This is a genomic window from Cupriavidus necator N-1 (assembly GCF_000219215.1).
Lineage (GTDB): Bacteria > Pseudomonadota > Gammaproteobacteria > Burkholderiales > Burkholderiaceae > Cupriavidus > Cupriavidus necator.
Genome location: NC_015726.1, coordinates 2,927,924 through 2,985,594 on the forward strand (window position 1 = coordinate 2,927,924; position 57,671 = coordinate 2,985,594).

At 62.5% G+C, this 57,671-nt stretch carries 50 protein-coding genes and 2 pseudogenes (2 of these 52 running past the window's edge); 18 read left to right on the plus strand and 34 right to left on the minus strand.

Features of this window, described 5'->3' with window-relative positions; genetic code table 11:
* The 3 genes in view from CNE_RS13775 to CNE_RS13785 are tightly spaced (each overlapping or abutting the next) and all read left to right on the plus strand, a layout consistent with a single transcriptional unit that may run on beyond the window.
* Positions 1 to 202 carry the 3' end of an exopolysaccharide biosynthesis polyprenyl glycosylphosphotransferase gene (locus CNE_RS13775; RefSeq protein ID WP_013957713.1) on the plus strand. 1,124 nt of this gene lie to the left of the window's left edge, so the window shows 202 of its 1,326 coding nt (coding positions 1,125–1,326); the start codon falls outside the window, past its left edge; the stop codon is at positions 200 to 202.
* Positions 202 to 1,335 carry a glycosyltransferase gene (locus tag CNE_RS13780; protein ID WP_013957714.1) on the plus strand — a complete coding sequence of 378 codons (1,134 nt, stop codon included), beginning with the start codon at positions 202 to 204 and terminating at the stop codon, positions 1,333 to 1,335. The genes CNE_RS13775 and CNE_RS13780 overlap by 1 nt, the downstream gene beginning before the upstream one ends.
* Entirely contained in the window at positions 1,335 to 2,585 is a 1,251-nt protein-coding gene (locus CNE_RS13785; RefSeq protein ID WP_013957715.1) for an oligosaccharide flippase family protein, read from the plus strand. The genes CNE_RS13780 and CNE_RS13785 overlap by 1 nt, the downstream gene beginning before the upstream one ends.
* 122 nt (positions 2,586 to 2,707) lie before the next feature.
* Here CNE_RS13785 and CNE_RS13790 read toward each other — a convergent pair whose 3' ends face one another.
* Entirely contained in the window at positions 2,708 to 3,967 is a 1,260-nt protein-coding gene (locus CNE_RS13790) for an IS256 family transposase (RefSeq protein WP_013952233.1), read from the minus strand.
* A 242-nt stretch (positions 3,968 to 4,209) separates the two neighbouring features.
* Complete coding sequence (locus CNE_RS13795) at positions 4,210 to 5,295, minus strand: MraY family glycosyltransferase (protein WP_041228065.1); 1,086 nt, start codon at positions 5,293 to 5,295, stop codon at positions 4,210 to 4,212.
* A 537-nt stretch (positions 5,296 to 5,832) separates the two neighbouring features.
* On the opposite strand from CNE_RS13795, the gene CNE_RS13800 reads away from it, so the two are divergent.
* From CNE_RS13800 to CNE_RS13830, 7 genes are read left to right on the plus strand one after another with little or no spacing between them, the layout of a single operon-like run.
* Complete coding sequence (locus CNE_RS13800; protein ID WP_041228067.1) at positions 5,833 to 6,858, plus strand: glycosyltransferase; 1,026 nt, start codon at positions 5,833 to 5,835, stop codon at positions 6,856 to 6,858.
* Positions 6,858 to 8,018: an FAD-dependent oxidoreductase gene (locus CNE_RS13805; RefSeq protein ID WP_013957719.1), complete on the plus strand. Its 1,161-nt coding sequence runs from the start codon at positions 6,858 to 6,860 to the stop codon at positions 8,016 to 8,018. Before CNE_RS13800 ends, CNE_RS13805 begins: the two co-directional genes overlap by 1 nt.
* On the plus strand, positions 8,015 to 8,803 hold the full coding sequence (locus CNE_RS13810; RefSeq protein WP_013957720.1) for an NAD-dependent epimerase/dehydratase family protein: 789 nt from the start codon (positions 8,015 to 8,017) through the stop codon (positions 8,801 to 8,803). Before CNE_RS13805 ends, CNE_RS13810 begins: the two co-directional genes overlap by 4 nt.
* Positions 8,800 to 9,636: a sugar phosphate isomerase/epimerase family protein gene (locus CNE_RS13815; RefSeq protein ID WP_013957721.1), complete on the plus strand. Its 837-nt coding sequence runs from the start codon at positions 8,800 to 8,802 to the stop codon at positions 9,634 to 9,636. The genes CNE_RS13810 and CNE_RS13815 overlap by 4 nt, the downstream gene beginning before the upstream one ends.
* On the plus strand, positions 9,633 to 9,989 hold the full coding sequence (locus CNE_RS13820) for an EamA family transporter (protein WP_013957722.1): 357 nt from the start codon (positions 9,633 to 9,635) through the stop codon (positions 9,987 to 9,989). The genes CNE_RS13815 and CNE_RS13820 overlap by 4 nt, the downstream gene beginning before the upstream one ends.
* A 21-nt stretch (positions 9,990 to 10,010) precedes the next feature.
* Complete coding sequence (locus CNE_RS13825; RefSeq protein WP_041228069.1) at positions 10,011 to 10,829, plus strand: glycosyltransferase family 2 protein; 819 nt, start codon at positions 10,011 to 10,013, stop codon at positions 10,827 to 10,829.
* A 9-nt stretch (positions 10,830 to 10,838) separates the two neighbouring features.
* Positions 10,839 to 13,769, plus strand: a complete 2,931-nt coding sequence (locus tag CNE_RS13830; protein ID WP_013957724.1) for a hypothetical protein — start codon at positions 10,839 to 10,841, stop codon at positions 13,767 to 13,769.
* 250 nt (positions 13,770 to 14,019) lie between these two features.
* Here CNE_RS13830 and CNE_RS39265 read toward each other — a convergent pair.
* The 14 genes and pseudogenes from CNE_RS39265 to CNE_RS13895 all read right to left on the minus strand — a co-directional run.
* Positions 14,020 to 14,376: pseudogene (locus tag CNE_RS39265) on the minus strand (IS630 family transposase); the annotation flags it as partial.
* A gap of 340 nt (positions 14,377 to 14,716) precedes the next feature.
* Complete coding sequence (locus CNE_RS13835; protein ID WP_013957727.1) at positions 14,717 to 15,616, minus strand: hypothetical protein; 900 nt, start codon at positions 15,614 to 15,616, stop codon at positions 14,717 to 14,719.
* Complete coding sequence (locus CNE_RS13840) at positions 15,613 to 16,203, minus strand: histidine phosphatase family protein (protein ID WP_013957728.1); 591 nt, start codon at positions 16,201 to 16,203, stop codon at positions 15,613 to 15,615. Before CNE_RS13840 ends, CNE_RS13835 begins: the two co-directional genes overlap by 4 nt.
* Before the next feature lie 19 nt (positions 16,204 to 16,222).
* Entirely contained in the window at positions 16,223 to 17,275 is a 1,053-nt protein-coding gene (locus CNE_RS13845; RefSeq protein ID WP_013957729.1) for a glycosyltransferase family protein, read from the minus strand.
* A 1-nt stretch (position 17,276) separates the two neighbouring features.
* Positions 17,277 to 18,260 carry a glycosyltransferase family 4 protein gene (locus CNE_RS13850; protein WP_013957730.1) on the minus strand — a complete coding sequence of 328 codons (984 nt, stop codon included), beginning with the start codon at positions 18,258 to 18,260 and terminating at the stop codon, positions 17,277 to 17,279.
* The gene (locus tag CNE_RS13855) at positions 18,257 to 19,309 is read right to left on the minus strand and encodes a glycosyltransferase family 4 protein (RefSeq protein WP_013957731.1); all 1,053 of its coding nucleotides are present in this window, start codon (positions 19,307 to 19,309) and stop codon (positions 18,257 to 18,259) included. The genes CNE_RS13850 and CNE_RS13855 overlap by 4 nt, the downstream gene beginning before the upstream one ends.
* Complete coding sequence (locus CNE_RS13860) at positions 19,306 to 21,849, minus strand: glycosyltransferase family 4 protein (RefSeq protein WP_041228072.1); 2,544 nt, start codon at positions 21,847 to 21,849, stop codon at positions 19,306 to 19,308. The genes CNE_RS13855 and CNE_RS13860 overlap by 4 nt, the downstream gene beginning before the upstream one ends.
* Positions 21,850 to 21,855: 6 nt before the next feature.
* Positions 21,856 to 24,024, minus strand: a complete 2,169-nt coding sequence (locus tag CNE_RS13865) for a glycosyltransferase family 2 protein (protein ID WP_041228073.1) — start codon at positions 24,022 to 24,024, stop codon at positions 21,856 to 21,858.
* Positions 24,021 to 24,995, minus strand: a complete 975-nt coding sequence (locus tag CNE_RS13870; RefSeq protein ID WP_013957734.1) for a glycosyltransferase family 4 protein — start codon at positions 24,993 to 24,995, stop codon at positions 24,021 to 24,023. The genes CNE_RS13865 and CNE_RS13870 overlap by 4 nt, the downstream gene beginning before the upstream one ends.
* A gap of 135 nt (positions 24,996 to 25,130) precedes the next feature.
* Positions 25,131 to 26,381, minus strand: a complete 1,251-nt coding sequence (locus CNE_RS13875; protein WP_049800621.1) for a glycosyltransferase — start codon at positions 26,379 to 26,381, stop codon at positions 25,131 to 25,133.
* A gap of 5 nt (positions 26,382 to 26,386) precedes the next feature.
* Positions 26,387 to 27,596, minus strand: a pseudogene (locus CNE_RS13880) (glycosyltransferase).
* The gene (gene wecB / locus CNE_RS13885; RefSeq protein ID WP_013957737.1) at positions 27,589 to 28,713 is read right to left on the minus strand and encodes a non-hydrolyzing UDP-N-acetylglucosamine 2-epimerase; all 1,125 of its coding nucleotides are present in this window, start codon (positions 28,711 to 28,713) and stop codon (positions 27,589 to 27,591) included. Before wecB ends, CNE_RS13880 begins: the two are co-directional and overlap by 8 nt.
* Positions 28,710 to 30,275: a polysaccharide deacetylase family protein gene (locus CNE_RS13890; RefSeq protein WP_013957738.1), complete on the minus strand. Its 1,566-nt coding sequence runs from the start codon at positions 30,273 to 30,275 to the stop codon at positions 28,710 to 28,712. The genes wecB and CNE_RS13890 overlap by 4 nt, the downstream gene beginning before the upstream one ends.
* On the minus strand, positions 30,272 to 31,522 hold the full coding sequence (locus CNE_RS13895; protein ID WP_238553005.1) for a phenylacetate--CoA ligase family protein: 1,251 nt from the start codon (positions 31,520 to 31,522) through the stop codon (positions 30,272 to 30,274). Before CNE_RS13895 ends, CNE_RS13890 begins: the two co-directional genes overlap by 4 nt.
* Between CNE_RS13895 and CNE_RS42105 the strand changes: the two genes are divergently transcribed.
* Positions 31,490 to 31,792: a hypothetical protein gene (locus tag CNE_RS42105; protein ID WP_238553007.1), complete on the plus strand. Its 303-nt coding sequence runs from the start codon at positions 31,490 to 31,492 to the stop codon at positions 31,790 to 31,792. The genes CNE_RS13895 and CNE_RS42105 overlap by 33 nt on opposite strands.
* A 1-nt stretch (position 31,793) precedes the next feature.
* Here the strand turns inward: CNE_RS42105 and CNE_RS13900 are convergent, their stop codons facing one another.
* The 7 genes from CNE_RS13900 to rfbB are packed head-to-tail and all read right to left on the minus strand — an operon-like array spanning position 31,794 to position 38,247.
* The gene (locus CNE_RS13900; RefSeq protein ID WP_041228452.1) at positions 31,794 to 32,555 is read right to left on the minus strand and encodes an ABC transporter ATP-binding protein; all 762 of its coding nucleotides are present in this window, start codon (positions 32,553 to 32,555) and stop codon (positions 31,794 to 31,796) included.
* Position 32,556: 1 nt separating this feature from the next.
* Positions 32,557 to 33,378 carry an ABC transporter permease gene (locus tag CNE_RS13905; RefSeq protein ID WP_013957741.1) on the minus strand — a complete coding sequence of 274 codons (822 nt, stop codon included), beginning with the start codon at positions 33,376 to 33,378 and terminating at the stop codon, positions 32,557 to 32,559.
* A gap of 1 nt (position 33,379) precedes the next feature.
* Positions 33,380 to 34,795: a mannose-1-phosphate guanylyltransferase/mannose-6-phosphate isomerase gene (locus CNE_RS13910; protein ID WP_013957742.1), complete on the minus strand. Its 1,416-nt coding sequence runs from the start codon at positions 34,793 to 34,795 to the stop codon at positions 33,380 to 33,382.
* A 40-nt stretch (positions 34,796 to 34,835) separates the two neighbouring features.
* The gene (gene rfbC / locus CNE_RS13915) at positions 34,836 to 35,393 is read right to left on the minus strand and encodes a dTDP-4-dehydrorhamnose 3,5-epimerase (RefSeq protein ID WP_013957743.1); all 558 of its coding nucleotides are present in this window, start codon (positions 35,391 to 35,393) and stop codon (positions 34,836 to 34,838) included.
* Positions 35,390 to 36,268 carry a glucose-1-phosphate thymidylyltransferase RfbA gene (gene rfbA, locus CNE_RS13920; RefSeq protein WP_013957744.1) on the minus strand — a complete coding sequence of 293 codons (879 nt, stop codon included), beginning with the start codon at positions 36,266 to 36,268 and terminating at the stop codon, positions 35,390 to 35,392. Before rfbA ends, rfbC begins: the two co-directional genes overlap by 4 nt.
* 10 nt (positions 36,269 to 36,278) lie before the next feature.
* Positions 36,279 to 37,193, minus strand: a complete 915-nt coding sequence (rfbD, locus tag CNE_RS13925) for a dTDP-4-dehydrorhamnose reductase (RefSeq protein ID WP_013957745.1) — start codon at positions 37,191 to 37,193, stop codon at positions 36,279 to 36,281.
* Positions 37,183 to 38,247, minus strand: a complete 1,065-nt coding sequence (gene rfbB / locus CNE_RS13930) for a dTDP-glucose 4,6-dehydratase (RefSeq protein WP_013957746.1) — start codon at positions 38,245 to 38,247, stop codon at positions 37,183 to 37,185. The genes rfbD and rfbB overlap by 11 nt, the downstream gene beginning before the upstream one ends.
* Before the next feature lie 231 nt (positions 38,248 to 38,478).
* Here rfbB and CNE_RS13935 point away from each other — a divergent pair, with 231 nt between their 5' ends.
* Complete coding sequence (locus CNE_RS13935; protein WP_013957747.1) at positions 38,479 to 39,327, plus strand: symmetrical bis(5'-nucleosyl)-tetraphosphatase; 849 nt, start codon at positions 38,479 to 38,481, stop codon at positions 39,325 to 39,327.
* 35 nt (positions 39,328 to 39,362) lie between these two features.
* Here the strand turns inward: CNE_RS13935 and CNE_RS13940 are convergent, their stop codons facing one another.
* From CNE_RS13940 to hemC, 10 genes are all read right to left on the minus strand, one after another.
* Positions 39,363 to 40,196: a lysophospholipid acyltransferase family protein gene (locus CNE_RS13940; protein WP_013957748.1), complete on the minus strand. Its 834-nt coding sequence runs from the start codon at positions 40,194 to 40,196 to the stop codon at positions 39,363 to 39,365.
* Positions 40,193 to 41,476 carry a dihydroorotase gene (locus CNE_RS13945; protein ID WP_041228075.1) on the minus strand — a complete coding sequence of 428 codons (1,284 nt, stop codon included), beginning with the start codon at positions 41,474 to 41,476 and terminating at the stop codon, positions 40,193 to 40,195. Before CNE_RS13945 ends, CNE_RS13940 begins: the two co-directional genes overlap by 4 nt.
* Before the next feature lie 62 nt (positions 41,477 to 41,538).
* Positions 41,539 to 42,513 carry an aspartate carbamoyltransferase catalytic subunit gene (locus CNE_RS13950; protein WP_013957750.1) on the minus strand — a complete coding sequence of 325 codons (975 nt, stop codon included), beginning with the start codon at positions 42,511 to 42,513 and terminating at the stop codon, positions 41,539 to 41,541.
* A 91-nt stretch (positions 42,514 to 42,604) separates the two neighbouring features.
* A complete protein-coding gene (gene pyrR, locus CNE_RS13955; RefSeq protein WP_013957751.1) occupies positions 42,605 to 43,141 on the minus strand; it encodes a bifunctional pyr operon transcriptional regulator/uracil phosphoribosyltransferase PyrR in 537 nt (178 codons plus the stop codon).
* The gene (ruvX, locus tag CNE_RS13960) at positions 43,138 to 43,563 is read right to left on the minus strand and encodes a Holliday junction resolvase RuvX (protein WP_013957752.1); all 426 of its coding nucleotides are present in this window, start codon (positions 43,561 to 43,563) and stop codon (positions 43,138 to 43,140) included. Before ruvX ends, pyrR begins: the two co-directional genes overlap by 4 nt.
* Positions 43,556 to 44,128: a YqgE/AlgH family protein gene (locus tag CNE_RS13965; protein WP_035816620.1), complete on the minus strand. Its 573-nt coding sequence runs from the start codon at positions 44,126 to 44,128 to the stop codon at positions 43,556 to 43,558. Before CNE_RS13965 ends, ruvX begins: the two co-directional genes overlap by 8 nt.
* Positions 44,129 to 44,230: 102 nt before the next feature.
* Positions 44,231 to 44,938, minus strand: a complete 708-nt coding sequence (locus CNE_RS13970) for a pseudouridine synthase (protein ID WP_013957754.1) — start codon at positions 44,936 to 44,938, stop codon at positions 44,231 to 44,233.
* A 151-nt stretch (positions 44,939 to 45,089) separates the two neighbouring features.
* A complete protein-coding gene (locus tag CNE_RS13975; RefSeq protein ID WP_013957755.1) occupies positions 45,090 to 46,280 on the minus strand; it encodes a heme biosynthesis protein HemY in 1,191 nt (396 codons plus the stop codon).
* Between the two features lie 4 nt (positions 46,281 to 46,284).
* Entirely contained in the window at positions 46,285 to 48,405 is a 2,121-nt protein-coding gene (hemDX, locus tag CNE_RS13980; RefSeq protein WP_013957756.1) for a fused uroporphyrinogen-III synthase HemD/membrane protein HemX, read from the minus strand.
* Between the two features lie 9 nt (positions 48,406 to 48,414).
* Positions 48,415 to 49,428 (minus strand): hydroxymethylbilane synthase, encoded by a 1,014-nt coding sequence (hemC, locus tag CNE_RS13985; RefSeq protein ID WP_013957757.1) that lies wholly within the window; start codon positions 49,426 to 49,428, stop codon positions 48,415 to 48,417.
* A 77-nt stretch (positions 49,429 to 49,505) separates the two neighbouring features.
* Between hemC and ppc the strand changes: the two genes are divergently transcribed.
* Complete coding sequence (gene ppc, locus CNE_RS13990) at positions 49,506 to 52,544, plus strand: phosphoenolpyruvate carboxylase (RefSeq protein ID WP_013957758.1); 3,039 nt, start codon at positions 49,506 to 49,508, stop codon at positions 52,542 to 52,544.
* Positions 52,545 to 52,646: 102 nt separating this feature from the next.
* Here the strand turns inward: ppc and CNE_RS13995 are convergent, their stop codons facing one another.
* Positions 52,647 to 53,273 (minus strand): ferritin-like domain-containing protein, encoded by a 627-nt coding sequence (locus CNE_RS13995; protein ID WP_013957759.1) that lies wholly within the window; start codon positions 53,271 to 53,273, stop codon positions 52,647 to 52,649.
* 160 nt (positions 53,274 to 53,433) lie between these two features.
* Between CNE_RS13995 and CNE_RS14000 the strand changes: the two genes are divergently transcribed.
* The 5 genes from CNE_RS14000 to CNE_RS14020 form a co-directional block, all read left to right on the plus strand.
* Positions 53,434 to 54,030 (plus strand): sigma-70 family RNA polymerase sigma factor, encoded by a 597-nt coding sequence (locus CNE_RS14000; protein ID WP_013957760.1) that lies wholly within the window; start codon positions 53,434 to 53,436, stop codon positions 54,028 to 54,030.
* Positions 54,027 to 54,779, plus strand: coding sequence for an anti-sigma factor (locus tag CNE_RS14005; RefSeq protein WP_013957761.1), 753 nt, complete (start codon positions 54,027 to 54,029; stop codon positions 54,777 to 54,779). The genes CNE_RS14000 and CNE_RS14005 overlap by 4 nt, the downstream gene beginning before the upstream one ends.
* 133 nt (positions 54,780 to 54,912) lie before the next feature.
* Positions 54,913 to 56,325 (plus strand): argininosuccinate lyase, encoded by a 1,413-nt coding sequence (gene argH / locus CNE_RS14010; protein WP_013957762.1) that lies wholly within the window; start codon positions 54,913 to 54,915, stop codon positions 56,323 to 56,325.
* 191 nt (positions 56,326 to 56,516) lie between these two features.
* The gene (locus tag CNE_RS14015) at positions 56,517 to 57,059 is read left to right on the plus strand and encodes a TRAP transporter small permease subunit (protein ID WP_013957763.1); all 543 of its coding nucleotides are present in this window, start codon (positions 56,517 to 56,519) and stop codon (positions 57,057 to 57,059) included.
* On the plus strand, positions 57,056 to 57,671 hold the 5' portion of the coding sequence (locus tag CNE_RS14020) for a TRAP transporter large permease (protein WP_013957764.1). The gene runs 1,118 nt beyond the window's last position; 616 of the gene's 1,734 nt are visible here — the first part of the coding sequence; it begins with the start codon at positions 57,056 to 57,058; the stop codon falls past the right edge of the window. The genes CNE_RS14015 and CNE_RS14020 overlap by 4 nt, the downstream gene beginning before the upstream one ends.

The following is a 57,671-nucleotide window of genomic DNA, read 5'->3' on the forward strand; positions in this document are numbered from 1 at the left end:
TTACTACCCCTACCGTCACCTGGTTCGTCCCGGGCTATCCGGCTGGGCGCAGGTACAACAGGGATACGCCGGTAGTCATGAAGAAACGGTGACCAAGCTGAGCTACGACCTGTACTACGTCAAGCACTGCTCGCTGGCACTGGATATGCTGATCGCGCTGAAGACAATGCGTACGCTGTTGACAGGCTACGGGGCCCGCTGATGACGAAGGCAGGCAGTCCTGATGCGCAACGGCCATTGCGCATCATGGTGATCACCACTGGGCTCAAGCTAGGTGGGGCCGAGCAGCAAATCGCCGCGCTTGCCGGACGCTTCATAGCCCTGGGAAACGACGTAGCCATCCTGAACCTGACCGCAGGCACGGAAGTGGACCTGCCGCCGGGCATCCCCGTGACCGAACTTGGCATGCGCAAGACGCCGGCGTCGATGCTCGCTGCGCTGCGCAAGGCACGACAGGTTATTCGCCAGTGGCAGCCGGACGTGATCCACGCCCACATGATCCACGGCAACCTGTTTGCACGGACGCTGGCACGGACGTGCCCGATGCCACCAGTCATTTGTTCCGCACATAGCGCGCGGGAAGGCGGCAGGCTGCGCGCCCTCGCCTATCGCGCGACGGACCGTTGGTGCGACCTCACCACCCATGTCAGCGAAGCGGGCAGGCAGGCCATGATTGCGAGCGGCGCTGTGCCAAGCGGCCGCGTGATCGTGATGCCCAACGGCATCGATACCGATCGCTTCCGGCAAGACGATGCCTCGCGTGAGCGCATGCGCCGGGATCTTGGCCTCAACGCCGGGGACGTGCTGGTGCTGAATGTCGGCCGACTGGTGCCGGAGAAGGACCAGGCTATGTTGATCGAGGCATTCCGCGAGGTGTATCGCAGGCTTCCGGGGGCCAGACTGATGATTGCCGGGGACGGACCGCTGCGCGCCGAACTCGCGAGCCAGATTGCAAAGTATGGGTTAAATCAAGCCGTGCTGCTGGCTGGCGCAAGGAAAGACATCCCTGAGCTATTGCGCGCAGCCGATGTCTTTGTCCTGTCATCGCGCATCGAGGGCATGCCGCTGGCCGTTGGCGAAGCCTTGGCCAGCGGTTTGCCGGTAGTTTCGACCGCAGCGGCCGGCGTGGCCGAACTGGCAGGCGATGTCGCAACAATCACGCCGGTTGGCGACGCTGCTGCTCTGGCCAGTGGCCTTGCTACCGCCATCGAAGAACTGCCCGGCACCCAAGCTCAACAGCACCGACGCCGACAGCAGGTGATCAACAGCTTCGACATGGCCGCCGTTGCACGGCAATGGCTGGCGCAATACCTTCAACTGAAGGAAGCCCGCTGATGCGCCGCAAAGTTGCCGGCAACTTGCTTTGGATGCTCGCTGACCGCGGGCTTCAGGTCGCGGTCGGCATCGCCGTGGTCGGCATGCTGGCGCGCGCGCTTGGTACTGAGGGCTTCGCACATTTCCAGTATGCGCAATCGCTGGTGTTCATCGCGGCCTCCATTCCATTGATCTGCTCCGCCGAAGTCGTGGTACCAAGGCTCGTCGCCCGGCCGGCCCCAGAAGCCACCCACGCGCTGCTCGCCCACGCCTTTGCGATCCGCCTGACCGCAGGCCTTGCCGGCTATGCCCTGATGTGCGCCTACCTGGCATTCACACAACAGCCGGCAGACACGTGGATCCCCGCAGCCATCCTCGGCACGGCCATCATGCTGCGCGAACCCGTCGGCGTGGTCATCGCGTGGATGCAGGCGCGTACGCATAACCGGCCGAACGTAGTCTTCAACCTCATTGCACTGGCTGCGAAGGCTGGGCTGGTCGGCACACTGTTCTTTACCGGCGTCAACCTGCTGCCTGCGTATGCGACAGCATTTGCCATCGAACCGCTGATTGCCGCTGCGCTGCTAGCCTGGTACTACCTGTCACGCGCGCCGCGTACCGTACCAACCCGCGACGCGTCGCTGACCCGAGACCTGGTACGCGATGGGACGCTGTTCTGGGTAAGTTTCATGCTGATGGTGTGCGCGCGACGTGCGGACCAGCTGATTCTCAAGCCGTACGTGCCACTTGCAGAGCTAGGGGCGTATGCAGCGACCATGCAAGTGCTGGATAATTTTTCGACTATCGCTACGATCCTGGCGGCCGGGGTTGCGCCGATGTATGTGTTCGGTCAGCACTCGGTGGGAGCGGCACGACGGAATGTGCTGCGCGTAACTGGCGGCATGATCGCAATCGGGCTTTGCGGGGCAATCATCCTGGCACTTTGTGCTGAATGGGTGGTTCAGTTGCTGTACGGGCAGGCGTTCAGCGAGACGGTCGTGCTGCTGCGGCTGGCAGCGCTGGCGTCGACGCTGATTTTTGCGGATGTTGGATTGAGTTTATTGCCGGTGTATCTGCGCAAGCCGCGGTGGGTAGCAGTGAAGTGGGCGCTGGTGCTTGCAACAACGGTAGTTGTCGACCTGATTGCTGTACCGCGTCTGGGTGCACGCGGGGCCGTGCTGGGTTATGCCATGGCTAATGCCGTTGCATTGATCTTTGGGTTAGCGTTGGTACTTCGCACGCGCCCTGCTACTGCTATCGCATCGGCATAAGCCAGTCCGGAACCGCTTCTTGGCTGGCGAGTGGCGCGCCCACTGGCGTGGGCCTGTCAGTTTTTTTGTGTGCAGGGCAGTTAAAGGCTCATCGTCATTTCGACCGGTGAGCCAGCATTATCTCAACGATGTGGATGGGTGAAGCGCTCCTCGTAGAGGATTGCAAACTGGTTCATGGCAGCCTTCCAGTCATGCGTTGAACTGCCCCACTTCCCGGTGATGTTGCGCAGGGCCAGCCACAGCAGCTTGGTCGCCGCTTCATCGCTGGGGAAGTGACCCCGCGTCTTGATGATCTTGCGCAGTTGGGCGTTGACGCTCTCGATCGCGTTGGTCGTGTAGATGATCTTGCGGATCGCCGGCGGGAACGTAAAGAACGGGATCACCTGGTCCCACGCGCGACGCCAGGACGCGGCGATCGGGGTGTACCGCTTGCCCCATTCCCCTTGCTCGAAGGCCGCCAGCTCGGCCAGCGCAGCCTCCACGGTGGGCGCGGTGTACACGGGCTTGAGCGCCGCAGCCACGGCCCGGCGCTCCTTCCAACTGGCGTATTCCAAACTGTTCCGGATCAGATGCACGATGCAGGTCTGCAGCGTGGTGTTCGGGAACACCGCGGCCAGGGCCTGTTCCATGCCCTTAAGACCATCGGTCACCGCGATCAGTATGTCCTGGGTGCCACGGGTCTTCAGGTCGTTGAACACCTTCATCCAGAACTTGGCACCTTCGGTGGTCTCGATCCACAGGCCCAGGATGTCGCGCGTGCCGTCCGGCAGCACGCCCAAGGCCAGGTAGACGGCCTTGTTGCGCACCACGCCGTCCTCACGCATCTTGACCCGCAGCGCGTCGAAGAACACGACCGGATACATCACCTCAAGCGGGCGGGCCTGCCAGGCAGTGACTTCGTCCATCACTGCATCGGTCACCGAGCTGATGAACTCGGGCGAGACCTCGGTGCCGTACTGTTCGGCCAGAAACGCCTGGATCTCGCGCACGGTCATGCCACGGGCGTACATGGCGATGATCTTGTCGTCGAACCCGGTGAAGCGCCGTTCGTGCTTGGGAATCAGGATCGGATCGAAGCTGCCATCGCGGTCGCGCGGGATGTCCACCCTCAGCGGGCCATCCTCGGTCAGGACGGTCTTGGCGCTCTTGCCGTTGCGCTGGTTGGCCGTGCCGGCCGGGCGCTCCGCGCCCGGCTGGTAGCCCAGGTGATGGCCGAGCTCGGCGCCCAAGGCGCGCTCGATCAGGGCCTTCTTGAACGCCATCGAGGCGTCCTGAACCGCCTCGGCGGTCATGGGGCCCTTCACGAAATGGGCGATCAGGTCCTCGGGAATGGCCGGCAGCTCACGGTCTGCGGCTTGGCTGGTTTTCGTCTTGCGTGGCATACATGCTCCTTATCGACATGTTATGCCCTAAACACAAAATTTCTGACAGGTCCACTGGCGTCGCCTCCAGTGACCTTTAGAGTTATCTCATTCTCCGCCCGGCCTGTGCCGCCCCCGCTACTTGCTTGGGTTCCTTGAAGGAGCGGCAACTAACACGTACTTGCGCAGGGTCCCCATGGCTCATCCGCCTCGCTCTAGCACCATTCAGCAATGAACCGCGTGACAGGCGGCTGAATGTCGGATCAATAGGATTTGCGCGTCAATCTAACCACAATACGACGGCCTACTCGTATCAAGCGCCACGCGTTGCGCATGATCATCAAGTGAACAAGGACTAGCCCAAGAAAGAGAATAAATAGCGTCTGTTCAGAATATCCTGCTTTCCAGCCATATACGCCGCAAAACCCAAATATAGCGTTACTGACCAGGATGACCCAGACAATTGCGTCAGGCCCTAGCCCTAGCCTGAGCAGCACGTGATGAAGATGTGTCCTATCCGCCGCCAGCGGGTTCTTGCCCTTCAGTACCCGTCGCACTACCACAGTGAAGAGGTCAATCAGGACAAATCCAAGTACCCATAACATCACCACAGGAGGTATTTGTCGATCCGCGTTATAGCCACGCTGCGAGAGAAGAACCGCGAACCACACTATACTGAACCCCAGCATTAAACTACCGGCATCCCCCAGAAAGACCTTTTTTCCTCCCCGAAATGGATTCTTCATATTGAACAAGAGAAAACCAAGAATGGCACCGCAGAATATTACGCACATGCGTTGAGCGGCACCATTATCGACCTGCCCTGCCAAATATGCGAACCACGCAAATGTGATGGCGGCTAGCCCTCCCGCCAAGCCGTCCAGACCGTCACACATATTCATGGCATTAATTACGGCGACGGCTGCAAAGAGTGTCAGAGGAATTCCCCAATTACCCAGTTCAATTTCTCTGCGACCAAAAATATCTCCAAGCGTACCAAGATAAATTCCACCCCATGATGTCATCAGAATGGCCGCCAGCAACTGAGCTCCAAGCTTCGCCACCGGCGACATTCCCTTCATATCATCGATGACCCCCACAATTGCCAAGAGTGTCAAGCCCCCCAAGAGGGCGACATAGTACCCGTGAGAACGCATGAACAGCATCGCACCCGCCCAGACGGCGATCGTGATGGCAATTCCGCCCACTAAGGGTATTTCGCCATGGTGACGCTTGCGCGAGTCGGGCCGGTCGACCAACCCGCCTACAATTGCCACCGGTCGCAATGCGACTACCGCGATGACCGTGGCCAACAGCGAGAAAAGTGGAACCCAAAAAAAATCAAACATTTAGAAAACCCGAATAGATCCTGCACAGCCTGTTTGTCCGGCTCGTGCAGAGCATGCCCGGAGCACGTCAAGCAGGCTCTTCCTGTAGCTTACCCTGCTCATCGCAACTTGCGCTCGGTGGAGCGATACGTGAAGAAATGTTGCAGAAGCACGAGCCCAGCCTGAAGTTGGCCGCGATTGTGCAGGACTATATACTATGTGCACCGCGTCCTGTGCCCCACTGCCCTGCCTTAGGGCCTCCTATCGCTTACAACGGGGGCGGAGTCTTCCCCATTCCATGGCATTAACGCCGACAATATCTGCTCTGAATGGCCATTAAGTGCCCACAGGCCAAAGGCGAAGGCAACGGCCCCGGTTACAGTTCGACATACACTTAACAGGCTGTTGCAAGCAGCAGCCCCTCCAAGACTGGTAGCGGAGTCGGCGGCCCGGGGGCGCCGAAGTGATAGCCATATCCCCGCACACCGATTAAAATATCGCGATTCTTCAGGCCTTGGCTGTCGACACGTGACTCGCTGCGATCAAGAGAACAGGACTTTGCCCTATTTCCCCGTATTTATTTCCGTTCTCTTCGTGGTGCGCAACGAAGCTGCGCAGTACGAAAAGATCCTCTCCGAAGCATCTGCGGCGATTGCGCCACTTGTGAGCGACTATGAGCTGATCGTGGTCGACAACGCATCGACCGACGACAGCGTCCAGACCCTGAAAAGCCTTTCGGGAGAAGGCGGTCTTCCCAATCTGCAGATCTACGCGTTGACCAAGGAGGTCGACACAGACACGGCCGCATGGGTGGGCCTGGAAAATGCCCTCGGGGACTTCGTCGCGGTTGTCGATCCATTTGTCGACGACATTACCTTTCTCCCCGAAATGCTCGACAAGGCAGCAAGCGGCGCGGATGTCGTCTTCGCGACGAACAAGCAGAAACCGGCGCAAGGCTTGCTGTACCGCGGTGCGTTCGGTGTGTTTAACGGCCTGTTCAGATGGTTCAGCGGGGTGGACCTCGCTCGTGAGGCGCCACAATATCGACTTCTTAGCAAGCGCGTCATCAACTTCATACTTCAGCACCGACAGCCGGCGCTGACCTATCGCCACCTGCCTGCCACGGGAGGCTTTGCGCGCGCCAACCTCGCGTACAGCGCCGCGCCCCGGCAAGCGCCTCGCAAGCGCCTGGGCAACAGCATCGATCGGGGCATGCGACTGCTGGTCTCCACGACGCGCGCGCCGATGCGGCTGGTGACGGTCTTGTCGCTGTTCGGCGCGGTCGCCAACCTCCTGTATTCGGCATACGTTGTCGTGATCTGGCTCTTCAAGCCCGACGTCGCGCCAGGATGGATCAGCCTTTCGCTGCAACAGTCGGGCATGTTCTTCCTGATTTCGATGGTCCTGCTAGTGCTTGGCGAGTACATCCTTGATATGGCGACTGCCTCCAACGAGGGACCGCTCTACCACGTAGGACAGGAATTCACGAGCGCGCGCATGACGCGCAACGAGAAGCTAAATATCGAGGTGGTAGCGTCTGTACCGTCCGAGAACCGGACTGCGAAGCCGCAGCAGATCACCTGATGGCCAGTGTGCGCACCATTTACGATGCGGTCATCATCGGCGGAGGGTTTTACGGCGCAGCCATTGCCGTCTATCTCGCGCAGCAGCGCGGACTGAAGCAGATCCTGCTCGTCGAGCGCGAGCCGGCATTGCTATCTCGCGCCTCCTATAGCAACCAGGCGCGCGTCCACAACGGGTACCACTATCCGCGCAGCTTCACAACGGCCTACCGGAGCCGGATCAACCTTCCACGCTTCGTCCGTGACTGGCCGCAGGCGGTCAAGCAGGATTTCACCAAGCTGTATGCCATTGCCCGGCGCAACTCCAAGGTCAGCTCACGCCAGTTTCAGCGCTTCTGCCAAGAAATCGGCGCCCGGATCGAGCCTGCCGGTCCGACGCTGCGCAACCTGTTCGCACCGCGGCTGATCGAAGATGTGTTCCTTGTCGAAGAGTACGCGTTCGACACTAGACGGCTCGCGGAATGGGCACGTCGTGAACTAGAGGAGCACGGCGTTGAAGTCTGCTGCGAGACCGTGGTCAGCGCCATTTCGCGCAGCGACCCCGGACTCTGCGCCGTTGAAATGCATGACCGCGCGGGGAATGGACGCGTGGTCAAGAGCGCCAACGTCTTCAATTGCACGTACAGCGGGCTGAACCAGTTTGGCGGAGACTTTCCGGGCACCCGGACGGAGCTGAAGCAGGAAATCACGGAGATGGCGCTGGTGGATGCACCGGCCGGCCTGAAGGATATCGGCATCACTGTCATGGACGGCCCATTCTTCTCGATGATGCCCTTCCCTGCGCGCGGCTTGCACACACTTTCGCACGTGCGCTATACCCCGCATCTGCATTGGGACGACTGTGGTGGTGTCAGTCCCTACGACCGACTCGCGGCATATGACAAGGCCTCACGCGTGGACCGCATGATTCGCGACGTTTCGCGCTATGTTCCTTTGGTCGCCGAAGCGCGTCACATCGATTCGCTGTTCGAGATCAAGACCGTCCTGCGCAAGAACGAGGGGGACGATGGCAGGCCCATCCTCTTCGAGAAGCACGCGGAACTGCCTGGCTGTTATTCGATCCTCGGCGGCAAGATCGACAACATCTACGACGTCCTTGAAAGACTGGATGACGAAACACTCACTCCGGCGCCCGCCTCACTGAGCAAAAGCAACATATGAACAACGCACTGATCGGCTTCTCGGGCTTCGTTGGCACGACGCTTCTTAGGCAAGCCCCTTTCGAGGCCTTGTACCGCTCGACCAATATTGGCGAGATCGATGGCAAGGACTTTGACACGGTGGTCTGTGCCGGCGCGCCCGCTCAAAAATGGATCGCAAATCGCGAGCCGGCAGCAGACCGTGAAAAAATCGAAGCGCTCATCGCCCACCTTCGCACGGTCTCATGCAAGACGTTTGTCCTGATCAGCACTGTCGATGTGTTCAAGACGCCGGTCGGCGTCGATGAAAGCTCGCCGGTGGACAAGAGCGGATTGCATGCCTATGGCCTGCACCGCCTAATGCTCGAGGAATTCGTCGCCAGCCATTTCGCGAACCATCTGATCGTCCGCCTGCCTGGCCTGATCGGTCCGAGCCTGCGCAAGAACGTTATCTTCGACTTCCTGAACGACAACAACCTGCACGCGATCGACAGTCGTGGCGTCTTCCAGTTCTACCCGATGGTCAATCTCTGGTACGACATCGAAGTCGCGTTGCACGCGGGCCTAAAACTAGTTCACCTGACCGCCGCACCAATCAGTGTCGCGGACGTGTCGGCTCAGGGCTTCGGCAAGCCGTTCGAGCAGGTGGTGGGTGACAATGCCACCCGCTATGACTTGCGCACGCGCCACGCGGCAGTGTTCGGTGCCTCGGGCGTATACCAATATGACCAACGTGCGACGCTGCAGGCGGTCCGCGCATACGCCCAGTCCGAGCCGCGCACCTTGAAGGCCGGGAGCGGGGCATGAGAATCGCTATCTCGAACATCGCCTGGGATGTCGCCGAAGACGAGTCTGTGGCGGCGCTGTTGCACAAGTTCGGCGTCGACGCGATCGACGTAGCCCCTGGCAAATATTTCCCGGATCCCGAACATGCGAGCGATGCCGACATCGCGCGGGTGCGCGATCAGTGGAAGGCACACGGGATTGAGCTGACCGGCATGCAATCGCTGCTGTTCGGTACTTCCGGGCTCAATCTGTTCGGTTCGTCGGCAGCGCGCTCGGCGATGCTGCATCGCCTCGCCGCCGTAGCACGGATCGGCGGCAAACTTGGCGCGACCCGACTGGTATTCGGCTCGCCAAGGAATCGGGATCGCGGCGCCCTTGACGATCGTGAGGTTACAGAGATTGCCGTGCCGTTTTTTCGCGAGCTGGGCGACATTGCGCATGGCCACGGCGTGACGTTCTGCCTCGAGCCCAACCCGGTGTGCTACGGCGCGAATTTTATGACCACCAGCGCAGAGACCGTGAACATGGTGCGGCTGGTCGCCCATCCGGCTATCCGCATGCAGTTCGACACCGGATCGCTGGCCATCAATGGGGAAGACCCCGCCGACGTGCTGGAGCACAACGCCGATCTGATCGGTCATGTCCACGCCAGCGAGCCCCAGCTGGTTCCGCTGGGTGATGGCACGACCGACCACGCTGCCATGGCTGCACAACTAGCCACGCACCTGCCCGGACACGTCGTCTCCATTGAAATGGTAGCCAAGGCGAACGAGCCGCACCTTCCAGCCATCCAACGCGCGCTGGCGACAGCCCAACGCTGGTATCGGCAAGCACCAGGAGTCCCACTCGCATGAAATGGCTGATTCTGATTCTAGGCATCGCCAGCAACGCATCGGCCAGCGTACTGGTCAAGATGGCGATGATTCCCCCCCGCAGATTTCCCTCGCTAAGTGAACCGCTCGCCGCCTTCACCAACTGGCCATTCTGGGTCGGCCTCGGCCTGTATGGCGCAGCCTTTCTGCTCTATGCCGCGGCGCTTGCCCGGCTGCCGCTCAACGTCGCCCACCCCGTCCTGACATCGGGGGCCGTGGCGACGGTAGCAACGCTTTCGGTGCTCATCTTCCGCGAGCCTTTTCACTGGACTACCGGCGCGGGCATCCTGCTTGTCATCGCGGGCGTCGTCCTGATCACCGCCAAGGTGGCCTGACCGTTAACCATGACCCGAACGATGAAATCTGAAATCCCTTCCGACACGCGAGCAACTTGGCAAGTGCCGACGTACGACATCGCGATGTGGGAGGGGCGACGCCACCCCTGGTGCGTGATCATTCCGGTGATCAACGAAGGCGAGCGCATCCGCACCCTGCTTGCGCGCATGTCGGCCCTGCGGATCGCGGACATCGCGGACATCGTCATCGTCGACGGCGGAAGCACAGACGGCTCGCTTCAGCACGAGTTCCTGCGCAGCCGGGACGTGGCGGGACTTATCGTCAAGACCGGCGCCGGCAGGCTGAGTGCCCAGCTGCGCTGCGCATACGCATTCGCGCTCGATCAGGGCTATGACGGCATCGTGACGATCGATGGCAACGACAAGGATGATCCCGAGGCAATTCCGCGTTTCGTGGAAGCGTTGAAGAACGGTGTCGACTTCGTGCAGGCGTCGCGCTTCCTCGCCGGTGGCCTCGCCGAGAACACGCCGAAATCGCGAGACCTGGCGATCCGCTTCATTCACGCGCCTGCGCTCAGCCTGAGCTCAGGCTTTCACTGGACAGACACGACGCAAGGCTTCCGGGCCTACAGCAGCCGTATGCTCCTCGATCCCCTCGTGGCCCCGTTTCGCGATGTCTTTTCGGGCTACGAGCTCCTCGCCTACCTCTCTTACCGCGTACCGAAACTGGGCTATCGGTGCCAGGAACTCGCGACGGTGCGCCGTTATCCCAAGGGGGAGGTTCCGACCAAGATCGGCGGCATGCGGGGCAATCTGAAGCTTCTCGAAGTCCTGTTCCGTGCGTGCGCGGGCCACTACAACCCTAAGGCCGTCTCGTAAGTGACAAGCGTGTCGATCCCACTGCCATCGTTTCCACAAAAGGCCGCGGCGATCCTGTCGGCTTGTGCCGTCGCCGCCATGGCGCTGTCAGCTGCCCTGACCTTCACGAACGCGCCCGTCTACTCCGACTTCATCGTCGGCAACACCGCGTGGCACGCGAACACCAAGCTGCAGGACCTAATGGCACCGCCGATCGCGATCCTTGCGTTCATCGCCACGCTGTGGAGCATCGGCGCGCTGCTGCGCATCCAGGAATCCAGGCACGGGCAGGCACACGCGGAAGCACTCGCTGGCCAGTTCCTGCTGTGGACGCTTCCGTTCGCCATTGCCGTCGGTCTGCTTGCCGTCGGCTTTCCCGCAGACCCCAACCTGATACAAATATCAGCCGGCGGCGTGGTCGCGCTTGCGACAATATACGGCTGCGGATCTGGACGCACTTCGCAAATTGCGCCGGCTACTGCCGGTGTGCTGCTGTTGGCGGCCATGCTGCTGGCTACGCTACCGCTCGCCGGCGCGATCGTACATGGACGATTCTTCACACCGGAAATCAGCGCTGCCCGGCTTGCCTCGCTCACGAAAATTTCCCAGGCGCTGATGTGGGCAGGTCTGGTCGCAGCTGCCGCGCTCGCATGCCTCAGGCGCAGTTGGGCGGAGCGGTGCCTTCCATTTGCCGCGCTTGCCGCGCAGATGGGAACGACGACGCTGATGGTGCTACTGATTCCCGCAGGCTGGCTCACGGCAAATGGAACCGGGAGCGGTTACCACACGCACCACCGGCTCGATATCCTGGTCGCCGTGCTCGTCGCATGGGGCGCGGTGGATGCTGTCGTACGCGCCGTCCGGTGGCAAGCGTCCGTCGATGCAAACCCCGGCGCGCTTTGGTCACCTGTCGCTTTGTTCGGATTGCTCGTGGCGATCAAGAGTGGCATGACCCAAGCGCCGCTTGTGCCGGCTGATGACTATCACTTCGGCGAGTATCTACTCGGATGGTGGTCCTACCTTCAGGGCGCGGTTCCCTATATCGATTACATTCCGGCGCACGGCATCGCGGAAGACGATCTGCGCGGCATCGTGGCGGTGCTGTTCTACGACGGTACCGCCGCGGCCATCGGCGACGCCACTCGCCTGGCCAGCGCCTTGCTGTCGCTCGTCGCCTATATGTGCATGCTGCGTTTCTCGCGCAGCCTGGCGCTGGCGTTCGTTGCAACGTTCATTATCGGCGACCGCCTGCCATGGTTATTCCTGACGCCATTCATCTGCCTGTGGTGCAGCCCGACGCTGTTCGCCCGTCCGTCGCGCTGGCTAGCATGCTGGCTGTTAACGGTGCCGGTCGCGATTCTTGGGCTCCCGCCCCAAGCCAGTCTGCTAGTTGCCGGATCGGCGCCGCTGGCGGTATTTGCGATGTGGCGCTGCTGGAAACATCCGGAGCAGCGTGAATGGAAATACCTGGTGCCGGCACTTCTCCTGCTCGGACTCGCGACACTCGCCACGCCACTGGTGGCGATGCTGCTCGGCGCCGCCCGGTATGTCCTTGAGAACGGCCCAATCAACCAGGTCGCCTATGGGATTCCCTGGCAGGCGAGCTGGAACGGCGGCCCGCGCTCTGGCCTTTTGTATGAGCTTCTGCGCGGCTCATGGGTGCTGACACCCTTGTTCGGGCTCTGGCTAATGCTCAGTGCCCGGCGCGACGCCACCCGGCGCTGGCAGATCCTCCCGCCAGCGATCGTGCTGATGATCTTCGTGCTGCTGCTTATTCCCTACTCGATGGGACGCATCGACGCCAACGATCTATCGCGGCCTGGCCGCGTCGCCATTTTCAGCTGCGCCGTGCTGCTCCCGATCCTGCTCTGGCGCGTAGGTCGCCCCGGTCTGCAGGGCGGTGTGCTTGTGCTGGCAGCCGCCATGGGCAGTGCCCTTGGTTTCGGCCCGCTCACAGTGACGCCACTGTTCGCGGCCTCGCCTTCGCGGATCTGGGTGGGGTCGCCTCGGGACGGGGCATCGGTGGGGCTGCCCAATCTCGGTACCGGGATTGTCCAGGACGACCAATGGCAGCGCTTGACCGAGCTGCGGGAGCGTGTCGACGCGCGGATTGCGCCCGGCGAGCGCTATCTCGACCTGACCTCGCGCAATGCACAGTACTTCTACCTGAATCGTCTACCCCCACTGCCCGTCACTGCAGCCTACAACATGGTGCCTGGCCCGCAGCAATTACGCGCCGCCAGAATGATCATGCGCAATCCGCCCAGGCTGGCACTGTTCAAGGGAGACAACGTCATTCACGACGGCGGCGGCCTCGCGCTGCGCGACCCTCTGCTCTATCGCTTCATCGTCGCACACTACGCGCCGGTCCAGGATGGACCCTTCATCTTTGGCACCTGGAAGAGCAATGACAGCGCCGCACCCGGCAACGCGGAGCCGACGCCGGCCGAGGTGACGCTGTTGGAAAATGCGTTTGCCCCGTCCGATCTGCTGAAGATTCCTGTCGCCTGGGGACGTTCCGACCACAGCCTGCAGCGCAAGATGACGCTGGTCCGAAAACTCGCCCCGACGGTCGCCGGCACCTCGGTAAAAGGCGGCGCCCCGGCCGTCGCGCATGGACAGGACCCCATCGCGCTGCCGCTTTCCCCTGCGCTGGCCGGCAAGTCGGCAGGTCTTCTGCGCATGCGCTTTGCGTGCATCGGCGCCAACGCGCCGCCTCGCCTGCGCGTGCGCTGGTCGACGGATACACTAAGCGCTGACGCCGCGGCCAGCGGACTCGTGTTCACGGCCGACGAAGGCATATTGATCGTCCCGCTCGACGCTTCGCCCCGCTGGCTGACCGCGCGGGACATCACGGGCATCCGGATCAACCTGGAGAATCCGGATGCCTGCAAGAATATCTCGATCGACGATGCCGGACTGTATCAGCGCAACGACGTGGCACACCTGCCGCAATCCTGACGCCCGGCAGCCAGCCCGGAGGTAGCACGACGCCGCATGCGCGCATCACAGGCCATGCCTCCTGAAGCACGGACGCATGCCATCTCGCCGATTCAAATGCATCGCAGAGCGCCAGGCCGACACGGCAATCATGACAGACGGGAACAATGAATCTTCGAGCGCCCGACGGGCCGTCGCTGCGCAACAGCGCCGGCCTGATAGTCCTTGCAGCGGGAATCGTGGCGGCATTGGTGACCCTGACCACGCTGATCTAGTGTCCTGTTCCGCTGATTCGTTCGCAAAGTCTATTTAGCTTGGCGAGAATCGAATTCGCGGTGGCCGTCCAGTTGACTGGCTTGCAATTCTGGTTAATGAGCGACGAAGTGATCGACCTTTTGAACGAACTCCTTGACCGACCTGAATGAGCCACGACGGATGGCCTTGTCAGTGATGATCGAGAAAAAGCATTCGAATTCAAACAGGAACCGTAGTTAGGGATGAAATGCATGTGCCAGCGCGGACGGGCTGGCAACCACGCCTTGATCTTGGGGTGCTTATGGCTGCTGTAGTTATCCACGATGCAATGCACATCGAGTTCAGCGGGGACGGCCTTGTCGATCGAACGCAAGGGATACGAGATACACGGCACCCGCCATGGCACTTTATAGCCAGGCGCGTGCCCCTACAATAGCCTGAACCAACTCTTCTCAAGGAGCGCAAGCAATGGTCGCATGATGGCTAACAGGTTGGACCGGGGCGAGGAAAACCCGATAGGGAACATGAGCCACCAAGCTCGCCAATCAGATGGGGACTTCGCCAGCGAATTCCATATGGGCCAGCAGACCTGAACGGCCTGCACATACGGGTCGGACATAGGGGCTGCCTTCACCTGTCGACCAGCTCGCCTTACAATCCGGGAGGCGTCCACATAAGCATTTCCTTAGCGCACCCTGCCGCTGGTCCTGCCGCTATCTCGACCCGTCCGCGATGGTGCCGAAGCTCTCCACCACGCGCCCTGTATGCGGATGCGGCCGTGTCGCAAAATAATCAAAGAAATGTTGCTGCCAAAGGCTGCAGGCAAGATCCATACGCTTCTTCAACTCCGACGTGAAGGAGCCATTCCTGTCGGCAGCATCTATGTCGTCGCGCATCCGCTGAAGAAGCAAGCGCTCGAATGAATTGACGCAATATGACTCGACCTGCTCCTGATCGAACGCGTAAGCACACGTTCTGAGCTCAGGATGAACCGCCAAATAGGTGCTAAGCAGCCGTTCAATTATGAAAGGCAGATACGACGCCCTATCGGTATGGGCCGTTTCCTGCATTACGCCGCGTGCCGCGGTATGATTGGGCTGACCTTCAAGAAAGCGAGCGATGGGCTCCAGCACGCCTCCCACGTATTGATCCCAGAAGGCTTGGCTACCGACCCAGAAATTGCAGTAGGCCAGGGTACGGAAGTTGTTGCGAGGAGCATGACGCACATCCATGGCCACGCCGCTCGCATCAAGCAAGGCCTGCGCGGCATCGGCAAGCCCGGGATGGGCATACTCGCCCTGCATCCAGACGTTATAGGACCAGTAGGCGATCTGCGGGAACGGATTGATGAACACGACATCAACTGAGTCATTTTCCCGCACGAAGCGCAAGAAACGCTCACCGGAAATCCCAGCCTTCAAGCAGAACTTGGGCGAGAACAGCCCCATATGCCGGTGGCGCCGATGCGCGCCGTTCCGGTAGAGATCGATTAGGAGCTGGAATTCACGCCACTCGGGTCGTGCGTTCTCGAACCGGAGCGGCAGAAAGGCGGGCTCGACGAGTTGCGCTCCTTCCGCGAAAACCGGTTCAAAGATCGCGATATCGGCGCTCATACGTGCCCAAGCCTCTCAACGCAGAAGCGATTCAGATCCGCGCGCCACCTCAAGTAAGTGAAAGAGGCATTGGGCACGGTGAAAGTCGGATAATGTGACTCGATTGGCACGCCTAGCAAGTGCTGCAGGATGACGCTGATTGGCCCGCCATGAGCGACCACGGCCAGCAGGCCGGTGTTTGCGATTCCGGCCATTACAGTCTCGTCCGTCCACGCGCGAACACGCACCGTCATGTCCCAATGCGACTCGCCGCCCTCATAGGTATTGCGGATATCGCGATGGAAATCGGGATAGGCGGAATTGAAGTCGCGCTCGAGCCACGTTCCAAAAATACCGGGATGTGTCTCGGCTAGGCGTGCGTCGAATGCAATCTCCGCAGTATCGAACAGCGTCTCGGCAGTCTGCCTCGCCCGGCGCCAGGGACTACTAACAACACGCGAGGGTGCATAGTCGTACTGCGCCAGCGTTTCGCGCAAGCATTCCGACTGGCTTCGCCCCAGCTCGGACAGCTCGTCCTGGTCATTGGAAATCAACAGGCCATTGGCGTTTGCGTTCGATTGGCCATGACGAATGATCAACAGGTCCATGCAGTCCTCAGTTACACCGTTATTGCGCACCATACATCAGCAGTTCCATGAACGTCCGCGCGGGGCGCTCAAGCCCGAATCGGGCACGCGTATCCTCATGCGCATTCTGTCGCAGTGCGTTGCGCAGAGTTTCATCTCGATACAACTCCTCCATCGCCTCGGACCACTCGCCCACGTTGTTCTCCACCAGCATTGCAGTCTGGCGGTGCGTGATCGCATCCTCGTAGACCGGCGTGCGAGAGTAGATTCCCGGGATGCCAAGACTGCCATAGTCGATGTATTTGATACAGGATTTGCAGCTGTTGAAGAACAACGCATCCGGATCCTCACGTCCGCCCAGAGGAACGATTGCGAAAAGATAGCCGGCATCGCGGATCGCATGCTTATACCCAGTATTGTCGAGGAAACCGCGTGCGCGCAAACGCGGAATGCGAGACATTTCCGGGAAGCGGTCTCCCCAGAAATCAAGCTCCGCTTCCGGATGGCGTTCCATGAAATCTGCGATGACCTGAAGAAAGCCCTTCTTGAAATGGACCAGCTTGATACCGTCTGTATTCGAAAAAAGGATCCGTGGCGGGCTAGCCTCCAGCCATTCGCCGTCGGCACATGCAGACGACTGATGATCGAATCCGTTCGGAATAATCACCACAGATGGCCGAATGCGCCTGAGGCGTTCCTGGAGAACTCGATTGGATACGGTCGCCACGGAAGCATGGCGCACCATCCACATAATATTAGCGAGCAGGTCATCGCTCAGGTCGGTGACGCTGTACATCGGCAAGTCGATGATCCAGTCGTCCATATCGTAAATGGTCTTCAACCCGAGGTCGTTGGCCATCTTCATAAGGTCGACCGCTCGCGTCGAGGTGTGCTTGTTGAAGAGCACGGCATCGAAGCGCCGCAACTGGCTGATCGTCACATCGCCTTCAACTATCTCTTCCCACTCGATCAGTCCCGCGTTGGCCATGTAGGTCAGCAACGGACCAAAACGTGCCGCTATCGACCGCGACATCAGCTTGTCGTGAGAGAGGGAGATACGCTGGACAACCAGTAGGCGAGGAATCCTGTTCATGTCAAGTATCCTCATTTTCCAGCAACTCGGCTAGCTGGCGCCCAATCACTTCTGCGGAGTGCCGGCTCATCGTGCGTTCGTACGTCGCCTGGATCTTGCGCTCCCAATCGGCATCCGCGAGGCTCCCCCTGATCGTGGTCGCCAGCGCCTCCGCGGAGTCCGGCGGCGCATACCAGACATCGTCGCCAAAGTGCTCCCGCTGCCAGGGGCCATCTGCCATGATCATCGGCTTCTTCATGATCGCGGCCTCCAGGCTGGACCGCCCGGGCGGGTCGCTGCTGACCTCCACCATCACGCTGCAGTTGTCGATGATCGACCGAAGCAACGCACTGCACGGCTGCACAAATGGCAGGAATACGATGCGGCCATGCGCTTCCTCCACGCATTGCCGATAGTACTCGTCGTCGCGCGCACCGCCGACAAATACGCCATCCATGCCCAGCATGTTCAGGGCGCGAATAAGTTGCAGCTGGTTCTTGACGGGCTCAATCAGACCAAGACAAAGTGCGTAGTCGCTCGCACCGCAGACCGCAGAAGCCAAGTCCTTATCAACCGGTGCGAGAAAGCGCCGGGACACGCAGGCCGGGACGACCTCCGCCTTGCCATCAGGCAAGTTCACGTAACGACTGAAGTTCAGCAGCTCAGACTCGGATTTGAACAGCAGCTTGTGCACCACGCCGATGATGCCCTCTATCCGGTCGACTTCTGATTGCGACGGCGGCTCGTTCCACCAGACATTCGGCCACAGGAAAATTGGCTTGTTGCGGTGCCGAGCCTCACGAATCATCGCATCGCCATCGGCGTGAACCGAGAAATGCATGATTCCATCATAGAAGCTGAATGGCCGGCTGCCGATGCCATAGATATCCGCGTGGATACCCGAGGTGTTGAGGATCTCCGCCACCTGCACCATTTCAGACTCGCCACCGCCGCTGGTGGCGAAAGCCGTGCTGTAAGTCGTAAGCAAGAACTTCAAGCCGTTCATTTGCGACCTCCCTCTCTGGCAAAGGCAAGCACTTCCGCCCAGTGCGAATCCGATGCCCTGTCCAGCACTTCCAATGCGCGCGAAACGCGCGCCGCGCGGTCAACTGAAGACCCATCCAAGTGCCGGACGACGCCAGCAGCCCACTTACCAGCAGTCGCATCCGGCGCGTAGACGTCCCCTGCATCGCACAGCTCCTCTGCAGCCGTACCACCCCGGACAAGCGCAGGCATGCCCCTGAACATCGCTTCGAGCACCGGCACGCAGAAGCCCTCGTGACGGCTCATGACCAACATGACGTCGCTGTCCTCGAAGCAATCGAGCAGATCTTCGTCATCGAGCACCCCTTTGAAATCCAGATATTCCAGAATCCCCAGCGCGCGGGCGCGATTGATCAGGTAACGCAAATACTCGTGGTTGGGCGTACTGCCGACGATCGACAGCGATACCTCGACGTTATCGTGCCGGAGGACTTGCAGGACCTCCAGCGCGTCTTCGATCCGCTTGTGCGGGACCACGCGCCCAACCATCAACAGGTTCCGGCGCCCGTTCGAACGGGCGCGCGGGCGCCTGCGCTCGAAGCCCGGCATGTCGGCGAACACCGGTGGTATGACATGTACCGGTCTATTATCCACTGCCTGAACCAGGCTGCCTGCTGTGAAGTGCGAGTTTGCCACTAGCACATCGAATCCAACGAGGCGCGGCAACTGCCGGATTGCCTCCGCGCAGAGTTCGGCCGTGCGGGGCTCGAACTCCTGAAGAAGCTCAGGATCCGTGACACCATGAAAATAACAAGCCTTGCGATTCGGAAGCGCCAGCAGCCTGTCGAGCTGCGGATCGACAATGGAGTAGCTCACCAGCAATAAATCATCAGGAGCGATCTCGTCGAACAAGGCGCTTATCGGGCGGATATCCGCGACGCCGATATCGAAATTGCGCGCGTACAACCGCACCTCCCAGCCGGATCGCTGCGCGCAACGCGCAATGCCGAGGCAGTGATTGCCAACGGCGTCTCCGACGAAGATGTCGATAGCGCAGATCATCAGCCTCATTGCTGCCCCCCTTGTACTCCGCCTTCCGCAACGATGGCTTTCAAGCGTGCCTCGTAAGCGCGTGCGACCGCGGCAAGCGAGTAACTGTCTTTGATGCGCTCTTGACCAGCGGCCGCAATGCGCGCGCGCTCCTCAGGAGTTTCATAAAGTCGGCGAAGCTGTTGAGCGGCGATCGACACGTCTGGATCACACCAATATTGGCCTTCACTGAACAGATACTCGCCGGCACGCAACGGAACGAGTTCTCCGTCCACAAGGTACGAAGTCTGCGGGTCGCAGAAGTCGACATTGCCAGAGAAATTGGTCGCCACGACAGGTTGGCCAAGACCCATGGCTTCGGCGATCACACGCCCAAAGCCCTCGCTGCGGTGTAGCGAGATGTATGCATCGCAAGCAGCCATGAAATCGACCGAGTCCTGCCGGCTCATGTGTTCGGACACGATCTGAATGCGTGGATCCATTTCTGCCATCCGTAGGACACCTTGCCAGGTCGGATCGGAGTCGCGCACGTTCATTGCCTTGATCACAAGGCCGACCGGCTCGTTGTCCGAGCCGAATGCTTTCTGAAATGCCTGCACGCCCGCTATTGGGTTCTTGCGGCTGAGCCAGGAGTTACCGTCAAACATCAGATAGAACAGGAAGCGATCTTCAGCCATTCCAAAGCGCTGACGATCCGGGTTCACTGGCTTTGGGATCTCAACGGCCATCGGCATGTGGACAACACGTGAGTGACCAAGGCGCTTATAGACCGCTTCGACGAATCGACTCTGCGCCCAAATTTCGTCCACAAAGCCATGCACCTCACCGAACGCCTGGGGCCAATGGGGCAGCTCCCACGGCCATGCGCCAATCCTGTACGTATTTGAATCGATGATCCGGCGGCCGCCCTCGAGCGCAAGACGGACCATCTCCGGTGGTGGCAAGCAGAACAGGGATACGCCGTAGCGCAGATCGGCACTGAGCAGATGATCGGCAGAGTGGTCGCGCTTTGCCGGCCCCACCATTGGCGCGTTGACAAGCACCACCGGGACCGACAGGCGTTCGAATACGCGCGCTGCTGTTCGTGCGTCCTCCCCAAGACCAAGTGAGCCTTGTGGAAAGCCAACGATATTGACGCCAAACGGCAGCATGCCAAAGCGCTGCGTCGCAGCACCTACGTATTGACCACGCTCATCATCCAGTTGAACGTCCAAGCCAATCAGTGCCTTGTATTCCTTACTCCCTGAGATTTGCCACCACTGCACAAGTCCGCGTATGCCCTCGACGTTGCTCAGGTCGAAACTTGCACGAAGGTCTGGGCGCTCCAACCACAGTGCGTAGAGGAACTTTGGCAACGGATGAAGGCTATCGCGCGCCTGGTATGGCTCTAGCAGGCGTTCCCACTGGCCATCCGCTGACCATTCAAGCATGGGATATTCATTGCGGCCATACTGGTTCCACCATTCGTAGCATGCCAACTGTCCGGTGAACGTGTCCACCTGCATTGCCTTCTGCAAATCTGGGCGCATGCTAAAAATGACCGCTAGGAAACGCGGCAGCCTCAAGACGGCTTGCGAATCGTCAGCCACGCCGTTCAGATAGTTCCAAAGCGGCGTTGTACTCCAGGCTAGTTTCGAATACTCATGCCGGCCAAAGCGCTCCCACCAATTCGCACATTCGAACAGGCCCTTCAGGGAGTCCGTCGTCATCGAAAGCGAGAAATCCGTACGCTCCGCCAACAGAGTTTCGAGAAAACGGGGTAGCCGCACCCCGGTCTGGGCGTCGACGCGCTCGATCTCATTCATCCCGGTCCAAATGCCTGCAGTGGACCAACTGAGACGAGGATACTCTTGCTTACCGTGCCGCTCCCACCAGTTCACGCATGCGAACATCCCGAGCAGCGTGTTCGTCGTAAGTACGGGCTTGAGGTCTGGCCGTTCAGCCAGAAGCATTGGGAGGAATCGAGGTGCAGGTATCCCCAGCGCCATTGGAACACCGGCGGGCTCACTCAGGTGTAGCCATATCGCAGTCGAGCTCCAATTAAGGCGCGGGTACTCTTCGCGCCCGTGTGATTCCCACCAATTCATCGCCGCTAGTTGCCCGGCAAATGTAGACAGGTCCAACGTCCGGTGCAGATCCGGTCTGCTGTTGATGATCAGGTCCAGAAAGCGCGGGAATTCCTCGATGCCGCTACCAGCGATAGGGCGGCGCTCGCTCAGTGCACGAATCAGGGGTTCGGGCTCTAGTACATCCGGGGTCGAGCTGCGCAGCCATAGCGCTACGCATTCCGGAAACTCATCAATCAGCGTATTGCTATCGAACTGATCTATGAATGCCACGTCCTGTTCGCGAAGTTCCCAGTCGAAGTCTGGATAGTCCTTCCGGCCGAGGGCCTTCCACCAAAAATACAGCACCATCCGCCCACGAACGGTGCGGCTTTCGAAGTGCGCCAAATCAGCCCGAAATTTAATCAGGAAATAGATCGCGCTAGGTAACGCGAAGGGTGCACTCTCGAGGGGGTGCCGGTATTCGGCAAGCCAACCGGTAATATTCGACTTCATGCGAGTTCAATGCGAACCGGGGACACGCGAATACATGGCAATCGCGAAGTCTTCCGAATCCAAAGTGAGATTGGGGGAGTAGCAGCGGTCATTCAGGAGTTTCTCACCCCAGCGGGATTTGACGAAGGCAATCTCGCGGTCAAACCGCGCCTTCTTCTCGGGCGTATCCTCATATCCTCGCGACGCCGATTCGTGATGATAAAGTTCGGCATACGGCGTCCACACGTTGCGATAACCAGCCCGCTGCACGCGCAGGCAGAAGTCGACATCATTGAAGGCGACTTCCAGCTGCTCGTCGAGACCGCCAACCTCCTTGTAAATCGATGCCCGAATCAGCAGGCAGGCTGCCGTCACGGCGCTCATGTCGCTACGCAGCAGCGTCCGATAGAAATAGCCTGGGGCGTGGCGCGGCGAATGCTTGTGCGAATGCCCCGCTACGCCTCCCAGGCCGACGATCACGCCGGCATGCTGAACCGTATCGTCGGGATAGAGCAGCTTCGCACCCACCGCACCGACCCTGTCCTGAACCGCCAATGACACCATCTCGGTAAGCCAGTCCGGGTCAATGACTTCGATGTCATTGTTTATCAGACAAATGAAGTCGGCATCGCTGGCCAATGCTACTCGGTTATTGATTCTCGAATAGTTAAAGGGGGATTCGTCACGTGAAACGCGGATGTGTGCGTCGCCCGCATAGGATGCGAACAGATCAAACGTCGGCTGTTCGGTCGAGCCGTTGTCGATGATGGTGATCACATAGTTCGCGTATGTCGTCTTCTCACGAATTGAATCGACACACTGGCGAACGAGAACTGCAGCGTCGCGCGTTGGGATGATGATCTCCACGCGCGGCAACTTTTCCGGCAGGGAATAAACAACCTTGTTGAAGCCGCTCGCTCGCGGTGCGGGCTCTACCGTGCCTGAGACGCCTATGCGCACTAGGTGATCGGCGATTGCACGCTGCGCAGCAGTCGAAGCATAGGGCTTCACCTCATGGCTCGACGCGGTGCTCTGCGGAATCAGTCTCCAGTGATACAAAACCCTGGGCACATGGTGCACGGCGTCACTGCCGTAGGCATCCATCACGCGCAATGCGAGGTCATAGTCCTGCGCACCCTCAAAGCCTATGCGAAACCCTCCCACTTCATGCAATGCGGCCGTCTTGTAGACGGAAAAGTGACAGATCATATTCTGGCTCAGGAAGAGCGCATAGTTGAGATCGCACTTGAAATAAGGCTCCGAGCGGACACCTTCCACGGAAATCTTGTCCTCGTCGCTGTATAGCAGAACGGCATCTGGCCTTGCGTTGATCGCCTCGACCATATGGAACAGCGCAAGTGGATGTAGCTCGTCGTCGTGATCCAGCAGGCCGACATACTCGCCCGCCGCCATCTCGATTGCGGTATTGCTCGCCGCACTGATGTGACCGTTGGTCTCGCGATAGGTCACCTTAATGCGTGGATCGCGTGCGGCATAGGCATCGAGTATTTCGCGAACATGCGGTTCAGACGAACAGTCGTCCGCGACGCAAAGCTCCCAACGATCGTAGACCTGCCCGGCTACCGACTCGATAGCCTTCTGGAGCCATTGCGCCGGCGTGTTGTAGGTCGGCATCGCAATGCTGATCAGCGGCCGCTGGGCCCAACGCGCAGCGCATTCGCGATAGCGCGGGTAGTTCGCCGGCGACGGCTCGTTGTTCTCGATCCAGCGGTCGTAGCTCAGATCAACCTGATTACCTGCGCAGCTCGAACCATTGCCAATACTCTCATCCGTCACAACTATGCGCCGCGAGTCGGGCTCGGCCTGATCGACACCGCCGACAATCTCGATACGCAGATCAAGCACTGAGAACAAGCCCGGATGCGAGACCGCATCGAATCGCAAACCACGCAGCGACGCCGGGAAAACTATCTCCTGATCTACGAAACCATCAGGATCGACATTGAAATAGATAGCACCCTGCTCCGACAGGCCCGCACCGACATCAACATAGAGCACGCAGGGCGAACGGCGCAGATGCTTGGTGGCAAGCCTGAATGAGAACCGCACAACCTGCTCTCGCATCTGCTCCCAGCCCTCTATCAGGAATTGAGGATCTCCGGAGATTGCCTGCCACTGGAACGCGGCTTCCGTGGCGGCCTCGACGTTCCTGAATGCTTTCAGTTGGATTTTCATTTCGTAATCACAGAGCTATAGATTGTCGCCATGGGTTCAAGCACAGCAGACCAGCGAAAGTCCCGCGTCGGGGTATGCTGACTGGATCCAATTGAGCCGCCGATAGCGGCCAGGATCGCGCGAACGATACTTTGGGTATCGGCCGGATCCAGGTAGGCCGCGTCGTCGCCGAAATACTCACAGGTAGACCCAACTTGGGTAACAGCAATGCGGCAGCCGGCTGCGTAGGCCTCGAGCGCCGCGAGGCCGGGCGTTTCAAGCGTACTGGGCAGGCAGAATATTTCACATGCCGCATAGGCCGAGCGCAACAGCAGGGAATCATGTGGAAGGGGGCCCAGATAGGCCACCTGGCTGCCGCCCTCCTCCAGGCATTGGCGCGCGTAGACCGGATCGCGCTGGTGGCCAATCAGAACGAGCTTACGCTCGGGGAAAGCTTTCATCGCCCGCACCAGCGAAAGCTGGTTCTTGCGCGGCTCAATATTCCCGACATTGAGCACAAAGGCGCTGCCGATGTCGAAATGCTCGCGGAACAGATCAGGCGAAACCGCCTCATAGAACATCGGCTCTACACCATTGAGCACCGAGACGAAGCGCTCGCGGGGCTGGTCGAATACGCGCGCGAGCGTGTCGCATTCAATCTCCGAGTTCGCGATCACACGATCGGCCAGCGAAAACTGGTGTGCGATCTCGGCCATCGGATACAGGTGTGCGGTATCTTCGGTAACCCACAAGCTGGACGATACGACCAGCGGCAAACCCAGTTGCCGGACAAAATTGCAGTAGTGGACCGAGCCACCCACGCACGAAAAGAAATGAACCAGTTCGTGATCGAGGAAGCGTGGATTCCAAGGGTCAAACAGCGTGACGTCGATACCGAAGCGCGAAAGATTGCGTTGGTACGCCAGCAACTGGATCTCCCCACCGCCAGGGGTGTGGAATGCCATTGGATAGGTAGAAAATAGTGCCTTCATTCGCAGTACTCTTCACTACAGTGCAGCGACCACGCGGGTCATGCGTTATTCATTGCACGGTGCATGCCGCCGGAGCAACTTCCACGCCCGCCGTCGACATCACAGTCAGGCTCGCCAATTGTTCGGCATTGCCGATCAACATGAGCCTTCCGTCGCGCCTGCTCCAGTGACCCTGTGCGCAGCGTAATGCGTTTGAGCGACCTCCCGGTATAGATCGTCATAAGCCTTGCCAAGCGCGGTGCCCGAAAACAAGCGCAAATATCGTTCACGCGCGGCCTTGCCCATCCTCGTAGCAAGTGCCGAATCAGCCAGCAATTGGCGAAGCGCTGCGGCCATCTCTGTTGGCGCCTCAGGCGGAACCACGAAGCCGGTCACACCGTGCTCGTTCACGAACGATGTGCCACTACCAATCTCACAACAGACCATTGGCTTGCCGAACATTGCGGCTTCGACCAGCACCATGCCGAATGCCTCCGATCGGAGATGCGACGGGAGCACAAGCGCGCGGCAGCGGCGTAACAGTGCGACCTTCTCTGCGTCGGAAACCTGACCGGCAAACACAACCCGGTCGGCGCGATGCTTCACAGCCAGCGCCCTCAGGCGTTCCATCTCAGGGCCGGATCCTGCGATCACGATCGTTGCCGGTACATCACCTGCAGCCTCAATCAGTGTGTGCAGGCCCTTGTAGTAGCGAAGCACGCCAAGCGCCAGGAAGACTGGAGCACCGGCGCAATCATCATCCAGGCCGAAGCGCGCAAGCAGCGCCGCGTCGTTCGATGTCGGCGTCGCGCTAGCGTAGTCCCCGATACCCAGCGGAATCGCATGCAGCCGCCGCTTTTTCACCATCGTTCCGAGTACCGGACTCGTGTGGGCATATGTCGGAGACGTCGCAACTACCGCATCCATCGAGTCGAGCATTCGCCGCATTAGCGGCTTGTACAGCATTCCCAGATAGCGCTGGCGAACAATATCCGAATGATAGGTCATCACCGCCGGCTTGTTCCTTCGGCCCAGCATGCGCAGCATGTCGCCGAATGGCCACGGGAAATGAAAGTGAAGCACATCAGCCCAACGCTCGAGCGCGCGAAAGCGGAGCAGGGACTGGGGTCCACCGAGATCGCAAGAAGCCGGCGCCGCCCACGACCTGGTACGAACGACCTGGGCCTCAGGCAAGCTCACCACTTCCGGCTCTGGCGTCGGCGACAGCGTGAATATCCGCGATTCGATTCCGCGCTCAGAGCAAGACAGCGCAATCTGCCGAATAGCCTCCTGAAGGCCACCTGGCGGATCAGGAAAGTAAGTGCGATAGATATGCAGCACGCGAAGCGGCCTCACGCCGCCGTCAGTACCGGCAGCGCGTCCAGGGGGGCATACGGGCAGTCGCATATCGTTCATGCGCGTGCCTCCAGGCTGCGAACTGTATCAAGCATCTTGGTGGTACGCGCTTCCCAGGTATTGTCGCCAACGAAACGGCATGCCTCGTCACGACTCAGCTTGCCGCGCGCGAGCTGTTTCTCGATTGCAGCGACGAAGCTGTCGGCGTCAGCGCCGACCTCGAGGCCTTCCGAACGTGCCTCGGTGAACGCGAGCGGCGTAGATACGACCGGCAAGCCGGCTGCAAGGTACTCGAAAAACTTCATCGGGAACATGGACTTCGTGTAGTCGTTGAGCAATGTCGGCAGCAAACCGACGCACATGGCCCGAAGGTAGTCCGGCAACTGCGCATAGCTGCGGTAGCCCAGAAAATGCACATTGGACAATTGTGCAAGTTCAGCGACCGGCTTACTCCGCTGACCCTCGCGCTCCTCGCCGATGAATACCCACTGCCAGTCTGGGCGCGCGCGTGCTGCCGCAAGCAGCAGACCGAAGTCAACCTTGAAGTCAGACAACACACCATGGTAGACGACGCGCGGCTCGGGGATCGCGGCCAGTTCCGGTGGCAACTGTCCTGGCTCAAGTGCCCGACCGAAATGGCGGTCATCCACGACATTGGCAAGAAAGTACGTATTCGGATTAAATGACTGACAACGTTCTTTGAGCGACATTGCCGTGGCGAACACTACATCGCACCCGGCCAGCAGGCGCCGCTCTGCCATGTTGAATGCTTCCACATCGACACCGGGAACTGCGGCCAGGTCATCAACACAGTGATAAACCAGCGCACCGCGTTCCAGGCTGTCGACGGCATCCATCATGAACGGGTGATACGTCCAAACCAGCGGTTTGCGCATACCGCGCGCGCGCGAAGCGGCTGATGCCGCTGCGCAGCAATGCCTGATTGAAACGTCGGACCAGCGGCCAGTGATGGAGGGCAGGCACGACCAAGGGCGAAAACACCCATATATTGGTATCGCGCCTGGGAGCGCCAAGCAGCACTGACTGCATGCCCCGCCAGAGCCGGCGCCAGAGTCGGCCCCAGTCGCGCTGGCTCGCCATGCGCGGTGCACGCAGCCCGACGCTCTCCACATAGAGAACACGCCAGCCCATGCGGGCAAGGACGCGCGCCGTATGCTGCTTGTTAGTCCAATACGGCTCGTCCCAGTCGGCGGTCGAAAAGAGCACGCAATCCCCAACGGCGCCAGGCGCTTGATGGCTACCCAAGGAACGCCTCCATTGGCTCGCCAGTCAGGCTTGCCACAATCCGCTCCGCAGCGCGGCCGTCGCCATAGGGATTGCTTCTGGCAGCCAGAGCCTCCCGGCGTGCGGGTTCTTCCAGCCAGCGAATCACTTCCCGCTCAATGTTGATATCGGAACGCCCGGCCAGTGTGGCATAGCCGGCATCGATGCCTTCCATTCGCTCTGTCACATCACGCATGACGACAGTAGGCACGCCAAACGTGGGGGCCTCCTCCTGGATCCCACCAGAATCACTGACGACCAGCACACTGCGGCTGATCAGATAGAGACTAGTCGGATAGTCAACCGGGTCAAGCAAAATGAGATTCGCGATGCCCGACAACTCTTCGAGAACCGGCTTCCGAACTTTTGGATTCAGGTGGACCGGGAAGACCCACTGATATTCCGGATACCGGGCACAGAGGCGCCTGAGCATTCGGCAAATAGCAAGCAACACCTCGCCATGATTCTCCCGACGATGGCAAGTGACGAGAATCTGGGGCGCTCCGTCCTTCAGTGCGACAAGCTCCGCCGGCATCGACGGCGGGGTTTCGCTCCAACTCTGCCGCACTGCGTTGATAGCATCAACAACTGTATTGCCGGTCACGACAATCGCAGCATCGCGAACACCTTCGCTGAGGAGGCTCGCGCGTGCGCGTGCAGTCGGCGCGAAATGCCGAGTAGCAATGCGGCCAAGCAGGCTCCGATTTGCCTCCTCTGGAAATGGGCTCGCAAGGTCGCCGGTGCGCAAGCCTGCCTCCACATGCCCAACCTTGATCCCGCGATGGAAAGCTGCCAGGCCGGCGCACAGCGCTGTAGTCGTGTCCCCCTGCACGAGCACCCAATCTGGCTGCTCCACTTCAAATGCCGCGTCGAACTGCGCAATCAGACGTGCTGTCAGCGCATTCAGCGACTGACCTGGAACCATTGCGTCGTACCGCAAGTCCGGCTTGAGCGAAAAAAACGACATGGCATGCTCAAGCATCTCGCGATGCTGGCCGCTGCTACAAACAACGGTATCCACTAGCGGCCGCAGAGCGGTGATAACCGGGGCCAGCTTGATGACTTCCGGGCGCGTACCCATGACGACCAAGACCTTCATGACAAGCACAACTCCTTTGATACCGGCAAACGGTGGCCCTTGTATTCAACCGCGAGCCCGAGATCGCCGACATGCAACGGTGCCGCCGCGATCCTATAGCCATCGCTTCCAGCTACGACCTGCGTCAACGACTTAGCGCGCACGAAGTCCATGGCGATATCCTCATTCATGAAGAGCGGCTTATCGCTCGTCTGGCGGATATAGGCGACTAGCGCACGATGTGCGTCGATCCGACTCCGCTCATCCTGCCAACCATAGGCGTAGCGCTCGGAAAACGGGTGATCAAGGTAGCCAAACAGTGTGCCGGTGTCCCGAGCAACATCAAACGCCTGCTTGAAGATCGCCAGTGGATCGCCTTCTGCCAGCATGCATTCGCCGTGCAGCATGCATTGCTGACTATGTCCGATGAAGCCGGCCGGCAAGCCGGCAAGTTCCCCGCCGCGCGCGAGAACGAATTCGGGATCATTGCGGATAATGCCACCGATGCAACCTTGGTAGCCTATGTCGGCCAGGGCATGAAGCGCATAGCCTGGCGACTGGTGAAACGGCGAAACGGCGTAGCGCACGTGGCGTCCTGTTGCCTCGCGGAGACGGATGACAGATTGTGAGCCTTCCTGCAAAGCAGCCTCGTAACTGCCCCCCCAGTTAGGTGCATGTGTGGCCGTGTGCGACAGAAGCGCACCGCCTTGAGCAAGCAACTCGTTAAGCAGCGGAATATTGCGTGCAGCGGCGAGATTGCTTGTGTGAACCGCGAGGCTGAATGGCACATCCATGTCTCGATAGGCGTCCCACAACGGGCGCGCCGATTCCACGTCCTCGTCGCAATCCAAACGCGAGGTGATCGCGGCATCATAGCCCCATGGGATCTCGCTCAGAACTGGTTGGCATGGCAAGGTCTCCGCGCGATGGTTCGCGAGAAACGCCTCAACAATCCGCCATTCGAACGAATCGCAAGGCCCAACTGGACGGTTGAACCACAACACGCTCGCGTCGGCCAACTCCCCCAGTGCGGCATACGAACCGGCACGAACGCCATCGACAGTAACTGCAGCAATTTCCTCGGCGCCTGCGTCCATAGCACGAGAGACGGCCCAGGGCGAACCATCAGCCCGGATCGCGCCGAAGCCAAGGTTATTCCACTCGTCTGTGAAGTCGAATCGCTCGAAGGCCCGTTCCCACTTCGCACCGCCTAGTATGGCGGCACGCTCACCATAGGCGACAACTGCTGGGCTGGCGCGCCAGGCGCGGCTTGGCGCCGCCTGGCTCCGGCTCGCTTCAGGTAGCGACGCCGGCCATTCTGCGGATGCCCACCCCAGCCTGTCTGCCAATACAGGTGGAAGCGTACCGAAAAGAATCAGCTTCCGGCGCCCACCTCGCAGCCAACCGACCAGTAGATCCCCCCAGGAATCGGGCAAATCGACGGCGGCAAGTATCGGATAGCCGACATCGAGTGCACCGTGTCCGGCCAGGGCAACTTGCGCGCGGCTGACCGATCGGCGCAGTGCCGCGGCAACAAGCCGGCCCGCTGTACTCGACGGTTGCGCGAACAATACGCCGATCATGCTGTCACCACATGCCTGAACTTTGCGCGGCGCCCCACGCGCACGAAGTCCTCATGTCCTACGAAGGCAATATCGAATCCCGACGGCCAAAACGTCCTGAGCTTCTGGCGCGTCTCGTCGGGGTTCGCCCATGGTTCGAGCACGAGTCGCAGCGTCGGCAACGTCGTACGCAGATCGATCTGAAACTCCTGAATTCCACCAACCCGGTGGTCGAGGATGTCCTGAATGTGGTGGGTGGGGTAGTCGACGCCGTTGATCGGGACGACATCGTGGATACGGCCTGTGATATTTGTCAGAACGAACGCGTCCGAACGCTCTTCAACGGCAGCAAGATCCCCGGTGGCGTAGCGGATCAACGGCATGAGCTTGTTGCGAAAACCGGTGAAAACAAGTTCATGCGCGCCATCGGCGTTGTCGGAAAGCGGCCGACTCTCGGGCCAGCCTTCCGACTCGAGGACCTGCAAGCCCTTTCCAGAGCCGTTCAATTCATAAGCCATCACGCCCAGCTCGGCCAGGCCGTAACGATCCACTACGCGGCAACGCAATGCCGATGCAATCAGCTCGCGCGCCTTTGGCTCGAGCAGCTCACCGCTCGACTCGAACACGGCAAATGTTTTGCCGCCGCCATATCGACGTTGAACATAGGCGGCCAACGCATGGATCGTCGACGGATGCGCGTGCACGAGATAGGGCTTGCGCCGCTTCAGCGTGGTCCAGATTTCCTCCAGGCCGACGTCATCGATACGGTCAAAGAAGATATTGCTGCGATTCATCGCGAAGCATTTGAAGTCTTCGCGCGATGGCCATTCGGGAATTGGATCGTTGGGGAAACGACACGCAAAGTGCAACTCCGAACGATGGCGCAGCTTGCCGATTGCCTGGCGTGCGAAATACGTTACGGATGACGAATAGTCGGCAGCAGGCTGATCGTAGAATATTGTGCACGACAGACCAGTAGAACCGCCAGTCTTGCAAGCATGATGACGAAGGCTTTCCAATGGCCTGGAGAGCAGTCGATTGCCCTGTTCGCGGATGATGTCCTTCGTCAGATAGGGAAGCGCTTCAAGCTGGCGCGCATCCGTGACTCTTTCGGGATTGAATGAGATCGCTCGGAACAGGTCTCGGTAGTACGGCACCTCGGAGCCGGCAAAGCACAGAATGTCACGCAACCGCCCTAGTGCAATGGCGCGACGTTGCGGAAACGGCAACTTGTAATGATGGCGAAGCTCTGCCACTTTGGCGGCCACGTCACGTCGCTCCATGCGATGAGCGATCGGATACGCGACATAGCCGCCTACGATGCCTTTGGCCAGCCTCAATGGCTGGTGTGCGAAAAGCGTTTCGCCATACTGGAGCAAAGGATGATCAGCTCGCATCTCAATTCAATTGGGGCTTCCGCCGCACTGCTGGCGGCTGATGCATATCGGTCGCCGCAATGGGTGATTGTCTTTCAAGCTCTCTGTTCCGCGATCAGCAACGTCGCCGCGGCATTGCGTGTCCAGACTGTTCGTCTGTAAGTCAGCCTGCCTCCTGCCACGTCACTTCTTCGGCCGCTGCGGGAGCAATCGGAGTATCGGATACGATGCTGCCGTGCTGCATTTCGATTCGCCGAGTGCAAATCCGCTGCACCATATTCGGGTCATGTGAGGCAACCACCAGGATCGAGGCATTGCTAACCAACGCCCCGAGCCGCTTCTCGGCCTTCTCGGCAAAAGCAGCATCACCGACGCTCAACCATTCATCCATGATCAATATGTCTGCCTCAACACTCGTCGAGATAGCAAACGCCAGGCGCAACATCATGCCGCTCGAATACGTCCGTACCGGCAAGTTCAGGTATTCGTCCAACTCGCTGAAATCGGCAATCTCATCAATCTTGCTGCGGATCTTTGCCGGTGTCAGGCCATCCAGAATACCGCGAAGATAAATGTTCTCGAAGCCTGTCGCATCAGGGTCCAGTCCCATTGACACGTCGAGCAGCGAGGCGATCTTGCCCTTTGTTTCCAGCATACCGCTCACCGGGGCGTAGACTCCGGACAGTGTCCGCAACAGCGTGGTCTTGCCCGAACCGTTGTGGCCGACCAAAGCAATCCGCTCGCCATCAGAAAAGCGGAAACTAAGCTGATCCAGCGCCGTCACTACCGCGTGATTGCCTGCATCCCGGCCAATCCGGCCCCCGGTTGTCAGGTTCAACACCGCCTTTTTGAGTGAACGATGCGAGTTTTCGTAGATGGGAAAGGAAACCGAAATTTCCCGGGCATTAATGTATGAACTCACGATGTCACAGCCAGTAAGGAACACGGTTGCGATAGCGACGCATCAACATTTGCGCGACCGCAAAGCCAAACACCAGCAAACCGATTGACCATGCCCACGACTCCCAATGGAGAGGCCGACCGGTGATTGGCGCGCGAACCGTCTCGATCAGGTGGTACAACGGGTTATATTCGGCCACCCAGCTGCGCTCTTTCAATATCTCCGGCGACCACATAACCGGCGTGAAGAAAAACACAATCTGGATCAAATTGCCGACGATTGGCGGAATGTCGCGGAACCGCGCGCACAAGACGCCGAGCGAGACGCCGACCCAAATGCCGTGTAGAAGCAACAGCAGGAGAGCCAGCGGCACCAGAAAAAACTCCCAGGTCGGCCAGTGACCGAACGCGATCAGCACGATCACCACTACCGGGAGGCTATGCAGCAAGATCGCAAAATTACGCCACGCGATCCGGCAAACGTGAATTGTCAACGGAATCCGAACCTGTTTGATCAGGTATGCCGCCCCAATAAACGACAAGCAGCCTTCATTGGCCACTGCACCAATGAACTGCCATACCACCAGGCCGACAGCCAAGTATGGAAGATAGTCGCGGATTTCCTGGTGCAGCAACGTTGAATACAACGCCCCAAGAACCACGACCATGATTGCCGTGCTCAGCGTGAACCAGAATGGTCCAATGACCGAGCGTCGATACCGCTGCTTGATGTCATGCCAGCCTAGCGTTCCCCAGATCCGCGCCGAGCGAATGCCGATGATCAGGTCATCGTTCCCAGCATGCTCCGCGAGATGCCGTTCCGTGCGTCCAGTTGCTGCAATATCCATATCAGACACGTCCATACACGTCTTCGAAGCGGACGATGTCGTCCTCCCCGAGGTAATCTCCGCTTTGCACTTCGATCATGATGAGATCGACAACACCCGGATTCTCCAGCCGGTGCTTGTGTCCCGCAGGGATGTAGGTTGATTCATCCGTGGCAACCAGAAACGATTTCTCGCCGTTGACCACTTTCGCCGTGCCGCGCACCACGATCCAGTGTTCGCTGCGATGGTGATGCATTTGCAGGCTGAGACTCGCGCCCGGCTTCACCTCGATCCGCTTGATCTTGAAACGCGGACCCTCTTCAAGCACCGTATAGGCGCCCCAAGGCCGGCGCACAGTGCGATGTAGCTTATAGGTATCGTGACCGCGCTTCTTCAGCTCGCCGTAGATGTGCTTCACATCCTGCGTGCGATCCTTGTGGGCAATCAGCAGCGCGTCGGGTGTATCGACCACAACGAGATTTTCGACGCCCACCGCTCCAATCAGGCGCTCATGGCTCATCACGAAACAGTTGGTGACGTCGTACATGACCACGTCGCCGTCGATTCTGTTTCCGTGCGCGTCAGCCTTCTGTAGGTCGCCAAGCGCCTTCCATGACCCGATGTCGCTCCATCCAATGTTGCAAGGCACCACCGAGGCACTCGTGCACTTCTCCATCACGGCGTAATCAAGTGACTCATCAGGAACCGCGCGAAAAGCGATTGAATCCAAGTCGATTTGGGTCCACTCCGGGCCAGCTGCGACATGCGATTGCTCCATGCATTCGGTAGCGGCGGCAAGAATGTCCGGCCGGTGCTCATTCAGCTCGCGGAGGATGCTGCCGGCGGTAAAACAGAACATGCCGGAGTTCCACAGGAAACGCCCCGAGGCAAGATATTCCTGAGCCTTTTCCAGCGTTGGCTTCTCTACGAAGCGAACAACCTTCGTACCATCCGCCTCGATATAACCAAAGCCGGTTTCCGGCGAATCGGGCTGGATCCCGAACGTCACGATTTTGCCATCGCGCGATAGTGCTTCCGCACGTGCAACGGCTTCAGCGAACGCAGACTGATCGGCGATCAGGTGATCGGCGGTGAGGACCAGCAAGACCTGGTCCTCACCGAACGTATCGGCCACATACCGCGCAGTTACCGCGATCGCGGCTGCAGTATTGCGCCCCGCAGGCTCCAGCAGGAACGACGTGCGAACGCCATCGATACCGACTTCCCGATACTCGTCGACGGTCTTGAAAAAGAGCTCACGATTGGTCACCGTGATGACATGCTCAACCTCAGGCAAGCCCGCCGCCCGAAGATAGGCCTTCTGCAGCAGGCTCTGTCCATCCGCGAGCCGGATAAATGGCTTAGGATGGTGTTCGCGCGATACCGGCCAGAGCCGGGAACCAGCACCGCCACTCAGAATGATTGGAATCAGACTCACATCGTCCTCGCTACCAACATCGGGCAGAAAGAGAGCAAACTCAAACTGCGTCTTCGAAAACTTCCGCCGCGTCGAAGCGCTGGCCTGCAGCATCCTTCGCTGCGAGCATCGGTTCGGCTATCGGCCAGTCGATCGATAGCGTCGGATCATTCCAGACAATGCTACGTTCGAACTCCTGATACCAGTAGTCAGTGGTCTTGTACAGGAACTCTGCGTACTCTGAAGTCACGACAAAGCCATGCGCAAACCCCTCAGGCACCCACAACTGGCGCTTGTTCTCGGCGGAGAGCGTGACACCGACCCATTGACCGAATGTCGGGGATTGCCTGCGGATATCCACGGCAACATCGAAGACCTCGCCGGCCACCACGCGCACCAGCTTGCCTTGCGGGTTCTTGATCTGATAATGCAGGCCGCGGAGGACCCCACGCACTGAACGGGAATGGTTGTCCTGCACGAACGCCCGCCTCACGCCAGTCGCTTCCTCGAACTGACGAGCATTAAAGCTCTCGAAAAAAAAACCACGATCGTCGCCGAATACCTTTGGCTCGACAATCATGACGTCCGGAATCGCAGTGCGAATGACGTTCAGACTCATTTGATGGACTCCGAGATGATTTGCTGCAGGTATTTGCCGTAGCCATTCTTCGACAGGGGAGCGGCCAATGCTTCGACCTGCTCGGCACTAATCCACTTGCTGCGGAAGGCAATTTCTTCCGGGCAGGCAACCATCAGCCCCTGCCGGTGCTGAAGCGTGGCAATAAAGCTCGCCGCCTCCAGCAACGACTCATGCGTGCCGGTATCCAGCCACGCATACCCCCGGCCCATGATTTCCACGTCCAACTGCGCCATCTCCAGATAACGCTTATTGACGTCAGTGATTTCCAGCTCGCCACGCGGTGACGGCTTAATATCTGCGGCGATATCACAGACTTGGTTGTCGTAAAAGTACAGACCGGTCACCGCATAGTGAGAACGCGGTTTTGCCGGCTTCTCCTCCAGTGACAGCGCGCGGAAATTGTCATCAAACTCCACCACGCCATAGCGCTCCGGATCGTGCACGTGATATGCGAAGACTGTCGCACCTTCCTTCTGCTTGGCCGCCCGATCCAACTGGCGCACGAGGTCGTGCCCATGGAAGATGTTGTCCCCCAGGATCAGTGTGGACGGATCCTTGCCGATGAACTCACGGCCGATCAGAAAAGCCTGGGCCAGCCCATCTGGCGACGGCTGCACCGCATACTGCAAATTGATGCCCCACTTGCTGCCATCGCCAAGCATGTCGGCAAAGCGCGGCGTGTCTTCCGGCGTCGAGATAATCAAGATGTCGCGAATCCCCGCCAGCATCAGCGTGGTCAGCGGATAGTAGATCATCGGCTTGTCGTAGACCGGCAGCAGTTGCTTGGAGACCGATCGCGTGATCGGATAGAGCCGAGTACCGGAGCCTCCGGCGAGGATAATGCCCTTGCGCATGATGTCTTGCTCAGGAAAAGATCTGGTCCAGCAGAAAATGTACGCCCTGCTGCCAATCTGGAAGATGAATACCGAAGGTCTGGCGCAGCTTGCTCGTGCCCAGGCGTGAGTTGGCTGGGCGTGGAGCTGGAAGCGGATACGCCGTAGCGGGGATGGCTTCGATACGCGCCGGATCTACCTTCAGCTCTACGCCTTTAGTCGCGGCATAGCGCAGCACTTCGGTAGCATAGGCGTGCCAGGTGGTTTCACCGGCTGCAGCCAGATGGTAAATGCCGGAGGCAAAGACCTGCCGATCACCGAATAGCCAGTGCCGGGCCACAATCTGCGCGGTCACGTCGGCAATCAACGCAGCCGTGGTAGGCGCGCCGAACTGGTCGGCAATCACGCGCAGGCTGTCGCGCTCGCGGCCAAGACGCAGCATGGTCTTTGCAAAATTGCCACCGTGCGCACCGGCCACCCAGCAGGTGCGAAGGATAAGCGCCTGCGCGCCAATGGCCGCAATGGCCTGCTCGCCAGCGAGCTTGCTTTTGCCGTAAACCGACTGTGGGTTGACCGCGTCGCTCTCCACGTAGGCGCCGACCTTGGTACCGTCGAAGACATAGTCGGTCGAATAGTGAACCAGCAAGCTGCCGAGTGCCCTAGCCTCTTCAGCGAGGATACCGGCAGCGATTCCGTTGATGGCAAAGGCCAGATCCGCGTCCGTTTCGGCCTTGTCCACCGCGGTGTAAGCGGCAGGATTGACGATAACATCGGGCCGGTACTCGCGCACCACGCGACGAATGTCATCCGGGCGCGACAAATCACAGCCCGAACGATCGAGCGCCACGACTTTGCCAAGCGGCGCAAGGCTACGCCGCAACTCGAAACCCACTTGGCCGTTGCTGCCGGTAACGAGAACGGTGGGGATGGCGACGTCAGGCTGCATACTGTTTCGTCACCCAGTTTCGATACTCGCCAGACATCACGTCCTGCACCCACGCCTGGTTATCCAGGTACCACTGCACCGTCTTGCGCAGGCCGGACTCAAACGTCTCCGCCGGCTTCCAGCCAAGCTCGCGCTCCAGCTTGCGGGCATCGATCGCGTAACGACGATCGTGGCCAGGACGATCTTTCACGAAGGTAATCTGGTCACGATACGAGCCGGTTGCCTTGGAGGACAGGTCGTCCAGCAGGTCGCACAGCGTGTGCACTACATCGAGGTTGGTTTTCTCGTTCCAGCCGCCGACGTTGTAGGTCTCGCCGAGTCGCCCCTTGGCAAGCACCTCACGAATCGCCGAGCAGTGGTCACGCACGTACAGCCAGTCGCGCACATTCAGCCCATCGCCATAGATCGGCAGCGGCTTGCCCGCCAGCGCATTGGCGATGATCAGCGGTATCAGCTTTTCCGGGAAATGGTACGGACCGTAGTTGTTGGAACAGTTCGTAGTCAGGACCGGCAAGCCGTAGGTATGGTGATACGCGCGCACCAGGTGATCCGAGGCCGCCTTGGATGCCGAGTACGGGCTGTTGGGCGCGTACGGCGTAGTTTCCGAGAACTGGGGATCGGTCTCGCTCAGCGAGCCGAACACCTCGTCGGTTGAGACATGCAGGAAGCGGAAGTCCGACTTGGCCTGCCCTTCGAGGCTGCCCCAGTAAGCGCGAGCCGCTTCCAGAAGCGTGAAGGTCCCAACGATATTCGTCTGGATGAATTCGCCCGGACCATGGATGGACCGGTCTACATGGCTTTCCGCCGCGAAGTGCACGACTGCACGCGGCTTGTAGGTGGTGAAGAGCTTGTCCAGGGCGTCACGGTCACAAATATCCGTTTGCGAGAACACGTGCCGTGGATCGTCCTCGACCGACGCCAGCGTCTTCCGATTGCCTGCATAGGTGAGTTTATCGACGTTGATGACCCCATCCGCCGATTTGTCGCCCAGCCATGCCAGAACGAAGTTGGCGCCGATAAACCCGGCACCGCCAGTGACCAAAATATGCGACAAAACTTGCTCCTTGCCTCGATATGTTTCGACGACCCGACAAAAGCCGAGCGCCCACCTTGTCCTCTTCCTGGACGGCGGGGCGTTAAGTGCCTGCAGAAGTGGCGGTATTCTATCCGACGGAATGCCCTAACCTACATCCCCTCCCCCTCTTTTTGTAGCCTCATGTAACCATGCCACGGTATATCGGTCACAAAACTACAAATAGAAGCGAAATAGTTTTTCCTTCTCTTGATGGTCAACGTTAAAGTGCATTTTTCGACACTCCATGCCATCGGCGATCTCCAAGGCTGCGCCGCCTCCTTGATCGCCCTGCTGGACCAATTGCCCACGGACACCCCCCTCCGCTTCGTCGGCGACTTGGTCAACCGCGGCCCAGCCTCCCTCCAAACCCTCCGCGCCATCCGCGACATGGGCAGCCGCACTAAAACCGTCCTGGGCAACCACGACATCCACCTCCTCGCCGTCGCCGCAGGCGTGCGCAAGAAGGGCAAATCCGACACCCTGGACGACATCCTCACCGCCCCCGATTGTGAGGACCTACTCACCTGGCTCCGCCACCGCCCCCTGGCTTTACTAGAAAACAACTTCCTCCTGGTCCACGCCGGCGTCCTCCCCCAATGGACCGCCACCCAAGTCATCGACCTCGCCCGCGAAGTCGAAGACCAACTCCAAGGCCCCAACTGGCAAGGCTTCCTCGCCGACATCTTCGGCAACGCCGCCGACCGCTGGCACAACGGCCTGCGCGGCATCGAACGCCACCGCGTGGTAATCAATGCCCTCACCCGGCTGCGCTACTGCACTGTCGATGGCGTGATGGACTTCAAGACCAAGGAAGGCCTGGGCAAGGCGCCGGACGGGTTCATGCCGTGGTTCGACGTGCCGGGGCGGCGTACCGAGGACGTGACGGTGGTATGCGGCCATTGGTCGACGCTGGGCCTGGTCATGCGGCCAAACCTGATGGCGCTGGATACAGGCTGCGTCTGGGGTGGCAAGCTGACGGCGGCCCGGTTGGCACAGGATCCTGCCGAACGGACGGTCGTTCAGGTTGAATGCCCGCAATATTGTGACCCGCTGGCCTGACTGGCAATCCCGCGTTGGCGGGGACGACAGGACGGCTAGCTGATGGCAGCGGAGCTTGGCTGGGGTACGCCGCCGGGCTCGACGGGGTGATTCAGCCGTCGGGCCGCGGCGGCAGCGTGTTCCGGCGCGCCCTGGCTGAGGTGGGCGACCACCTCCCTGGCGGAGTTCGCAAGCTCGCGGCGGTCTCCGGAGGCCGGCACCAGCGCAGGCCCGATTACCAATCTGGCCTTGATCCTGGGTGCGCGCAAGACCGCTTCCAGCGACTGCAGCAGTGTGGTCTCGCCGATGTAGGCGGCGGCAAGCGTCGGTTGACCCGTAGCGGCATCGAGGTAGTTCAGCCCCAGGGGCTGCACCGGTAACCCGCCAGAAATCGGCGCCTGCATCAGGTTGGCGTGGAACGGCAGCACCTCGGTACCGTCGGTCGTGGTGCCTTCGGGGAACACGCCGACGAGGTCGCCCTGCAGCATCACGTCGGTGATGTCGTGCAGCACGCGGTGGGCATCGCGTTTACGCGCCCGTTCGATGAAGATCGTTCCCGTCTTGCCGCACAGCCACCCAATCAGCGGCCAGTCGCGTATCTCCGACTTGGCGACGAAGCGCACCGGCTGCCAGCTGTGGATGACGTAGATATCCAGCCACGAAATGTGGTTGGAAACCACCATCGCGCCCTGGCGGCCGGCGCCGTGCGACGCTGCGCCGGTGGCATCCACCACTTCGACCTCCACCCCGCAAATCCGCAGCAACCGCCGCGACCAGCGGCGGATATGCCACTCGCGCGTGCGCACACCCAGCCACGGGAACAGCAAGGCGCAGGTCACCAGCCCGCGCAGCAGGTGCAGCACCAGCGCGGTCTTGCGCAGCCAGATCATGCGTGGGCGTGGTTTCCGTAGACGACTTGCCCGCCGACCAGGGTCATGCGGACCTTGCCTTCCATCTCGTAGCCGAGCCACGGCGAGTTCTTGCCCTGGCTCTTGATGGAGCGGCGGTCGACCTTCCAGACTTGCTTGGGATCGAACACGCACACATCGGCGGCGCTGCCTACGGCCAGGGTGCCGGCCTTGAGGCCGATCACGCGGGCGGGTTCGGCTGTGATGCGGGCCAGTGCCTGGGCCAGCGGGACCTTGTGGTCGGTGGCCCAGCGCAGGGTCAGCGGCAGCAGCAGTTCCAGGCCGGTTGCGCCTGGCGATGCCTCGGCGAACGGCAGCAGCTTCTCGTCGTCGTCGACCGGGGTGTGATCGGAGCACAGGGCGTCGATGGTGCCGTCGGCCAGCGCGGCGACGATGGCGTCGCGGTCGCGCGGGCTGCGCAGCGGCGGCGAGAAGCGCATCTGCGAATTGAAGTAGCCGATATCCATATCGGTCAGCGCGACGTGGTGGATATTGACGTCGCAGGTCACGGCCAGGCCTTCGCGCTTGGCCTGGCGCACCAACTCCAGCCCGGCCGCGGACGACAGGCGGCACAGGTGCACGCGCGCGGCGGTGCTGCGCATCAGTTCGAAGATGGTGTGCAGGCGCACGGTTTCGGCGATCACTGACACGCCGGACAGGCCCAGGCGCGACGCCACCGCGCCGCTGGCGGCCACGCCGCCGCCAAGGAAGGGGTCTTCCGGGCGCAGCCAGACGGTGAAGCCGAAGGTCTGTGCGTATTGCAGCGCGCGCAGCAGCACCTGGGTGTTATGCACCGGGGCCTCGGCCTGGCTGAAGCCGACGCAGCCGGCCTCGGTCAGCTGGTTCATCTCGGTCAGGGTCTCGCCCTTGAGGCCCAGCGTGAGCGCGCCCAGCGGGTACACGTGGGTCTGGTTCAGGGTGCGGGCGCGGAATTTCAGCATTTCCACCAGGCCGGGCTCATCGAGCACCGGATCGGTATCGGGCGGGCAGACCAGGCTGGTCACGCCGCCGGCGGTGGCGGCGGCCACTTCGGATTCGAGCGTGGCCTTGTATTCGTAGCCGGGCTCGCGCAGGCGCGCGGAGAGGTCGACCAGGCCAGGGCACACGATCAGGCCGCTGGCGTCGATGGTCTTGTTGGCGGTGAAGTCCGCCGGGGCGCTGCCCACGCCGACGATCTTGCCGGCGGCGATGTAGAGGTCCTGCGCGGCGTCGGTGTTGCTGGCCGGATCGATCAGGCGGCCGCCCTTGATGTGAATCTTCATAGCGTGGCTTGTCGTGTCGCTTGGCTGGTTCAGTGTGTTCTGGCTCGTGTCGCTCGACCGCGTCATTCGTCGCTATTTCCCGCCACGATGCCCATCACCGCCATGCGCACGGCGATGCCGAAGGTCACCTGGTTCAGGATCACGGACTGCGGGCCGTCGGCCACGGCGGAGTCGATCTCGACGCCGCGGTTCATGGGGCCCGGGTGCATCACGATGGCGTCGCGATTGGCCAGTGCCAGGCGCTCCGGCGTGAGGCCGTAGGCCTTGAAGTATTCCTGCGCCGACGGCAGCAGCGCGCCGCTCATGCGCTCGTTCTGCAGCCGCAGCATGATGACCACGTCCACGCCCTTCAGGCCCTCTTCCATGTTGTGGAAGACGCGCACACCCATCTGCTCCAGTCCCGACGGCAGCAGCGTGCGCGGGCCAATCGCGCGCACTTCGGGCACTCCCAGCGTGGTCAGCGCGTGGATGTCGGAGCGTGCCACGCGCGAGTGCAGGATGTCGCCGACAATGGCCACCGTCAGGTTGGTGAAGTCCTTCTTGAAGTGCCGGATCGTGTACATGTCCAGCAGGCCTTGCGTCGGATGCGCGTGGCGGCCGTCGCCGGCGTTGATCACGTGCACGTGCGGCGCGACGTGCTCGGCGATCAGGTAAGGTGCGCCCGAGCTGGCATGGCGCACCACGAACATGTCGGCGGACATCGCCGACAGGTTGTTGATGGTGTCCAGCAGCGACTCACCCTTGCTGGTCGACGAGGCGTTGATGTTCAGGTTCAGCACGTCCGCCGACAGCCGCTTGGCGGCGATCTCGAAGGTGGTGCGGGTGCGGGTGGAGTTCTCGAAGAACAGGTTGAACACGCTCTTGCCGCGCAGCAGCGGCACCTTCTTGACATCGCGGTCTGAGTCGGACAGCGATACGAACTGGCTGGCGGTGTCGAGGATGTGCGTGATCATGTCACGCGACAACCCCTCGATCGACAGCAGGTGCTTCAGTTCGCCGTTCTTGGTGAGCTGCGGGTTGCGGAACGTCTTGGTCATGGCTGGTCGGGCGCGGGCAAAAAACGGGGGTGGTCTGGTCTCGGAGCTGGGGGTCAGGCGCGCACGGCGCGCCTGGGGCATTCGGGCCGGTTCAGCCGGTGGCGGAATCGGTAGGTTCGGTCGCAAAGGCGAAATGCGCGCCGGCGCCCTCGCCCTGGCGCGAAAGCACCAGCGTGGTGCCGGGCGGCAGCGCCATCTCGGCGGCAGTCAGGTCGGCGGCAATCGGCAGCTGGCGCCCGCCGCGGTCGACCAGCACGCCCAGCGCCACGCGCGCGGGACGGCCGTAGTCGAACAGCTCGTTGACGGCGGCACGGATGGTGCGGCCCGTGGCCAGCACATCATCGATCAGCAGGATATTGCGGTCATCCACCGAAAACGGCAGCGTGGTCGGCTGGGCCTGGCTGTGCAGGCCTTTCTTGGCATAGTCGTCGCGATGGAAGGCAACGTTGATCACGCCATGCTCGGGCAGTTTCAGGTCCGCGGCCAGCCGCGCGGCGATCCACGCACCGCCTGAGTAGATGCCGGCCACCGACCAGCGCGCGCGCTCAGCCTCGGGGATCAATGCCTGGGCCTGGTCCAGCAGCTTGCGGTACAGCGACTCGGCGTCGGGAACGGAAATCTGCGTCATAGCGGGAATTGGTCGAAATACTGTTGCAGGATGATGCGGGCGGCCTCGGCATCGAGCTCGCCGCGGCGGGCGCCGGCCATCGACGCGGCGCGCGAGGTATAGCGCTCGTCCACCCACTCCACCGGCAGGTCAAAGCGGCCATTGAGCTGGTTGCCGAAACGCCGCGCCAGCTTCATCGAGGGCTGCTCGCCACCTTCGGGGTTGACCGGCATGCCGACGATCAGCTGCACCGGGTTCCACTCCTGGATGAGCGCCGCCACGGCCTCAAAGCGGCCTTCCACGGTGATATTGGGGAGGATGGTCAGCGCACGCGCCTCGCGCGTGATGAAATTGCCCAGCGCGACGCCGATCTTTTTTTCGCCGTAGTCGAATGCCAGGACCGTGCCGTCGCGGGGCAGTTCACGCCCCACGGCATCAGGCATGCCCGGCCTCGCCGGACAGCATGGTGAAGTCGATGCCCAGCAACCGAATGGCGGCGGCGAAGCGCTCGTCGGGCGGCACGCTGAAGATGATCTCGGGGTCGGCCTGGACCGTCAGCCAGCCGTTGCGGCTGAGCTCTTCCTCCAGCTGGCCGGCACCCCAGCCGGAGTAACCCAGCGTCAGCAGGAAGCGGTGCGGGCCGCTGCCGTTGGCCACAGCCTCCAGCACGTCCTTGGAGGTGGTCATCTCCAGCCCGCCCGGCACAGCCAGCGACGAGACATAGACGCCCACCGGGTCATGCAGCACGAAGCCGCGCTCGGTCTGCACCGGGCCGCCGAAGTAGACCGGCTGGTGCGCGACTGGCTGGATTTCAAGCTTGAGGTCGATCTTGTCGAACAGCGTGGCCATGTCGATGTCGATGGGCCGGTTGATCACCAGCCCGAGCGCGCCACGATCATTGTGTTCGCAGATATAGACGACGGAACCCGAAAAAGTCGGATCGGCCATGCCAGGCATGGCAATCAGGAACTGATTGGTCAGATTGATAGGTGCTTCGGGCTTCGCCATGCCTTGCATTTTATCAAATCGCCGGGGGTCTTCCGGAAAAGATTGGCGGGCGCTGCAGTGCAGCAATGAGCGCCCCGCCACGCTCTGGAACTGTCGTTTGGCTCAATCCTTGCCGGCCAGCGCCGCCAGCTCTTGCGCCGTCAGCCAGCGCCACCCGCCTTCGGCCAGGGCCGGATCGAGCTGCAGGCCGCCAATGGCGCTGCGATGCAGCGCGCTGACATGGTTGCCGGCCGCCGCCACCATGCGCTTGACCTGATGGTACTTGCCTTGCACCAGGGTCAGCCGCAGACTGCGTTCGCCGGTGATCTCACACGCTTCTGCCGCGATCGGTGCCGGTTCGTCGAGCAGCTGCACGCCACTGCACAGCGCTTCGGCCTGTTCCGGCGTGACCGGCTCGGCAGTCGTCACTTCATAGATCTTGGGTACCTTGCGCTTGGGCGAGGTCTGGGCGTGGATGAACTGGCCATCGTCGGTCAGCAGCAGCAACCCGGTGGTGTCGTGGTCCAGCCGCCCCACGGCCTGCACCTCGCGCTGGCGCAGCGGCACCGGCAGCAGGTTGTAGACGCTGGGATGATGGCGCGGACGCTGCGAGCACTCGTAGCCGGTGGGCTTGTTCAGCATCAGGTAGGCCTTGGTGCAGGCCAGCCATTCCTCGCCGTCGACGGTGAGCCGCAGGCCGTCGACTTCAAACTGCGCGCGCGGGTTTTCGCACAGTTCGCCGTTGACTTCGACCAGCCCGGCGGCGATCAGGTCGCCGCAGTACCGGCGCGTGCCAAAGCCCTGGGATTGGAGGATGCGGTCGAGTGTCATGTAATGGATGGTGATAGGGATGGATGGTGACGCGGATGCTGTGTGGCAGTCCGGATTGCTGCCGCAGTTTGCCTGCGGTCGGTGCGCCCCACTCCCGCTTGCGGGAGAGAGGGAGCACTCGATCGGTTAGTTCACGTGCAGCCTGAAATCCTCACGCCGCCAGCATCGCGCTCTCGCGATAATGCCGCTGCGCGTCGTCGAAGCGCTCGGTTTCCTCGAAGAGCCGCGCCAGCGCCAGGTGCGTGCGCACGCGCAGGCGGCGCTGCTGGTCGGGCTCGGCGTATTTGAGCGCGCGCTCGAAGCTGGACTGGGCCTTGCCCCACAGCTTCTCGCCCAGGCACAGCACGCCCAGCGTGTAGTAGAGGTCGGCGTCGGCGGGATGCGCCGCCAGCCATTTCTCGGCCTGCTGGATCTGCGGCAGCGCGTGGCCGGGAACTGCGCAATCGGCATAGCGCAGCACCAGGCGGCTGTCCCAGTTGACCTTGAGCGCGTCTTCGATGATGCGGCGGGCCTCGTTCTGCCGGCCCAGCGCTGCGAAGTAGCGCGCGGCGGGCTCGGCGATGCGGGTGGCGCGGCGCTCGTCGGCGGACAGCGAGCGCCAGAACTCAGACAGCGCGTCGGCGTCGTGGCGGCGCTCGTCCAGCATGGCTTCGACGGCCATCTGCTTGAGCCGCAGCGCCAGCACCGGATGCAGCGCGTTGCGCTTTTCCAGCGAGCGCGCCAGGCGCAGCACCTCGGTCCAGTTCTTCAGGTGCTGGTGCGCGCGCAGCGCGATGCGCTGCACGTGGATCTGGCGCGCACCCTGCGACTGCAGCTGGGCGATGGTTTCCAGCGCGCCGTCGGCGTCGCGGGCATCGACCAGCAACTCGGCCATCGACACCAGCCGTGCCTGCTCGCGCTCGGGGTCGGTGACCTGCGACATCCAGGCGTCGCGCCGCTCGGTTTCCTGCATCCGGTGCGCGGCGCGGGCGCCGATCAGCGCGGCGGTCTGGGCCTGGTCGTCCCAGGACTGCGCCTCGCGCGCGGCGCGCTCGGCGCGGGCGAAGCGGCCGGCAAACAGGTTTTCGATCGACTCGCGCAGCGCCGCCTGTGCCTTGCTCATGCGGCTGCGCTCGCGGTAGGCGGCGGCGCGGCGCGGCATGTCGGCCAGATGGCGGACGGTGGACATCACCGTCCACACCACGAAGAACAGCAGCAGCAGCAAGGCCAGCGCCAGGTTCAGCGACAACTCGACGCGGTACGGCGGATAGAACAGCACCACATTGCTGTGGTTGAACTGCGTGAACAGGGCCAGCCCGACGGCGCCGCCAAACAGGACCGCAACCCAGAACAGAAGGCGCATGGGCTTACTCCTTCTTCAGGGCATGCAGCGCGCCCAGGCTTTCGGACATGGTCGGCAGCTGCACCGTGACCGCCCCCGCCTGCGCCTGCCGCAGCAGCGTCAGCACCCCCTGCACCCGGCGCGACTTGGTATCGAAATAGCGGCTGATCATCGCCTGCGCGGCGGCCAGGTCATTGCGGAACACGGGTTCGTTGCGCGACAGCAATGCCAGGCGCGCATTGAGCAGGCGCAGCTTGACGTTCTCGCGCAGGAACCAGCCCTGATCGCCAGACAGCAGCAGCGCCTCGGCGTCGTCGACCTTGCGGATGCGGACCACCTGCGCCAGTTCCTCGCGCAGGTAGTCCCACAGGCGCGTGAACCAGCCCGGACCCGTGCCGTTGGCGGCGGCCGGCGCGCTGGCACCGTTGCCGGCGGCACCCTTGCGGGCGTCGGCCTCGCTGCGTTCCAGCATGCGTTCGCTGGACAGCAGCGGCAGTGCGTCGACCTGGTTGATGGCCTCGTCCAGCTTGATTGCGGCGCCGGTCAGATCGGTGTCGGGCACCGCCTTCATGCGCGCGACGTCGCGCGCGATCGCGCGGCGCAGCAGGTTGTATTGCGGCTTGTCGGCGCGCGCCAGGCGGGCGTCGGCGCTTTGCAGCGCGGCCAGCGCCACCTGCACGTTGCCGGTCAGTTGCAGTTGCTGGCCGGCACTGGTCAGCAGCTGCTGGATCTCGGCGATTTCCCAGTCGTCGCGGTTGCGCATCAAGTCCTGGTAGACCTGTTCCAGCGCCACCTGCTTGTCGCGGGTCTCGCCGACCTGGTTCTCCAGCGCACCGACCTTGGCCTGCAGTTCCTTGACCGTCTCCTGCGCGTTGCGGGTCAGCACGCGCGACTCCTGCACCAGCGCATCGTTGCTTTGCTGGCGGCGCGCCAGCTCGCCGGTCAGGTGGTCAACGCGCTGCTGCAGCCACCAGAAGCCGCCAGCCGTTGCCACCACCAGCACGGCGACCAGCGCCCACAACGCAGCGGACCGCCGTGAGGCTGCACTGGGAGCAGCGGGGGTCGCGGGGCCCGGCGCGGGCGCGGCTTGCGCCGATGCTGCGGAGGCCGCCGTGGGCGGCGGCGTAGCGGAGGAGGACGTGGTTTCTTGCGTCACGCGTTCGACCTTCGTTGACGTTGCGGGAACTGCTGCGTCCGGCACGGGGGCCGGCGGCGCTTCGGCTTTGGCGCTCGGCGGGCTGGCTTCGATTGCCGCGCTGGCCATGCTTGCCGGCGCCGGACCGGCATGGGCATCGGCCCACTGCAGGCACGCCGCCAGCAAGCCGGCATCGCCCGGGGCGGCGCGCAGGACATGGGGGAAACCCAGCGCCAGCGCCTGTTCGGCGATTCTCGCATGCGGCGCGATGCACTGCACCTGCCGCAGGGCAGCGTCTTCCTCAGGCGACAGATGCTGGCGTGCCAGCGCGTCAAGGTTGCGCACCGCTTCAGAACTGGTTATGAGCCACGCGTGCGGCGCCGCGCCGGGACGCAGGTTGTCGCGTACGGCCTGCCACTGCATGGCGCTGGGTTCGGGCAGCGTGCGCTGGTAGGCCTCGACGGCCTCGACCTGGGCACCGGCCTCGCGCAGGCGGTCGCCCAGCCAGTCGCGCCCGCCGTTGCCGCGGATGATCAGGACCGGCTTGCCCGCCAGCGCGGCGGGATCAAGCCGGGCCCACAGGGCCTCGGAATCAAAGCGCAGCGCTTCGGCGTCCGGCGCGGCGTCATCGGCGCCCTGCCCGTTCGCGACAGCGCCCGCGGGCGCAATCACCCGGCACGCGGGCGGCGTGATGCCGCGCTCGGCCAGGGCGGCGACGCTGGCCGGCCCGACCACCGCCAGCGGCACCTGCGCCGGCCATTGGGCCACGGACGCGCCCTGCACGCCGGCCAGCGCGTCGAGCGCGTAGGTAATGGCATTGGGACTGACAAAGACCACCAGCGCAAAGGTGTCCAGCCGCGCCAGTGCCGCGCGCAGCGGCGCGTCGTCAGCGGCCGGGCCGATGGCCAGCAAGGGAAAGCTGAGTACGTCCAGGCCCGCGGCCTGCAGCGCCTCGGTCAGTTGCCGGGACTGCCCGGCGGGTCGTGTGACAACGACGGTCGGGCTGGGCATGGGGCAGCCTCAGGCAGGAGCTTGGGAGCCGGCGGGATCGCCAGAATCGGCCAGTGCCGCGAGGATGGCTTCGGCACCCTGCGCCAGCAGGTCGCGCGCGCAGGCCTGGCCCAGCGCTTCGGCGGCGGCCAGGTCAGCAGCCGGTCCGGACGCGGCAGCGCGGATGGCGCGCGTGCCATCGGGCAAGGCGACAAAGGCGTCCAGCCTCAACTGATCGCCTTCCCAGCGCGCATGGGCGGCCAGCGGCACCTGGCACGAGCCGCCCAGCATGCGCGACACGGCGCGCTCGGCGGTCACGGCCAGCGCCGTCGGCTGGTGGTTCAGGGTTGCCAGCCATTGCGCCAGTTCAGGGCGGTTCGCCGGGATCTCGATGCCGAGGGCGCCCTGGCCTGCGGCCGGCAGCGACACCTCGATCGGGATCAGCGCGCGGATTCGCTCGCCCAGGCCCAGGCGCTTGAGGCCGGCGGCGGCCAGGATGATGGCGCCGTATTCGCCGCGATCCAGCTTGCCCAGCCGCGTGTCCAGGTTCCCGCGCAGCGGCTTGATCACCAGTTGCGGGTAGCGGCTGCGCAGCGCGGCTTCACGGCGCAGGCTGGAGGTGCCGACCACGGTGCCGGCCGGCATCTCGTCCAGCGAGGCGTAGGCGGAAGACACCAGCGCGTCGCGCGGATCCTCGCGTTCCATCACCGCGGTCAGGGCGAAGCCTTCGGGCAACTCCATCGGCACATCCTTGAGCGAATGCACCGCCAGGTCTGCCCGGCCTTCGTCCATCGCGAACTCCAGTTCTTTGACAAACAAACCCTTGCCGCCGACTTTGGACAGCGTACGGTCTAGAATCTGGTCTCCGCGCGTCGTCATGCCAAGAATGGACACGTCGCACGCGGGATAGTATTGTTGCAACGCAGCACGCACATGTTCTGCCTGCCACAGGGCCAGACGGCTCTCTCGGGAGGCAATGACGAGCTTTTGCGGAAGATTGCGAGACACGACAGCGGTAGAGGAAGACAGGGTGGCAGACGACATGCGCCAATGGTAGCACGCGCCCCAATAGCCCCTCCGCACCAATAGATAAGCTTAGAGAAGCAGAACGAGGAGATTGCATGACGCAGCATGCTGCGCGCCCCCACGGCCGGCGGACCGCCCCGGCTGCGAAAGACCAAAGCCCTGCCCTCGGCGCCGGCCAAGGTGACGCAAACGGCGCATCCACCACCGAATCGAAACGCCCCGCCACCCGCAGCGGGACCAAACGTTCCCCCAAGCCCAAGCTTTCCATCGTGTCGAGCAACGGAACCGCCATCGCCCCCACCGCCCGCCGCACCGCCGACAAGGACGTGCCGCTGCGCGAGGACATCCGCTTCCTGGGCCGCCTGCTGGGCGAATGCCTGCGCGAACAGGAAGGCGACGCAGCCTTCGAGGTGGTCGAAACCATCCGCCAGACCGCGGTGCGCTTCCGCCGCGAGAACGACCGCGCCGCCGGCGCGGAGCTGGACCGCCTGCTCAAGCGCCTGTCGCGCGACCAGACCAACCAGGTCGTGCGCGCGTTCAGCTATTTCTCGCACCTGGCCAATATCGCCGAGGACCAGCACCACAACCGCCGCCGCCGCGTGCACGCGCTGGCCGGCTCGCCGCCGCAGGCGGGCAGCCTGGCCCACGCGCTGGAGGCGATCGACGCTGCCGGCGTGACCGGCAAGCAGCTGCGCAAGTTCCTGGACGAGGCCCTGATCGTGCCGGTGCTGACCGCGCACCCGACCGAAGTCCAGCGCAAGAGTATTCTCGACGCCGAGCGCGAGATCGCCCGCCTGCTGGCCGAGCGCGACCTGCCGATGACCGCGCGCGAGCGCGAGCACAACACCGCGCAGCTGCGCGCCAAGGTCACCACGCTGTGGCAGACCCGCATGCTGCGCGATTCGCGCCTGACGGTGGCCGACGAAATCGAAAATGCGCTGTCGTACTACCGCACCTGCTTCCTGCGCGGCATTCCGCAGCTGATGAGCGAACTGGAAGAAGACATCGCCGCGGTGTTCCCGGCCACGCGCAAGCGCAAGGGCACCCCCGGCGCACAGCCGGCGCCGCTGGCGCCGTTCCTGCAGATGGGCTCCTGGATCGGCGGCGACCGCGACGGTAACCCCAACGTCACCGCCGAGACGCTGGAGCACGCCGCCAGCCAGCAGGGGCAGATGATCATCGACTGGTACCTGGACGAAGTCCATGCGCTGGGCGCGGAGCTGTCGATGTCCACGCTGATGGTCGACGCCAGCCCGGAACTGCTGGCGCTGGCCGAGCGCTCGCCCGACCACTCCGAGCATCGCGCCGACGAGCCCTACCGCCGTGCGCTGATCGGCATCTACGCGCGCCTGGCCGCAACCAGCAAGGCGCTGACCGGCCACGCCGTGCCGCGCCGCCCGGTGGCGCCGGCCGAGCCCTATGACAGTGCCGAGGCCTTTGCCGCCGACGTGCAGGTGGTGGTCGACTCGCTGCGCGCCAACCATGGCCAGGCGCTGGCCAATGGCCGCATCGACGCGCTGGCGCGCGCCATCGGCGTGTTCGGCTTCCACCTGGCATCGGTCGACATGCGCCAGGTCTCGGACGTGCACGAGGCGGTCATCGCCGAGCTGTTCGCCGCCGCCGGCATCGCCCCCGACTACGCCGCCCTGCCCGAGGCGCGCAAGCTGGAACTGCTGCTGGCCGAGCTGCGCCAGCCGCGCCTGCTGACGCTGCCGTGGCATGAGTACTCTGAGCAGACCCGCAAGGAACTGGCGATCTTCGCCGCCGCGCGCGAGCTGCGCGCGCGCTATGGCAAGCGCATTGCGCGCAACTACATCATCTCGCACACTGAGACGCTGTCGGACCTGGTCGAAGTGATGCTGCTGCAGAAGGAATCCGGCATGCTGCAGGGCACGCTGGGCAGCAAGACCGACCCGGCGCGCATGGAGCTGATGGTGATCCCGCTGTTCGAGACCATCGAGGACTTGCGCAACGCCGCCGGCATCATGCAGTCGCTGCTGGACCTGCCGGGCTTCGATTCGGTGATCGCGCACCATGGCGTCGAGCAGGAAGTGATGCTCGGCTACTCGGACTCGAACAAGGACGGCGGCTTCCTGACCTCCACCTGGGAGCTGTACAAGGCCGAGCTGGCGCTGGTGCAGCTGTTCGAGCAGCGCCAGGTCAAGCTGCGCCTGTTCCACGGCCGCGGCGGCACCGTCGGCCGCGGCGGCGGCCCGACCTACCAGGCCATCCTGTCGCAGCCGCCGGGCACGGTGAACGGCCAGATCCGGCTGACCGAGCAGGGCGAGATCATCAACAGCAAGTTCGCCAACGCCGAGATCGGCCGGCGCAACCTGGAGACGGTGGTTGCGGCCACGCTTGAAGCCTCGCTGCTGCCGCAGCAGAATGCGCCCAGGGAGCTGGACACCTTCGAGGCCGTCATGCAGCAGCTGTCGGACCGCGCCTTCACCGCCTACCGCGACCTGGTCTACGAGACCCCGGGCTTCAAGGACTACTTCTTCGCCACCACGCCGATCACCGAGATCGCCGACCTGAACCTGGGTTCGCGCCCGGCCTCGCGCAAGCTGATGGACAAGAAGAACCGCCGCATCGAAGACCTGCGCGCAATCCCGTGGGGCTTCTCGTGGGGCCAGTGCCGACTGCTGCTGCCGGGCTGGTACGGCTTCGGCAGCGCGGTCAAGTCGCTGCTGGACACTGCGCCGGACGACAAGGCGCGCAAGCTGGCCGTGACCACGCTGCGCCGCATGGTCAAGACCTGGCCGTTCTTCTCGACGCTGCTGTCCAACATGGACATGGTGCTGGCCAAGACCGACCTGGCCGTGGCCTCGCGCTACGCCCAGCTGTGCGACGACGCGGCCCTGCGCCGCACCGTGTTCAACCGCATCAGCAAGGAATGGCACCTGACCTGCGAGATGCTGACACTGGTCACCGGCCACCAGGAACGGCTGGCGGACAACCCGCTGCTGGCGCGCTCGATCAAGAACCGCTTTGCCTACCTCGACCCGCTGAACCACTTGCAGGTCGAGCTGCTCAAGCGTTTCCGCTCGGGCAAGGATGGCGATGACATCCGGGTGCGGCGCGGCATCCACCTGACCATCAACGGGGTCGCGGCGGGCCTGCGCAATACGGGCTGATTGGCGTCAGAGTGCTGCCGGTTTGCGCCCCTCTCCCGCGTGCGGCAGAGGGGCGCGTCCACATCGGGCGACAGCTTTTTCAAATGGCGCCAGTCTGACCCCTCACCCCACAAACGCCCCCGGCACCGGATCTTCACCCAGCGCGTGCAGCAGCACCGCCCAGTGCATCGCCTCGTCCCCGAGGATGCTGCCGGCGGCGCGGGTCAGTTCACGGTTGTGGAAGTTCGGCAGCACGCCCAGGTAGGCGGCGGTGGCGCCCTTCTCCAGTCCCGCGGCAAAACGCAGCACATCGGCCTGGGTCTTCAGCTTTTCAGTCGGGAAGGTGTATTCCGACGCCTTCTTCGCCACCACCGGCGTGCCGCCCAGCTTCGACACTGTCCCGGCCAGCACCTGCGCGTGCGCCTTGTGGTGGTCCTGGAACTTGACCGCGGTGGCAAGCACCGGCTTTTGCAGCAGGCCGCTTTCCGCGCCGACCTGGTAGGCGGCGATCGCCTGGTATTCCAGCCCCAGCGCGGTGTTCAGGATATTGATGTCGTCCCTGGTGCTGCCCGATTGGGTCTGCGCCCAGGCCGGCATGGACTCGCCAAGGCTGATGACGGCCAGCGAGCCCAGCGCGAACAGCCCCGGCGCCTTGAGCAGCCCGCGGCGGCGCGCATCGGGCGCGGTCACAATGCGGTCACGGGAATCGGTCGGATCTGCCGTGGCGGCAGTCGTGCGCATGCGTTCCATGGTGTTCTCCTGTGTGGGATCAACGGCGCCGCGGCCCGCAGCCCGGGGCCGCCATCGTGCGCCTGCCACCTGATACGCACGCCGGGGCCAATCGGATGCAAGGTCGTGCCTATAATCCGGCAACACCCTTTCGCGAGACGCCCCGGTGCCCCCTTCTCCGGTGTCCCCTTCCACCGAAACCTACGCCGCGCCGCCCGGCGCCGAGCGCCTTGCGGCCCTGCTCCAGGCCGTGGCCATCGGCGAGCGGCAGGCGCTGCGCGGCCTCTATGACCTCACCGCGACGAAACTGTTTGGCCTTGCGCTGCGTATCACTGGCAGGCGCGATTGGGCGGAGGATGTCGTGCAGGAAAGCTTTGTCAGCATCTGGCACCACGCCGGCGACTACCGGCCGCACCTGGCCGCGCCGATGACCTGGATGACCGCGATCGTGCGCAACCGCGCGCTGGACTGCCTGCGCCGGGCAACCGCGGCACGCGTCGGGCAGACGGTCGAGCTTGACGAAGACCTGGGCGAATGGCTGGCCGACGACGCGGCCGGCCCCGCGGAACTGGCCGATGCCAGCCAGCAGGCACGCGCGCTCAACCGCTGCCTACAGCGCCTCGAGCAGCCGCAGCGCCAGGCCATCATGCTGGCCTACCTGCAGGACCTGAGCCACGCCGAGCTGGCTGCCCGGCTGCGCGCGCCGCTGGGGACGGTCAAGTCCTGGATCCGGCGCGGCCTGGAACGGCTGCGCAGCTGCATGGAGGGCGCGGCATGAAGCTGGCCAGCCATCCCGACCTGCTCGACCGCATCGCCGCGCAGTACGCGCTGGGGGTGCTGCGCGGCGGCGCACGGCGCCGCCTGGAACAACTCGCGCGCGAAGAGCCCGCGGTGCGCGCCGCGATCCACCGCTGGCAGGCGCGGCTGGCGGGCGTGGCTGAGTTGCAGGCGGCCGCCGAGCCGGTCGACAAGGTGTGGTGTGGGATCGAGGATCGCCTCGGCTGGAAGGTGGCTGATCCGGCCAGTCGGCCGACGCACTCGGCCCGTGACACCCGTCCCGCGGACGGCTGGTGGCAGCGCCTGTGGTCGGCCCCGGTCTTCTGGCGTGGCGCCGCGGCGGCAATGGCCATGGTGGCGGTGCTGGCCGTCGGCATCGGCATCCAGCTGGCCCGGCAGGATCAGACGGCGCCGGCCGAGGTCGTCGCCGTGCTGAACGACGACCGTGCCCAGCCTGCGATGCTGGTGTCGTGGGATGCCGGCGCACGCAGCCTGATCGTGCGCCGCCTGGATCACCTGGCCCTGAGCGACCAGCAGGTACTGCAGCTGTGGGCGCTGCCTGCGGGCAGCAAGCCGCAGTCGCTGGGCGTGATCGGCCGGGCACCCGAAGCCCGGCTGGCGCTGGCGCGGTTGCCCGCGGCGGTGCCCGCGCTGGCGGTCAGCATCGAGCCGCCGGGCGGCTCGCCCAATGCCGATGGGCCAAGCGGCCCGGTGGTGTTCAAGGGGCCGGTGATCCACAGCCGGCTCTGATGATCGGCGCTGCCGTGCCGGCCAGCGCCGCCAGCGGGCCGGCGGGCGATATAATCGCCGTTTCCCAATTTCTCGCGCCCGCCGCCGTCCACACGCCGGCGCCTGCCCGCGCGAGCCACTGCAGCCGACGTCCATGTCCACCTCCCAACTTGCCAAGAAAGGCGAAGCCTGGTCCGCCCGCTTCTCCGAACCGATGTCCGACCTGGTGAAGCGCTACACCGCCTCGGTGTTCTTCGACAAGCGCCTGGCCCTGTTCGACATCCAGGGCTCGCTGGCCCACGCGGCCATGCTGGCAAAGCAGGGCATCATCGCCGAGGCCGACCGCGCCGAGATCGAGCGCGGCATGGCGCAGATCAAGGCCGAAATCGAGGCCGGCGGCTTCGAGTGGAAGCTGGACCTGGAAGACGTCCACCTGAACATCGAGGCGCGCCTGACCGCGCTGGTGGGCGATGCCGGCAAGCGCCTGCACACCGGCCGCTCGCGCAATGACCAGGTCGCCACCGACATCCGCCTGTGGCTGCGCAGCGAGATCGACAACATCATCGTGCTGCTGGGCGCGCTGCGCGCCGCGCTGCTGGACCTGGCCGAACAGAACGCCGACACCATCCTGCCCGGCTTCACCCACCTGCAGGTGGCGCAGCCGGTGACCTTCGGTCACCACCTGCTGGCCTACAACGAGATGTTCACGCGCGACGCCGAGCGCATGGCCGACTGCCGCAAGCGCGTCAACCGCCTGCCGCTGGGCGCGGCTGCGCTGGCCGGCACCAGCTACCCGATCGACCGTGAGTTCGTGGCGCAGCAGCTGGGCTTCGACGGCGTGTGCCGCAACTCGCTGGACGCCGTGTCGGACCGCGACTTCGCCATTGAATTCTGCGCCGCCGCCGCGCTGGTGATGACGCACGTGTCGCGCTTCTCGGAGGAGCTGGTGTTGTGGATGAGTCCGCGCGTGGGCTTTATCGACATCGCCGACCGCTTCTGCACCGGCAGCTCGATCATGCCGCAGAAGAAGAACCCGGACGTGCCCGAACTGGCGCGTGGCAAGACCGGCCGCGTCAACGGCCACCTGATCGGCCTGCTGACGCTGATGAAGGGCCAGCCGCTGGCGTACAACAAGGACAACCAGGAAGACAAGGAGCCGCTGTTCGACACGGTCGATACCGTCGTGGACACGCTGCGCATCTTCGCCGACATGGTGCCGGGCATCACCGTCAAGCCCGAAGCGATGCGCGCCGCCGCGCTGCAGGGCTATGCCACTGCCACCGACCTGGCCGACTACCTGGTCAAGAAGGGCCTGCCCTTCCGCGACGCCCACGAAGCCGTGGCCCACGCGGTGCGCGCCTGCGACAGCCGCCAGTGCGACCTGGCCGACCTGACCGTGGCTGAGCTGCGCGAGGTCTCGGGCCTGGGCGACAAGGCCGCGCTGATCGGCGACGACGTGCACTCGGTGCTGACGCTGGAAGGCTCGGTCGCCGCGCGCGACCATATCGGCGGCACGGCGCCGGCGCAAGTGCGCGCCGCCATCGCGGCCGCACGCGCGGCGCTGTAATACCGGACCGTGCTGTAAGTTTCGCGTAAGTTTTACGCAAGAAGAAGCCACCGCGGCGCGAGCCCGGTGGCTTTTTTTGTTGATGTTCCCCATTCTGGCGCAATCTCGTCGCCCCCGTAGGTAGTAGCCCCTAGCGCCTGTAGATTTTGTTACAGATAAACTAATCGCCGCAAAAACCGGGGAGACAACCCATGTATTACTTGCTTGGTCTGTCACGACAGATCGACAGGTTGAATCAGCACACTGGCAGGCTTGCAAACATCATGATCCTGCTGTCGTGCCTGATCAGCGCAGGCAACGCCCTTCTGCGCTATGGCTTCAACTTGAGCGACAACTGGCCACTCGAACTGCAGTGGTACATGTTTGCCATTGCCGTGATGTTCGGCGCCTCCTACACCTTCCAGCGCAATGAGCACGTGCGCGTAGACCTGATCTACGGCAACGTCTCGGAACGCGCGCAGCACTGGATCGACATCTTCGGCATCGTCGTGTTCCTGCTGCCGTCGTGCCTGCTGTTCACCTGGCTGTCGTGGGACTCGTTGTTCCTGCCCTCGTGGCGCATCCTCGAGCAATCGGGAAATTCCGGCGGCCTGCCGCGTTACCCGATCAAGCTGGTGGTGCCCATCGGCTTTGCCCTGCTGACGCTGCAGGGCGTGTCCGAACTGATCAAGCGCTTCGCCGCCCTCAAGGGCCTGGTGCGCATCGAATCCAAGTACGAGAGGCCGGTTCAATGATTCCGTTGGAATATATGCCGCCGATGATGTTCGGCGGCCTGGTGCTGTTCATGCTGATCGGCTTCCCGGTCGCGTTCTCGCTGTCGGCGGTGGGCCTGGCCTTCGGCTTCCTGGCGATCGAATGGGGTTACTTCCCGATCAGCTTCCTGCAGGCCGTGCCGAGCCGCGTGTTCGGCAGCGTGCTGGCCAACGAGCTGCTGCTGGCGATCCCGTTCTTCACCTTCATGGGCGCCATCCTGGAGAAGTGCGGGCTGGCCGAGGACATGCTGGACTCCATGGGCCAGCTGTTCGGCCCGGTGCGCGGCGGCCTGGGCTATTCGGTGATCATCGTCGGCTTCATCCTGGGCGCGATCACGGGCACGGTGGCCGCACAGGTGATCGCCATGGCGATGATCTCGCTGCCGGTGATGATGCGCTACCGCTACAACATGAAGTACGCCACCGGCGTGCTGGCCGCATCGGGCACCATCACGCAGCTGGTGCCGCCCTCGCTGGTGCTGGTGGTGCTGGCCGACCAGCTCAAGACCCCGCTGGGCAGCGCCGACGTGGGCAGCATGTACCTGGGCGCGTGGGGCCCATCGGTGGTCCAGATCGCGCTGTTTGCACTCTATA

Bases quoted from the DNA above. Each gene is read 5' to 3' on its own strand.
- CNE_RS13825 (WP_041228069.1), top strand. From the start codon at position 10,011: ATGAAATCTGAAATCCCTTCCGACACGCGAGCAACTTGGCAAGTGCCG.
- CNE_RS13875 (WP_049800621.1), bottom strand. From the start codon at position 26,381: ATGCGACTGCCCGTATGCCCCCCTGGACGCGCTGCCGGTACTGACGGC.
- rfbD (WP_013957745.1), bottom strand. From the start codon at position 37,193: ATGCAGCCTGACGTCGCCATCCCCACCGTTCTCGTTACCGGCAGCAAC.
- CNE_RS13865 (WP_041228073.1), bottom strand. From the start codon at position 24,024: ATGAAAATCCAACTGAAAGCATTCAGGAACGTCGAGGCCGCCACGGAA.
- CNE_RS13935 (WP_013957747.1), top strand. From the start codon at position 38,479: ATGGTCAACGTTAAAGTGCATTTTTCGACACTCCATGCCATCGGCGAT.
- CNE_RS14015 (WP_013957763.1), top strand. From the start codon at position 56,517: ATGTATTACTTGCTTGGTCTGTCACGACAGATCGACAGGTTGAATCAG.
- CNE_RS13860 (WP_041228072.1), bottom strand. From the start codon at position 21,849: ATGAAGTCGAATATTACCGGTTGGCTTGCCGAATACCGGCACCCCCTC.
- CNE_RS13840 (WP_013957728.1), bottom strand. From the start codon at position 16,203: ATGGACCTGTTGATCATTCGTCATGGCCAATCGAACGCAAACGCCAAT.
- CNE_RS13790 (WP_013952233.1), bottom strand. From the start codon at position 3,967: ATGCCACGCAAGACGAAAACCAGCCAAGCCGCAGACCGTGAGCTGCCG.
- CNE_RS13820 (WP_013957722.1), top strand. From the start codon at position 9,633: ATGAAATGGCTGATTCTGATTCTAGGCATCGCCAGCAACGCATCGGCC.
- CNE_RS13890 (WP_013957738.1), bottom strand. From the start codon at position 30,275: ATGATCGGCGTATTGTTCGCGCAACCGTCGAGTACAGCGGGCCGGCTT.
- rfbC (WP_013957743.1), bottom strand. From the start codon at position 35,393: ATGAGTCTGAACGTCATTCGCACTGCGATTCCGGACGTCATGATTGTC.
- CNE_RS13975 (WP_013957755.1), bottom strand. From the start codon at position 46,280: ATGCGCCTTCTGTTCTGGGTTGCGGTCCTGTTTGGCGGCGCCGTCGGG.
- CNE_RS13815 (WP_013957721.1), top strand. From the start codon at position 8,800: ATGAGAATCGCTATCTCGAACATCGCCTGGGATGTCGCCGAAGACGAG.
- CNE_RS13795 (WP_041228065.1), bottom strand. From the start codon at position 5,295: ATGTTTGATTTTTTTTGGGTTCCACTTTTCTCGCTGTTGGCCACGGTC.
- CNE_RS13965 (WP_035816620.1), bottom strand. From the start codon at position 44,128: ATGGCGAAGCCCGAAGCACCTATCAATCTGACCAATCAGTTCCTGATT.
- CNE_RS13845 (WP_013957729.1), bottom strand. From the start codon at position 17,275: ATGAACAGGATTCCTCGCCTACTGGTTGTCCAGCGTATCTCCCTCTCT.
- CNE_RS13855 (WP_013957731.1), bottom strand. From the start codon at position 19,309: ATGAGGCTGATGATCTGCGCTATCGACATCTTCGTCGGAGACGCCGTT.
- CNE_RS13945 (WP_041228075.1), bottom strand. From the start codon at position 41,476: ATGAAGATTCACATCAAGGGCGGCCGCCTGATCGATCCGGCCAGCAAC.
- CNE_RS13950 (WP_013957750.1), bottom strand. From the start codon at position 42,513: ATGACCAAGACGTTCCGCAACCCGCAGCTCACCAAGAACGGCGAACTG.
- CNE_RS13850 (WP_013957730.1), bottom strand. From the start codon at position 18,260: ATGAACGGCTTGAAGTTCTTGCTTACGACTTACAGCACGGCTTTCGCC.
- CNE_RS13940 (WP_013957748.1), bottom strand. From the start codon at position 40,196: ATGATCTGGCTGCGCAAGACCGCGCTGGTGCTGCACCTGCTGCGCGGG.
- hemC (WP_013957757.1), bottom strand. From the start codon at position 49,428: ATGTCGTCTGCCACCCTGTCTTCCTCTACCGCTGTCGTGTCTCGCAAT.
- CNE_RS13785 (WP_013957715.1), top strand. From the start codon at position 1,335: ATGCGCCGCAAAGTTGCCGGCAACTTGCTTTGGATGCTCGCTGACCGC.
- CNE_RS13805 (WP_013957719.1), top strand. From the start codon at position 6,858: ATGGCCAGTGTGCGCACCATTTACGATGCGGTCATCATCGGCGGAGGG.
- CNE_RS13995 (WP_013957759.1), bottom strand. From the start codon at position 53,273: ATGGAACGCATGCGCACGACTGCCGCCACGGCAGATCCGACCGATTCC.
- pyrR (WP_013957751.1), bottom strand. From the start codon at position 43,141: ATGACGCAGATTTCCGTTCCCGACGCCGAGTCGCTGTACCGCAAGCTG.
- CNE_RS13810 (WP_013957720.1), top strand. From the start codon at position 8,015: ATGAACAACGCACTGATCGGCTTCTCGGGCTTCGTTGGCACGACGCTT.
- CNE_RS13780 (WP_013957714.1), top strand. From the start codon at position 202: ATGACGAAGGCAGGCAGTCCTGATGCGCAACGGCCATTGCGCATCATG.
- CNE_RS14005 (WP_013957761.1), top strand. From the start codon at position 54,027: ATGAAGCTGGCCAGCCATCCCGACCTGCTCGACCGCATCGCCGCGCAG.
- CNE_RS13835 (WP_013957727.1), bottom strand. From the start codon at position 15,616: ATGAGCGCCGATATCGCGATCTTTGAACCGGTTTTCGCGGAAGGAGCG.
- wecB (WP_013957737.1), bottom strand. From the start codon at position 28,713: ATGAAGGTCTTGGTCGTCATGGGTACGCGCCCGGAAGTCATCAAGCTG.
- CNE_RS13870 (WP_013957734.1), bottom strand. From the start codon at position 24,995: ATGAAGGCACTATTTTCTACCTATCCAATGGCATTCCACACCCCTGGC.
- hemDX (WP_013957756.1), bottom strand. From the start codon at position 48,405: ATGCCCAGCCCGACCGTCGTTGTCACACGACCCGCCGGGCAGTCCCGG.
- rfbA (WP_013957744.1), bottom strand. From the start codon at position 36,268: ATGCGCAAGGGCATTATCCTCGCCGGAGGCTCCGGTACTCGGCTCTAT.
- CNE_RS42105 (WP_238553007.1), top strand. From the start codon at position 31,490: ATGATGGCGAAGCTCTGCCACTTTGGCGGCCACGTCACGTCGCTCCAT.
- CNE_RS13970 (WP_013957754.1), bottom strand. From the start codon at position 44,938: ATGACACTCGACCGCATCCTCCAATCCCAGGGCTTTGGCACGCGCCGG.
- argH (WP_013957762.1), top strand. From the start codon at position 54,913: ATGTCCACCTCCCAACTTGCCAAGAAAGGCGAAGCCTGGTCCGCCCGC.
- ppc (WP_013957758.1), top strand. From the start codon at position 49,506: ATGACGCAGCATGCTGCGCGCCCCCACGGCCGGCGGACCGCCCCGGCT.
- CNE_RS13905 (WP_013957741.1), bottom strand. From the start codon at position 33,378: ATGGATATTGCAGCAACTGGACGCACGGAACGGCATCTCGCGGAGCAT.
- ruvX (WP_013957752.1), bottom strand. From the start codon at position 43,563: ATGCCTGATGCCGTGGGGCGTGAACTGCCCCGCGACGGCACGGTCCTG.